The organism is Aeromonas sp. 5HA1 (genome assembly GCF_029237245.1).
Lineage (GTDB): Bacteria > Pseudomonadota > Gammaproteobacteria > Enterobacterales > Aeromonadaceae > Aeromonas > Aeromonas salmonicida.
This window is the reverse complement of the sequence record NZ_JAACFW010000015.1, coordinates 1-54422: the sequence shown is the minus strand read 5'-3', so window position 1 is coordinate 54422 and position 54422 is coordinate 1. Positions and strand designations below refer to the sequence as shown.

Sequence of the window (54422 nt, the reverse complement as noted above, 5' to 3'; positions counted from 1 at the left end):
GCGGCCGATGGAGGCGCGCAGGGTATAGCGGCAGTTGCTGTGACTGAGTCCGTTATCGGCCTGATCCGGCACATTGAGCTCTTGCGAGATGTAATGGGTGTCAGCGTTCTTCTTGCCCTGGTCAGCCACGGTTTGATCGGTGTCCAGTATGGCAGTGAAAAGGGACTCGCAATCATCCGGACTGCTGACGGAGATCTGATCACTGTCGCCACCCGGGAAAATGGTATCTGGGCTCTGGCCTCCCTGGTCTTCCTTGGTGCCCACCGGCCAGCCAAACCGGTTGATGTCGAGATCCTGCTTACCCATGCCGCTAAAGTTATAGAGTGCCAGCGGCTCCCCTTTCGTCTTGACCGCCCAGCCAGCGTGGGCCAGTTGCACCGCACCGGCAAAGCTGGCTGAGGTGGTGGAGACAGTGCTCTTGAGCGCATCATCCTTGATATTGATGAAGCGGGGCAGGGCGGTGACGGCCAGGATCCCCAGCACTATGATGACCAGCACCAGTTCAATCAGGGTAAAGCCAAGTTTCGAGCGTTTCATTATTGAGTAGACCCATCAAATACGACAAACAGGTGAAAGTGACATGCAACTGATCGACACCCATTGCCATCTCGACTTCCCGGTCTTCGATCCCGACCGGGCGGCGCTGCTGGCCGAGTGCCGGCAGCTGGGGGTCGGCGAGTATATCATTCCCGCCGTGGGGGAGGAAAACTGGGCCCGGGTGATGGCGCTGAGCGAACAGCATGCGGGCATTGCCTATGGACTGGGTATTCATCCCTGGTACGTAGGCGCCCAGACGCTAGGGGTATTGACCCGGTTGCAAGGATTGCTGGCTGCCCGGCCTCGCGGTCTGGTGGCGGTTGGGGAATGCGGGCTGGATCTGCGCTCCCATGTGCCGCAGGAGGGGCAGCTTGAACTGTTCGAGGCGCAGATCAGGCTGGCCATGGATCATGAGCTGCCACTGATTATCCACTCGGTGCGGGCCAATGATACGGTCGCGAAAATATTGCGCCGCTTCAAACCGGCCAGAGGCGGCGTCATTCATGCCTTTAGCGGTTCGCTGCAACAAGGACAGGCATTCTGGCAATTGGGGTTTCGATTGGGGGTCGGAGGCGTGATCAGCTTTGATCGGGCCAACAAGACACGAGAGGCGATCCGCGATCTGCCGCTGGAAGCCTTGCTGCTGGAGACGGACGCGCCGGACATGCCGTTGCAAGGGCAGCAGGGGCGACCAAACACCCCCGCCAACTTGCCAAAAATTGCGCAACTATTGGCCGAGTTGCGGCAACAGCCATTGTCTCATGTTGCTTCGGTGTTACATGAATCCACTTTGCGTGCTTTCCAGATCGAAAGATGGTTTGGCAACATTTGATTAACGTCAGGTTGCGTTGTGCTGAAAGTTGCAGGGAGTAAAAATCGTTTGCGGTCTAATTTGGCGACCTCCAGCGTATTTCATGCTTATAAAATGTGACCAGCATTCTACTTTGTCTTCCTGTAATTAGTATAATGCGCACCCTTGATTGACAGCAGAAACACACAAGTTGTTAACAAGCTGGAAGGTGCTACTAAAGAGGAAGTGTTAATAATGAATTTGATAATGGGTCTGGTGGGGATGGCAACGCTCATCCTTATCGCGGTGCTGTTCTCCAGCAACCGCAAGGCAATAAGAATTCGCACCGTGGCCGGTGCCTTCGCAATCCAGGCTGGTCTGGGTGCATTTGTACTGTATGTCCCTGTGGGTCGCGATATTCTGGTGGGTGTATCTGATGCCGTTTCCAGCGTCATCGGTTATGGCCAGAATGGTATCGACTTCCTGTTCGGTGGCCTGGTCAGCAACAAGATGTTTGAAGTGTTCGGTGGCGGCGGCTTTATCTTTGCCTTCCGCGTTCTGCCCGTCATCATCTTCTTCTCTTCCCTGATCGCAGTTCTTTATTATCTGGGCATCATGCAGTGGGTGATCAAGCTGCTGGGTGGTGGCCTGCAAAAAGTACTGGGCACTTCCCGTACAGAATCCCTCTCTGCGACTGCCAACATCTTCGTTGGTCAGACTGAAGCGCCGCTGGTTGTGCGTCCTTTCATCTCCAAGATGACTGACTCCGAGCTGTTCGCCGTCATGTGTGGTGGTCTGGCCTCCGTTGCCGGTTCCGTGCTGGCAGGTTACGCCTCCATGGGCGTCAAGATGGAATACCTGATTGCCGCCTCCTTCATGGCCGCGCCGGGTGGTCTCCTGTTCGCCAAGCTGCTGGTGCCGGAGACCGAATCCCCCAGCTATGACGAAAACTCTGCTGAAGGCGATCTGGAAGACAAGCCTGCCAACGTGATCGATGCCGCCGCTGCCGGTGCATCCGCCGGTCTGCAACTGGCTCTGAACGTAGGTGCCATGCTGCTGGCCTTCATCGGCCTCATCGCCATGATCAACGGTATCTTCTCTGGTGTGGGTGGTTGGTTCGGCATGCCGGAGCTTTCTTTGGAACTGCTGCTGGGCTGGTTGTTCTCCCCGCTGGCTTTCCTGATCGGTGTACCCTGGAGCGAAGCCGTGGTTGCCGGTTCCTTCATCGGCCAGAAACTGGTGGTGAACGAATTCGTGGCTTACCTGAACTTTGCCCCGTATCTGAAGGATGAAGTACTGATCAACGGTGTGGCCATGTCAGAACACACCAAGGCCATCATCTCCTTCTCCCTGTGCGGCTTTGCCAACCTCTCCTCCGTTGCCATCTTGCTGGGTGGTCTGGGATCAATGGCACCGAACCGTCGCAGCACCATTGCCAAGTTTGGTCTGAAAGCCGTGCTGGCTGGCTCTCTGTCCAACCTGATGTCTGCCACTATCGCAGGCTTCTTCCTGGCACTGACTGCCATGTAATATTTGCCTGACACACAGGTAAAGACGAACGCCACAGCGAAATGCTGTGGCGTTCGCGTTTGGGGCGGTGACAACCGTTTTCCTTTCTAAACTAATAATAAAATGAGTCAAATCGGAGGTTATATGAATGAAGTGCTACTGGCGATGGCGGCCGGCTTTATTGTTGGCTTGTTGTTTTCTTTCCTCAAATTGCCGATCCCTGCACCACCCGTCCTGTCCGGGGTGATGGGGATCGTCGGAGTCTATCTTGGGGGCATTGCTTACTCCTGGGTACTCACACGTTTCTTCTCTTGATGCACTTTCCAGTACCGGATTTGCCAGATGTGAGGTACCTCTGAAATTGGCAAATCCGGCTTGCAAACACGGGGTATCTCGGCTGAAATAGGCATTGCCAGCAGGGTGCTGGCATTGACTAATGCCCGCTCAAGTCGGGTGTTGGCGGTCAAATGGAATTGATTGGGAAGTCGGGTCAGAAGTCGTCGACCTTTCTCAAGTCTTCATGGAACCAAGTCCGCACTTTTGTAAGAAAGTGACAGGGCTCTTGCCTTATTTACAGTCGTAGTGCCTGCATGGTGCCTGTGCATTCGCGCTGTAATTCCATTCCCGTATCCTGGGGAGTCGTGTCTTGCTGGTTGCGTTGCGACAAGCAGACGCTCGCCCTTGAGATCTGGATTAAATCGAGACTTTGGAGAATAGAATGACTGATCTGAAACTGGCCGCCCAACGCGCCCTGAACCTGATGGACCTGACCACCCTGAACGATGATGACACCGATCAGAAGGTTGTCGATCTGTGCCGCAAGGCCAAGTCACCGGCCGGCCTGACCGCCGCTGTCTGCATTTACCCCCGTTTCATCCCCATCGCCCGCAAAACCCTGCGTGAAATCGGTGCCGCCGACGTGCGCATTGCGACCGTGACCAACTTCCCGCACGGCAACGACGACATCGAGATCGCCGCGGCCGAAACCCGCGCCGCCGTCGCCTACGGTGCTGACGAAGTGGACGTGGTGTTCCCGTACCGCGCCTTCATGGCTGGCAATGAACAGGTTGGCTTCGATCTGGTCAAAGCTTGTAAGGAAGCCTGTGGCGACAAGGCACTGCTGAAAGTGATCATCGAGACCGGCGAGCTGAAGGAAGAAGCGCTGATCCGTCGTGCTTCCGAGATCTGTATCGATGCCGGTGCCGATTTCATCAAGACCTCCACCGGTAAAGTGCCGGTCAATGCGACCCCGGAAGCGGCCCGCATCATGATGGAAGTGATCAAGGCCAAGAACCCGAAAGTCGGCTTCAAGCCGGCCGGTGGCGTAAAAGATGCCGCTGTCGCGGGTCAGTACCTCGCCATGGCCGAAGAGATCCTGGGCAAAGACTGGGTATCCGCCCGCACCTTCCGCTTTGGTGCATCCAGCCTGTTGGCCAGCCTGCTGGCCACGCTGGGGCATGGCGACAAGCCTGCCAACACCAGCGGTTACTAAGTTGATGAGAGGGCGAGCCTGGCTCGCCCTGTTATGCCCCCGCCAGACGGCGTGCGGGCAGGGATAACGGCTTAGGTAACGCCAGCAATGGCGGAGGGAATGAAAGATGTTTTTGCCTCAAGAAATTATTCGCAAGAAGCGCAACGGTGAAGCGCTCAGTACCCAAGAGATTCAATTCTTCGTTCAGGGCATTACCAACAACACCATAGGCGAGGGCCAGATTGCGGCGCTGGCGATGGCGGTTTACTTCAAAGACATGACCATGGATGAACGGGTCGCCCTGACCTGCGCCATGCGTGATTCCGGCATGGTATTGAACTGGGAGCACCTCAATCTGGGGGGCCCCATTGTCGACAAGCACTCCACCGGTGGCGTGGGTGATGTGGTCTCCCTGATGCTGGGCCCCATGGTCGCCGCCTGCGGTGGTTTCGTGCCCATGATCTCCGGCCGCGGTCTGGGTCATACCGGTGGTACTCTGGACAAGCTGGATGCCATTCCCGGCTACCAGACCTCGGTCGACAACGATCGTTTCCTGAAAGTGGTGAAAGAGGCGGGTGTGGCCATCATAGGCCAGACCGGCGATCTGGCGCCCGCCGACAAGCGCATCTATGCGGTACGGGACATCACGGCGACCGTTGAATCCATCGCCATGATCACCGGCTCCATCCTCTCCAAGAAGCTTGCCTCCGGGCTGGAAGCGCTGGTGATGGACGTCAAGGTGGGGTCAGGTGCCTTCATGCCGACCTTTGAAGCGTCCGAAGAGCTGGCCAAGAGCATAGTGGCCGTGGCCAACGGTGCCGGTTGCCGTACCTCTGCCCTGCTGACCGACATGAACCAGGTGCTGGCCTCCAGCGCCGGTAACGGGGTGGAAGTGCGTGAAGCGGTGCGTTATCTGACCGGTGAATATCGCAACCCGCGCATTCACGAAGTCACCATGAGCCTGTGTGCCGAGATGCTGATCTCTGCCCATCTGGCCAGCGATGACGCCGATGCTCGCCGCAAACTGCAGGCGGTGCTGGACAACGGCAAAGCTGCCGAGATCTTCGGGCGCATGGTCACTGGTCTTGGTGGTCCGTCCGATTTCATGGAACGTTATGACAGTCACTTGCCCAAGGCTGCTATTGTGCGCCCTGTGTATGCTGCCAATGCCGGCTTCGTGACCACCATGGATACCCGCGAACTGGGTCTGGCCGTGGTTGCCATGGGTGGCGGTCGCCGCGCGGCGGGTGACAAGCTCGATTACGCCGTCGGTCTGACCGACTTTATCCGACTGGGTCAAAGCGTCGATGCTGACAAGCCGCTCGCGCTGATCCACGCTCAAACTGAAGATCAATTTGCTCAGGCTGCCAGCATGGTGCAGGCAGCTGTCAAGATCGGTGATACCCAGCCCCAGGCGTTGCCTGAGGTTTACCGTCGCATCGGTCTGGCTGATTTGTAACAAGGGGAAAACCCATGAAACGTACCTTTATTCTGATGATGGACTCTTTCGGTATTGGCGCTGCTGCCGATGCCGACAAGTTCGGAGATGTGGGCGCCAATACCCTTGGCCATATCGCCAAGGCCTGTGCCGCCGGTGAGATCGAAGGCCGTGGCGCCCTCAATCTGCCGAACCTGAACAAACTGGGTCTGGGCCATGCGGGCGAACTCGCTTCCGGCTACTTCCCGGAAGGGTTGAAGAAGGATATCGAGGTTGTCGGTGCCTACGGTTTCGCTCAGGAGCTCTCTTCTGGCAAGGACACACCGTCCGGCCACTGGGAGATTGCAGGTGTGCCCGTGCTGTTCGAGTGGGGCTACTTCAAGGATCACCACAACAGCTTCCCGCAGGAGCTGCTGGACGCCATCGTAGAGAAGGCTGGGCTGTCGGGCTATCTCGGCAACTGCCATGCCTCCGGTACCCAGGTGCTGGATGACCTTGGCGAAGAGCACATGCGCACCGGCAAGCCGATCCTCTACACCTCTGCCGACTCCGTGTTCCAGATCGCCTGTCACGAAGAGACCTATGGCCTCGAGAAGCTCTATGAGCTGTGCCACATAGTGCGCGAGCTGCTTGAGCCCTACAACATAGGCCGCGTCATCGCGCGTCCGTTCGTGGGCAGCGGCAAGGGCAACTTCAAGCGTACCGGCAACCGTCACGACTACTCTGTGCTGCCGCCGGCGCCGACAGTGCTGGATTACATGAAAGAAGCGGGTGGCCAGGTGGTCTCCATCGGCAAGATCGCCGATATCTACGCCAACCAGGGCATCACCAAGCAGGTGAAGGGCACGGGTTTGACCGAGCTGTGGGATCGCACTCTGGAAGAGGTGAAAGCGGCCGGTGACAACACCATCGTCTTCACCAACTTCGTCGACTTCGACTCCTCCTACGGTCACCGTCGTGACGTCAAGGGCTACGCCGATGCGCTGGAGTACTTCGACTCCCGTCTGCCGGAGCTGTTCGAGATACTGCAGGACGGCGATGTGGTGGTGCTGACCGCCGACCACGGCTGCGATCCGACCTGGGGTGGCACGGATCACACCCGTGAATACATCCCCGTGCTGTTCTTCGGCAAGCCGGTCAAGGCGGGTTCCGTCGGTCGTCGCGAGACCTTTGCCGACATCGGTCAGAGCATAGCTGCCTACCACGGTTTGCCGAAATTGGAATACGGTACCAGCTTCCTGTAATTTACCCGCCCGTCACTCAGGTGGCGGGCAACCAATAAAGACAATAAAACTCAACCTAGTGTGAAGGAATCAAGAGAATGGCAACTCCTCATATCAATGCGAAAGATGGCGCCTTTGCTGATACCGTACTGATGCCGGGTGACCCCCTGCGCGCCAAGTACATCGCCGAAACCTTCCTGGAGAACGTCGAGCAAGTGTGTGACGTGCGCAGCATGCTCGGCTTTACCGGCACCTACAAGGGTCGTCGCATCTCCGTCATGGGCCACGGCATGGGCATTCCGTCCTGCTCCATCTACGCAAAAGAGCTGATCACCGACTACGGTGTGAAGACCCTGATCCGCGTGGGTTCCTGTGGTGCCGTGCGTGAAGACGTGAAACTGCGCGATGTAGTGATCGGCATGGGTGCCTGCACCGATTCCAAGGTCAACCGTCTGCGCTTCAAGGATCACGACTTCGCTGCCATCGCCGACTTCGACCTGGTCGCCAACGCAGTGCAAGCCGCCAAGAACAAGGGCGTACCGGTGCGTGTGGGTAACATCTTCTCCGCCGACCTGTTCTATACCCCGGATCCCTCCATGTTCGACGTCATGGAAAAATACGGCATCCTGGGTGTCGAGATGGAAGCTGCCGGTATCTACGGCGTGGCCGCAGAGTACGGTGCCAAGGCACTGACCATCTGCACCGTCTCCGACCATATCCGTACCGGCGAGCAGACCACCTCCGAAGAGCGTCAGCTGACCTTCAACGACATGATCGAAATCGCGCTGGACTCCGTCCTGCTGGGCGACAAGTAATCCCCATTCACATCATGCAAAACGGCGACCCTAGGGTCGCCGTTTTTTTTTATGAGCTGACTGTCCTGTTGCCGGTTCAGCTTGCCGGCGTATCCGATGAGGGCGGACTCTTCTTCTTGTGTTTGCGCACCCGCATGTAGTTGCGGCGTACACCATAGGAGATAAGCAGACCGGCCAGCAGCGCCACCAGCAGCATCAGCCGCTGTTTTTCCTGGATCACCTTGAGCCGGGTGTCCTTCTCCGCCAGTAATTGATGCTCTTCCAGCGTGATGCGCAGGTAACCCAGCGTCTGTTCCTCATCCAGTATCTCCTGCACAAACTGGATGCGTCCCTTGCCCTGCTCAGGCAGCGACTTGTTGTCACCGCCGATGGGGAGCAGGCTGTCCAGTGGCACGGCCTGATCCGATTGGGCGAGGGGAATGCCACGGGCATCGTAGAGGGTGGCATCGAGGATCTCGGGCTCGGCGGCCAGATCCTGGGCCAGCCGCTCCAGCTCGCTGTTCTTGTCCTCCTTGATCCAGCGTTTCATGTCGCGGGCAGCGTAGGCGACCAGTGCCTGGGCCCGGTTGCGCGCCTCGCTGTGCAGCGAGGCCTGGCTCTCGCTCTGCATGTGGATGAGCACACCGAGCACCCAGAGGCCGAGCAGTATACCGGCGCCCAGGCTGAGAACGCGTTTGATGGGAAGATGACGCAAGCGTTGAGCCTCCTGATGACAAGCGGTGGCGGGATCTTGGCGCTTGCCTGTACAAAAAGCAATACGCTACTCTGGGCCAGTTTTGTAACCCCATGATCACCAAGGAAGGTTCTATCCCTATGCTGTTGTCCCAATTACCCGCTGCCTTGTCCGAGTGGCCAGAGTGCCTGCACAGCGCCCCCTGGTGGCAGTTGACGCCACAAGCCTTGCTGCCCGTTGCCCAGCCGCTGGACGGCGCCTGGCTGGTGCTTTTTGGCAAGCCTCTTGCCGCCCGGCATCTGGCGCGTCTGGCCGAGCTGCTGGTAGCGCAGGATATTCAGGCGCAGCTCTATCCGCCGAGCACTCCAGCCGGGGTGCCCTTGCTGTTGCTGGGCACGGACAGGTTCTCCCCCGAGCTGGTGCAGTTGCTCAAGGCCGAGGAGTGGGACATCGACATTTGCCATCTGTCCGCGCTGCCGACCCTGAACGAGCCCGGCTTGCTGGTAATGGACATGGACTCCACCGCCATCCAGATCGAGTGCATCGACGAGATTGCCCGTCTGGCTGGCGTGGGAGAGCAGGTTGCCGCCGTGACGGCCGCCGCCATGCAGGGCAAGCTGGAGTTTTCCGACAGCTTGCGTAATCGGGTCGCCCTGTTGGTGGGCGCACCAGTGACCATTCTCGACGAGGTGGCGGCCCAGATGCCCTGGATGCCAGGGCTGCAGCTGATGGTCGATACCCTCAAGCAGGCCGGTTGGAAGGTGGCGATCGCCTCGGGCGGTTTCACCCGTTTCGCCAGTGAGTTGCAGCAGGCGCTGGGGCTGGATGCCATCTTCGCCAACGAGTTGGCAGTCGAGGGGGCACAGCTGACCGGCCAGGTGAGCGGGCGCATCGTCGATGCCAGCGTCAAGGCAGACGTGCTGCAACAGCTGGCGACAGCGTTCGGTATTCGTCCTGCCCAGACAGTGGCCATTGGCGATGGCGCCAATGATCTGAAAATGATGAAGGTGGCCGGACTCGGCATCGCCATTCACGCCAAACCGCTGGTGCGGGCCCATGCTGCGGCCACCCTGAACCATCATGACCTGGAAGGGGTGATCTGCCTGCTGGGGGCTCTTGCCTGTCGCGATCGCCGCTGGGATCGCAACTGATACCTGATTAGCCGCGAACAACTGACCCCACGTCACGGAGGACGTCACATCGAGATGGAACTGTTACAGCAATCCCTGTTTATCCCCTGTGGCGCACATCAACTGCATGTGCGCCACATACAGCCGCGGGTGGCGGTACATGGCGAGCCGATCCTGATGGTGCATGGCGCCATCGAGAATGGCCGCATCTTCTACACCGAATCGGGCAAGGGGCTGGCCTGCTTTCTGGCACGCCACGGTTATCAGGTCTATGTGGCCGATCTGCGGGGGCGGGGCTTGAGCACACCGGCCATCGCCGAGCAGTCTGAGCATGGTCAGCATGAGTTGATCACCGAGGATCTGCCCGCTTTGCACAACTGGATTGCGGCGCGTCACAGCGGTTTCAAGCTGCACTGGATGGCCCACTCCTGGGGTGGCGTCATCATGGCCTCGACCCTGGTACGTTTTCCTGAGCTGATCGAGCAGATCGCCAGCCTGGTGTTTTTTGGCACCAAGCGCGGGGTATCGGTACAAAACCCCGAGCGCTGGTTGAAGGTGGATCTCATCTGGAATCGACTGGCGCCCTGGCTGGCCCGTCGCACCGGCTTTCTGGCAGCCCGCCGTCTGAAGATGGGGGCGGATGACGAGCCTCTGCGCTACTTGCAGGAGACGATCCCCTGGGTAAAATGTGGTCCCTGGCAGGACCCGTACGACGGCTTTGCCTATGATGAAGCCGCTGGGCGGGTCAACTGGCCGCCGCTCTGGATGATCTCGGCCAAGGCTGACAAGGTGCTGGGTCACCCGACCGATGTGCGTCGTTTCACTGCCGAGATGGGGTCAGCCGCGCGCCACACCCGGCTTGGCAAGGATAACGGCAACCGGCTCGATTACGATCACATCAATATGCTGACTGCGCCACAGGCGCAGGAGGATCACTTCCCGCAGATCCTCGCGTGGCTGCTCAACCCGCAGGCGGCATGACAGTAAAAACAGGGCGCATGTTGCGCCCTGTTTCGTTCAGGCGGGTTCAGTGTTGCGGCGAAGTGATGCCGAGCCGGAACAGGGTGGCCTGACTGGTATCGGTCAACTCACCCACGCCCACCACGCTCCACAGCTCCTCTTCCAGCTTTTTGGCCTTGTGAATGGCGAACTTGGCGATGTAGTCCAGCTCGTTGGCGATGAAGTTGGTGTCGGGTCGCCCGGTGCGGGAGATGCCGACCAGCACAGAGTAGAAGTCCCCCTGGCGCAAGGCCTGTTCGATGAAGCTGCGTTTTTCCGCCAGGCTCTGAAAGCTGCTGGCCAGTCGGCTGGTAAACACGGGCAGGCCGGCTGGCGTATGCAGGCTGGCGATGTAGACCTCTTCCTCCTGGGGCTTGTCCTCCCGCTCGATGGCGCGCAGCGGGTTCATGACCAGCTGTTTGAGCAGGTCTCCCTGGAACAGGGGATAGAGGTTGTCTTGATCGCTGCGCTCGGCATAGGCCCGCAGCAGACGTGAAAGGCTGCGTGTATGAGGGGCATGGCCGATGGAGGCCGGTCTCGGAGCGCCCTTCAGCTTGTTGATGTACACAGGGGTACTGAAGACATGGTGGGTGTAGATGTTGCGCAGCGCCCTGGCCATGCCGCGATAACGGCGCTGTTCCTGCGCGGCCTTGAGTTTGTTCTGGTTGCTTTCAATCAGCAGGCTGAAGAACTGGCGGCCGGTATGGCGCTCCGGGTCCCCCTCGATGCAGAGATGCAGCACAGTCCGTGTCTGGTTGATGCTGACCAGCCGGTAGGAGAGGCGTTGCAAGTCCATGCTCTTGGAGAGCTCCTGCAAACGGGGCAAGGCGATGGTGACTATGTCGTCTTTCGCGCCATCGATCGCCTCTTCCAGCTCTATCTGCATGCCGTGGGCCGAGATGTCGCGAGTCCAACCCAGCCAGGCTTTGCCATTATGCTTGATGGCAACGGCAGTCTTGTGGATGTAGCGTGCCTCTTTGCGCAGTTGAACATAATGCAGCGTCTCGATTTCAAAGGGGGCCGCCCCGGTATCGTGGCCGAAGCGCTGCAACTCGTTGGCGTTGTGCTGCAAGGTGGCATCGTATTGAAACTCTTCCCGCTGGTTTTCAAGGCCAATCTCCTGCAGCAAGCCGACATGGCTTATCTGCTTGAGCCGTTCTTGCAGCAGCATGTCCTGCAACTGCAGGTTCTCCTGGTTCTGCTGGCTGGCGAGATCGGCCTCGTGCAGCGCGCAGCGTTCGAGGCTGAATTTATAGACGCGCCAGCTGGGCCGACGAGCACCAACCTGGAAAAACAGTGAGGTCAGGCCGCTCTGCTGCAACTCTTCCCGGGTGGCGGAGAAAAAATAGAGGTGGCTGCGAACCGAGTGGGTGAAGCAGTAGATCAGGGTCTCACGCAAGGTACCTGCTGCGGGCAGCAGGGATTGCATACGGGCTGCCGAAAAGAGGCTGGCGAGCATGTCGCGGTTCTTGGCATCGCGCCAGTATTCGAGGATGTGCTGGTTATTCTCGGTGCGAAGGGCAATCTCGAGGCTGGGGCTGTCTCCCGAGCCGAAGAACAGCGGCATGCCGGTCATGCGAGGCAGGTAGAACTGCTCGTAGCCCTTGATGATGGCGGCCGACAGCAGGTAGTCGACACTGACCCGATAGCGGCTCTTGTTGCTCTCGATAAATTCCGTGAGGAAGGCATCAAAGCCCGGGTGTTCACCTGTCTTGACCAGCCTCAGCCAATATTTTCCTTCCTTGCTCTCCTCTCCCAAAATCTGGTAGCTGACCGGTTGGTGCAGCACTGGGTTGGGATGGTCCCGTTCCAGGCCGGTAAAGAAGACTTCGACCTGGGCACCGGTCTGGTAATTGGGCAGATAGGAGACCGAGACGCGAATGCCGCCGATGGAGAGATCCGAGCTCTTGGCAAACAGCTTTTCTCCATCGGCAAACTTGATCACCACGGGAGAGCTGAAGTGCATTCGCTCCTGACGTCGACCATAGTAGCTGGCGAAGGGAATGGCATTGACGTCGAACTGCCGAAATGGGCTGGTGGGCGGTTGCAACTGGTTGTCGCTCTTGTGCTGGTGGTGTTTCTGCCAATATTGCAGCGTCTCGTACACGCCAAGAGTGTACAGATCGCGATAGAGATAGCATTGTGACTGGAACAGGCCTATGGCTTCGGCAGGCATGAAGTGGGTGACCCCTTCAAACTCATGCACCAGGCAGGCGTCTCCCAGCTCGTCACGCATGTCGATGACCCGCCGGCAGAGAGTACATCTGCGCTTGATCTCCATCTTGATCAGAAAACGGCTGTTGCTGTTTTCACCTTGAGTCAGGCGGTTGAAAATGTCATCGAAATCTTTTTCTCTGAGCAGAGGAATGAGCTGTTCGATCAGGTGTTGTTGTTGTTCTGAATCCATGTGTTCCTGCCACGGAAAGTCATTTTTCCGATTCTGGGTTTGATCTGTCGGTCGCAAACAAGTATATCAAGCAGGAATTCATCCTGTCCCCGAGTTATCCATGGCCAAAAATAAAACTGCCTATGTTTGTACCGAATGTGGTGCCGACTTCACACGCTGGCAAGGCCAGTGTGGTGAATGCAAGGAGTGGAACACCATTACCGAGGTTCGTCTGGGGTCGGTGACGCCGGGCAAGAGCGCCCGCTATACCGGCTATGCTGGCGCTATCGGCAGTCAGGTACAGACGCTGGCGGAGATCGCCACCACAGAGATCCCCCGCTTCTCCTCCGGTTTCAAGGAGCTGGATCGGGTGCTTGGCGGTGGTGTGGTGCCGGGTTCTGCCATTCTTATCGGCGGTAATCCGGGGGCGGGCAAGTCCACTCTGTTGCTGCAGACCATGTGCGGTCTGGCCGAGCGGATGAAGACCCTTTATGTCACGGGTGAAGAGTCGTTGCAGCAGGTGGCGATGCGCGCCGGCCGGCTGGGGTTGCCCACCGACAAGCTGCGGATGCTGTCGGAGACCAGCGTCGAACAGATCTGCATCATAGCTCAGCAGGAGCAGCCGCAGATCATGGTCATCGACTCCATCCAGGTGATGCATGTGGCGGATGTGCAGTCATCTCCCGGCTCCGTCTCCCAGGTGCGGGAGGCCGCGGCCCTGTTGACCCGTTATGCCAAGCAGAATCACGTCGCCATCTTCATGGTGGGCCACGTCACCAAGGACGGCACCCTGGCGGGCCCCAAGGTGCTGGAGCACTGTGTCGACTGCTCAGTGCTGCTGGATGGTGCCAATGACTCGCGTTTTCGCACCCTGCGCTCCCACAAGAACCGCTTCGGTGCCGTCAACGAACTCGGCGTGTTCGCCATGACGGGACAGGGCATGCGCGAGGTGAGCAATCCCTCCGCCATCTTCCTCAGCCGGGGTGAAGAGCAGGCGCCTGGCTCCATCGTCATGGTGATCTGGGAGGGCACCCGGCCACTTCTGGTCGAGCTGCAGGCGCTGGTGGATTACTCCCAGCTCTCCAATCCGCGTCGGGTAGCTGTGGGGATGGATCACAACCGGCTCGCCATGCTGCTGGCCGTGCTGCACCGCCACGGCGGGCTGCAGATGGCGGATCAGGATGTCTTCATCAACGTGGTGGGGGGCGTCAAGGTTGAAGAGACCAGTGCCGATCTGGCTCTGTTGCTGGCCATGGTCTCCAGTTTTCGAGACCAGGCCTTGCCCAAGGATCTGGTGGTCTTTGGCGAAGTGGGTCTGTCCGGCGAGATCCGGCCCGTGCCGTCCGGTCAGGAGCGGTTGCAGGAAGCGGCCAAACACGGCTTCCGCCGTGCCATAGTGCCCTATGCCAATGCACCCAAGCACCCCATCGAGGGGATGGAAGTGGTACCGGTGAAGAAGCTGGCAGATGCGCTTGAGGCGTTGTAACCCCACATCCAGCGTTGTTGGCACAGTGTGAAGATTCAGCAATAAAAAGGAGCGCAAACCGGCGCTCCTTTTTATTGATTCTGGACTGGGGCTCAGGGATGAGGATGTTCCAGGTGCTCGTCCAGCAGTTGCTCCAGTTCACGGTGGAGCAAGTCTTCGTCGCCGACGTTGAGCTCTATCATCCGCTTGAGGTGGGTCGCACTGTCGATATCGATATGGTGGCAGTAGAACCCCAGTTTCTTGCTGGCTTCATGGGTCAGCTCCACCTGCATCTTGATCTCGATGTCACTGCCGCTCAGGACAAAGCCGAGTTCATACTCTTTGTTATCACGACTTTCCCAGTCATCGGGGCGGATCAGAAGCGCCCCTTGCAGAGAGACATCGACCAGTTGGGTCCGCCATGTTTTATCTCCCTGGACGAGGTCGGCCATGGTCAAGTAGAGGATCCGTGAGAAACGGCGACGCTCGGACATTATCATCTCCTGTCAGCAATAGGGATTAGCGCTATAAGGTCATGACATAGAGTGTAATGCACCTTGCGCATCAGGATCTTGAACTGGCTCCGAAATTGGATATCAAACCCGTTGGGCGCTGAGTGACTCTACCACTTGCAGTGCCTTGACCAGCCGATCTTCCTGTTTGAAGCGATCCTCCAGTACAGGTCCCAACTGATTCAAATCCTCATCAAGCAGCAACATTTGAGCTTCGTCTGCATTGCTGTACTTGTCGTTGAATTCCAGTGCGAATTCAGTGCATTCCCGAATATGGGGATAGATGCGCTTGGCCAGTTCCAGCTTGTCACCGCTGGCCTGTTCAAAGGCGGCGACCACATGGTTGTAGATCTCGAAGTGACCGGCGCTGACGTAGTCGACCAGCTGATCGCAAAAGCGTTGCAGCTCGGATGGACTGGGCAGTGAGCGTTGTTTGTTGCGGGCGGGGGTCAGCCCGGCGAGCCGCATGTATTCGACCAGCAGTGCCTGCCTGGCATCCAGCCAGTCATCGATAGCACGGTGTTTTCCTGCCAATGCGCGCTTTGTTTTTTCCAGTTCAGTTAACATAATCCCTCCGTGGGGCATAGGCATGGAGTGCTATCGCTACAGGCCTCCGGCCTTTCTTATTGACTGACGACACTCCCTATAACTAGGGAAAATCCGGTTGACCGTCAATAGGTGTATGGGGATATTGTTACGTCAGGTGGTGTTTTGGCTACAAGACGTCATCATTTGTTCTCCCCTTCCTGTCGCTCACGATAACGAAGTGGCGAGATATGTGACTATTTCCGCAGATCTTGATGAAAACCCCAGCATTCAAGCCAATCTGGCTGATAAAGCCTTTGCCTGAGTGTTTTTTTTTGAATAGAGTGGCCCGGTGCTAAATGCCCGATCATAAAGGAAATGTTATGAACAAAGCTCAACTTGTCGATGCAATTGCAGCCAAAGCAGATCTGAGCAAAGCTCAGGCCAAAGTGGCTCTGGAAGAGATCATCAATGGTATTACCCAGAGCCTGAAAGAAGGCGATGCCGTGCAGTTGGTGGGTTTTGGTACCTTCAAGGTGAACCATCGCGCTGGCCGTACTGGTCGTAACCCGCAGACTGGTAAAGAAATCCAGATTGCAGCCGCGAATGTGCCGTCCTTTGTGGCAGGCAAGGCGCTGAAAGACGCCGTCAAGTAATCGTGTAAAACCCGGCGCCAGCCGGGTTTTTTATTGCCATCGTCAGCGGAATTTGTTTCAGATACACTCAAGATATGGCGTGCGCCGTAGTGAGGTGGATGATGGAACAGAAAAATGCCATTCGGCAGGTTGCCGTACCTTGGGCTCCGTCCCGCCAACTCCCCCCAGGCCTGGTTGTGGCCGAGCTTCATCAGGATATCTGGAGTGATTCCCTGACCGTCATGCTGGGTCGGGCGCGCAGTATCGATCTGCCGCCACAGATCCTGTGTCGAGTCTATTTTCGTCATATCTTCGCCGTTCGGGTCATGGAGGACTGTGATCTGTCGGAAGGCAAGGAGAGCCATGCCATCGAGGAGCAGATCCAGCTCATCACCCCGTCCCGTTTCGCCAGCTGGTTCCATCAGGAGTCGGAGGGGCTGCATCTGGATGAGGATCTGCAGCACTATCGCATCTCGACCTGGGACTACTGTGCCGACGTACTGACATCATTTGCGCCCGAACTGCAGTTTGTGGACAAGGGGGAGTAGCTCAGGAGCGATGGCCCCATAGAGAAAAGCGGGTAACACCTGGTGTTACCCGCTTTTTCATTGGTTGGCAGGGAGGTGACAAGGATCAGCTCAGCAAATGATCCTTGTGCAGGCCCAGCACGATCAGCAGACCGAGAAAGTAGAAGGCGCTGAGCTTGATGCCGAGGATGGCCAACAGTCCGGCGCAGAGCCGGACAACTGCCTTGTGCAGCCATGAACCCGTGAAGCGGTACATGATCACTCTACCGATTCGGTGCTGGCGAATTCCGGCACCTTGGCCATGGCATCCAGCACGACTTGAATGCCGGCGCCCGGTTTGCAGGCGTTCTCGCTAAGGTGACGACGCCAGGCACGGGCTCCCTGCATGTTCTGGAACAGGCCCAGCATGTGGCGGGTCATGTGGGAGAGATAGTTGCCTTTGGCCAGCTCCTGCTCCATGTAGGGAAGCATCATTCGCACCACTTCATGGCGGCTCGGGATCTCGCTCGTCAGACCGAACAGCTGGCTGTCTACCTGCGCCAGTATGTAGGGGTTCTGGTAGGCCTCACGCCCCATCATGACCCCATCCACCTGCTGCAGATGTTCCAGCGTTTGCTCGAGGCTGGTGACACCGCCGTTGAGGGCTATGGTCAGTTCGGGATAATCCTGTTTGACCCGATAGACGCGGGGATAGTCGAGTGGCGGTATCTCGCGGTTTTCACGTGGGCTCAGACCACTGAGCCATGCCTTGCGGGCATGGACGATAAAGGTATCGCAACCGGCATCGCGCACCTGCTCGATAAAGGCCTGCAAAAATTCGTAGGAGTCCTGATCGTCGATACCGATCCGGGTCTTGACCGTCACCGGGATATCGACCGCATCGCGCATCGCCTTGACGCAGTCGGCCACCAGCGCCGGTTCACCCATCAGGCAGGCACCGAAGCGGCCATTTTGAACCCGATCTGACGGGCAGCCGACGTTGAGGTTGATCTCGTCATAGCCGCGCTCCCGGGCCAGCTTGGCGCAGTGGGCCAGATCCGCCGGATTGCTGCCACCCAGTTGCAGAGAGACGGGGTGCTCCTGCTCGCTGTAACCCAGATAATCTCCTTTGCCATGGATGATGGCACCGGTGGTCACCATTTCGGTATAAAGCAAGGTCTGGCGGGTCATCAGACGGTGGAAATAACGGCAATGCCGATCGGTCCAGTCCAGCATGGGGGCGATGGAAAAACGCTGCGCCTGCATAAAAATCATCCGGGTTGGCTAAACAAAGGGGCGGGATTTTATCACAACGTGAGGCAGCCCCAGAAAATGAATTTTGTCGCCGCGCCATGCGAGGCCCTGTGGTAGTATCCGGCTAATAGAAAGGGTATTTGCGTGATCATGAATCAAGACCAACTTTTACAACGAGCCGAACGACTCTGCGAACAACGCGGGATCCGCTTCACCCCTACCCGGCGCCAGGTATTCACTCTGCTGGCCGCCCACGGCAACGCCATTAGCGCCTATGATCTGCTGGCTCAACTGCAGCAAACCGAGGCTCATGCCAAGCCGCCGACTGTCTATCGAGCGCTCGATTTTTTGCTCGAGCAGGGTTTTGCCCACAAGGTGGAGTCGCTCAACGCTTTCATATTCTGCTGTCATTTTGACCATGCCCATCCGATGCAGTTGCTTATTTGTGACGAGTGCGGGGATGTGGTAGAGCTTCATGACACTGCCATCGATAGCGCGTTTTCCGAGCAGGCCCATCAGCATGGTTTTACTATTACCAATAAGACAATAGAGGCACATGGACAATGTGCTCGCTGTACGCCCACTGTAGGAAGTCATCATGAAGGCTGATTTTGTAAACCCATTCCTGCTTTCCCTGCTCAATGTGCTTTCTACCATGGCACAGCTGGAGCTCAGACCAGGGAAACCCAAGCGCAAGATGGACGAACTGGCGCGCGGCGATGTCTCTGGTCTTATCGGCATGGTCGGTCCGCAGACCCGGGGTTCCCTCTCCATCAGTTTCGAGAAGGGACTGGCACTGGAGATCATGCGCCGCATGCTGGGTGAAGCTCCGGCGACCATCAACGAAGAAGTGACCGACATGGTGGGCGAGATCACCAACATGGTGACCGGCGGCGCCAAGCGCATGCTGGGAGAGAAGGGCTACGAGTTTGATATGGCGACCCCCATCATAGTTTCGGGCCCCAACCACACTATTACCCACAGGGCCGACGGCACCAAAATCATGATGCCGTTCGAGTCAGACTACGGTCGGGCCACCATCGAAATCTGTTTCGAGTAATCCTATGTGGAAAGTGCTGAAATGGCTTGTCATCGGCGGGGTCTTGCTACTCATATTGTCTGATGTCCAGATCAACACCTCGCTCTACAAGTACGATGACAACAAGGTGGTGGTGAGTTTTCCGCGCTGGCAGGCAGACAGGCCCTGGGGCACGTTTCAGTGGCATGCCGGTCGGATCGAGACGCGCTGGTATGGCCTGGAAGGCAAACCCAAACCGGTAGTCCCGCTGCTTTGATGTTGTGGTGACGGATCAGAGAAAAGAGAGAGGCCAGCATATGCTGGCCTCTTTTTATATCGGAACAAATTGTTGTCAGGCGGCTTCGGCAGCCAGCTTCTCGCTGGAGCGCACCGCCATGCCCAGGCCACAGGCCAGCAGGGTCGGCAGCAACCAGGCCAGGCCCTTGTCAAACAGTGGCAGGAAGGCAAAGGCATCCATCTTCATGCCGGCAGCACCCAGACCATCCAGGCAACCGAACAGGAATGCCACCAGCAGTACGCCACGGAACACCAGGCGAGGGCGCCCGAAGTATCCCTTCAGGAAGGTGACCAGCACCAGAGCCACTGCGACCGGATAGATGGCGACCAGCACAGGGATGGAGAGGCTGATAAGTTGGCTCAGACCCACGTTGGCGACGATGGCGCAGATGGTACCCAGCAGGACAACCAGCTTCTTGTAGCTCATGCCAGTGAGATTGTGGAAGAAGTCGGAGCAGGCGGAGATGAGACCCACTGCGGTAGTGAAGCAAGCTAGGGTGATGATGCCGGCCAGAATGAACTGACCCGGTTGACCGAACAGGCTCAGCACATAGGCGTTCACGATGGCGCCGCCATTGCTGACGTCGGTGGCAACCCCGGCTGCGGTATTACCCAGCTGGAACAGGGAAATATAGACCACGGACAGACCGATGGCAGAGATAACACCCGCAATGGCCAGATACTTGAACTGGCTCTTGTAGTCGTTGATCCCCTTCTGGCGCAACAGATCGATGATGAGGGCGCCAAACATCAGGGAAGCCAGGGTATCCATGGTGTTGTAGCCTTCCAGGATCCCCTTCACGAACGGGCCCTCGAGATAGTCACCGGTGGCGCTTGGCATTGTGCCTTGCGGCGCGACGAAGACGCCGACGGCCAGGGTCAGCAGCAGCACCATCAGCAGTGGCATCAGGTACTTGCCGATGTTATCCATCAGCTTGCCCTGATTGAGGGAGACCAGTATGGCAATGCCGAAGAAGATCACTGTATAGGCGGCAAGACCGGCTTGACCCATATCACCGATAAAGGGCTTGAGGCCCATTTCATAGGCCACCAGACCGGTACGGGGAGCAGCAAAAGCCGGGCCAATGATGATGTAGATGGCCACGGCCAGTGCGGTTGCCAGACCGGCAGGCAGCAACTTGGTCATGCCAGCCCAGCCATTGCCCGCTTTGGCGACGGCAATGATGGTGATGAGGGGCAGGCCCACGGCTGTGACCAGGAAGCCCAGCATGGCAAGGGAGAGGTGCTCACCTGCCATGTAGCCTGCCAATGGCGGGAAAATGATGTTACCGGCGCCCAGATAGAACGCAAAGGTCATGAAGCCCAATCCGAGTACATCGGATAATGTGAGTGATTTCGTCAAGTTCAACCTCGTCTGTCTTGTAAACTATTGCTTGTTATAGTTTTTTATTGGTCAGTGACCGGCGTTGTTCAGGGGTAAAAAAAAGGAGCCCCGCGTGTTTTTTCATCACAACCAGTGGTTTGAGCTGGTCTGGAGCGGGCGCTCGTTTGAGAGTCAGCATAATGGCGTGAAAAAATAGTTCAAGACGAAATTTACATCTTCAAATAGAAGGGGTGGGTCAGTTGGATGTATCTGTCGGAATAGGCTCCCCCAGCAGAATGGATCACAATCTCACCCTGCTCACACCTGTTTAATCCTCTGCCAAGTAGCAATAAAACACGATTTGCCTCTTTCCCAGCTCTGGTGATAACAGCTGTATAACAAACCCCATGCAGATCATAATTTGCCGAGATGCATAAAATTTCATCGGCCATGGCGGTCGGCAACACCAGCGCGACTTGTCCGACAGGGGTCAGCAAGCGATCGCATGCGGCCAGCAGATCCCGGCTGTCGAGGGAGCCTGTGTGTCGAGCCAGTGCCCTTGCCGGGTCGCGCAGCGACTGGCCTGCCCCAAAGTAGGGGGGGTTGGAGACGATGAGGTCATAGGGGATCGCCTGATAATCCTGAATGGCGCCCTCCATGATGTTGATCCGGGTTGCCCAGGGGGAGGCCGCCACATTCTCTCTGGCCTGAGTCGCTGCATTCATATCCAGCTCCACCGCATCTATGATGCAGTCGGATCTGCTGCGTTGGGCCAGCATGAGTGCAACCAGGCCGCTACCGGTACCTATGTCCAGCACCCGGCGGGTGTCGGCCACCGGTGCCCAGGCGCCCAGCAGTATGCCGTCCGTGCCGACTTTCATGGCGCAGCGGCCGTGCTCGACGTGAAACTGTTTGAAGGTAAAGCCGCTGTTTCGTCCCATCTGACCCCTGCCATATGCCAGTTACACACAAAATGGTCGGCGATTATAGCGACTAAGCCACAGTCACCATAGGAGCCGACGGCATAATCGCCTATAATCTGCCGTTTCCTTAATGACCGAGTATTGCCATGAGCCAGTCCTTTGATGATTTCGACCTGCATCCAGCCCTCAACCGGGCCTTGGCCGAGATGGGATTCACCCGCCCGACCACCATCCAGCAGATGGTGTTGGAGCCAGCCCTGGACGGCCGCGATATTCTGGCATCCGCTCCAACCGGTACCGGCAAGACGGCGGCCTTCGTGCTGCCTGCCCTGCAACATCTGCTGGATTTCCCGCGCCGCAAGCCGGGCCCGTGCCGCATGCTGATCCTGACTCCGACCCGCGAGCTGGCGTTGCAAGTTACTGCCCACGCCAAGGCGCTGGCGGTGCACACCAACCTCAGCATCGAGACCATCATTGGCGGCGTCAGCCACGAAGAGCAGCTGCCTGCCCTGACCAAGACCACCGACATAGTGGTCGCGACTCCGGGCCGTCTGCTCGAGTACATAGATAAAGAAGAGTTCGAGAGCCATGACATCGAAGTGCTGGTGCTGGATGAAGCGGACCGCATGCTGGACATGGGTTTTGTCAAGGATGTGAATCGGATAGTGGCGGAGGCGCGGTATCGCAAGCACACCATGCTGTTCTCTGCGACCCTGGAAGGGGCCGGGCTGGAGAAGTTTGCCAACGAGATCCTCAACGAGCCGGTAGAGCTGCATGCCGAGCCGCCCCGCAGCGAACGTCGCCCAATTACCCAGTGGGTACATCTGGCCGATGACGCCGCCCACAAGCTGGCCCTGTTGATCCACATCCTCAAGGATCCGGAAACCCAGAAAGCCATCGTCTTCGTCAGAACCCGCGAGCGCCTGGCCGAACTCTCAGGCCAATTGCAGGCTGCGGGTATTCCATGTGCCTGGATCCGTGGCGAGATGGAACAGAGCAAGCGTGTCGAGTCGATCCGCAAGTTCCATGCAGGGGAAGTCCCCTTCCTCGTTGCCACCGACGTTGCCGCCCGTGGGATTGACCTGCCCAACGTCAGCCATGTCATCAACTACGACATGCCCTATGGTACAGACGTCTATGTGCACCGCATCGGCCGTACCGGTCGTGCCGGCAACCGTGGTTGCGCCATCAGCCTGGTGGAAGCTCACGACATGGGCATGGTCGCCAAGATTGAGCGTTACACCGAAGAGCGTCTCAAGCGCCGGGTGATCGACGAGCTGCGTCCCAAGCACAAAGAAGCACGAGTGCCGGTGAAGAAGAAAAAGCCGAAGGATGGCAAGAAGAAGAGTGCCAAGAAGAAAAAGAAGTAAGCCATACCTGCAGCAACGGCCATCCTCGGATGGCCGTTTTGCCAAGTGGATCCTGGATGGGGGAGTAGCGCGGGAATCGCGCGCAGAAAAAAGCCGACGTATAGACGTCGGCTGATAAAAAGTGCTTACAACAGAGGATTCACGTATTCAGACCCGGGGATCCTGAATTTGGTTCCCTCTTTCTGTAATTAATTTTCGGCACGTTTAAACATCAGGGTATGAGCGTCAGACTCTTCTGGCACGAAGTAGTAACCATCGACGTTGAAACCTGTCAGTTGCTCAACCGCGGTCAGCCTGTGTTTGATGATGTGGCGGGCCATCATGCCGCGTGCCTTCTTGGCGTAGAAGCTGATGATCTTGAACTGGCCATTCTTCTCGTCCTTGAACACAGGGGTGACGATCCTGCCCTTCAGGGCTTTCGGTCGTACCGACTTGAAATACTCGTCAGAGGCCAAGTTGATCAGCACCTCGTCCCCCTGCGCTGCCAGCGCTGCATTGATGTGCTGGGTAATCACATCCCCCCAGAACTGGTAGAGGTCCTTGCCGCGACTGTTATCGAGCCGGGTCCCCATCTCCAGCCGATAGGGCATCATGAGATCGAGCGGGCGCAGTACGCCGTAGAGGCCGGAGAGCATGCGAAGGTGCGCCTGGGCAAAGTCGAAATCCCCGTCGCTGAAATCTTCTACCGCAAGCCCTGTGTAGACATCTCCCTTGAACGCAAGCAGCGCCTGGCGGGCATTGTCCGGATGGAAGTCAGGTTGCCACTGGGCAAAACGGGCGGCGTTGAGGCCAGCCAGCTTGTCGCTGATCTTCATCAGGCTGGCGATCTGGTCCGGTGTCAGCTGGCGGGCCCGGGTGATCAGCTCAGCCGAGTGATCCAGCAATTGGGGTTGGGTGAAACGGGGGGTCACCAGAGGTGACTCGTAATCCAGCGTCTTGGCCGGTGAAACCACAATCAGCATAACGATCCTTTATAGCGGTGACACACGTCCCTCATTCATCCAGGGTGACGTTGTCGAGTGTGCCTGCACCCATTTGCTCACGGCCGGACAGTTTGATCAGCAGTCGCAGGTCGTTGGCCGAGTCGGCATGGGCAAGGGCCTCACTGTAGCCAATTTGGCCGGCACAAAACAGGGTAAACAGCGCCTGATCGAAGGTCTGCATGCCAAGCTCGGTGGACTTGGTCATCACCTCCTTGAGACGATGAACCTCGCCTTTGCGGATGATATCCGTGATGAGCGGCGTGTTGAGCAGCACTTCAAAGGCCGCAAAGCGGCGGCGACCATCCAGGCTTGGCACCAGTTGCTGGGCGACGATGGCACGCAGGTTGAAGGAGAGATCGAACAGTAACTGGCGGTGTTTCTCCTGCGGCACCAGATGGAGGATGCGATCCAGCGCCTGGTTGGCATTGTTGGCGTGCAGGGTCGCGAGGCAAAGATGACCTGTCTCGGCAAATTGCAGTGCGAACTCCATGGTTTCCTGGCTTCGGATCTCGCCGATGAGGATAACGTCAGGTGCCTGGCGCAGGGAGCTCTTCAGCGCCACATCGAATGATTCCGTATCTATACCCACTTCCCGCTGGGTGATCAGGCTGCGGCCGTGCTGATGCACGAACTCCACCGGATCTTCCACCGTCAGGATATGGCCATCCGCATTCTGGTTGCGATAGCCGATCATGGCTGCCTGAGTGGTGGACTTGCCCGTTCCGGTGGCACCGACGAACAGCACCAGGCCGCGTTTGGCCATGGCCACCTCCTGCAAGATGGGCGGCAGGGTCAGTTCGTCGAAGGTTGGAATGCGGGTCTCGATACGGCGCACCACCATGCCCGGCAGCTCCTGCTGCCAGAAGGCACTCACCCGAAAGCGTCCCAATGCCTCGCGGTGGATGGCGTAGTTGCCCTCTTTGGTGCGGATGTATCGCTCGAAATGCTCAGGGCTGAGCGTTTCCCTGACCAGGGTCAGCGCGCTCTGCTTGTCGAGCGCTTCGCTGCCGAGGGAGAACAGATGCCCGTTGATCTTGAGGGTGGGGGGCGTACCAACCGTGATGAACAGATCCGAGCCTTTGCGTGCGACCAGCTCGGCCAACAGGGCATCCAGATTCATAACGACTCCTTCCTTAGATTCGTTTTTCATTGTGGTTACACGCTATTGGGGTCGACCGCCTTGGCCTTGGCATCGAGTGAGGCGACCACACCACGGCTGACCAGCTGCTTGAGACTCTGATCCATGGTCTGCATGCCGTGGGTCATCCCGGTCTGGATCACGGAGTAGAGCTGGGCGATCTTGTCCTCACGGATGAGGTTGCGCACAGCGGGTATGCCCATCATGATCTCGTGGGCCGCCACCCGGCCGCCACCAATGCGCTTGAGCAGGGTCTGGGAGATAACCGCCCGCAGGGATTCGGAGAGCATGGATCGCACCATGTCTTTCTCCGCACCGGGGAAGACGTCGATGATACGGTCTATGGTCTTGGCTGCCGACGAGGTGTGCAGGGTGCCAAATACCAGGTGGCCGGTTTCGGCGGCAGTCATGGCCAGACGAATGGTCTCGAGGTCACGCATCTCGCCCACCAGTATGATGTCCGGGTCTTCCCGCAGTGCCGAGCGCAGGGCGTTGCTGAAGCTCTTGGTGTCCCTGTGAACTTCCCGCTGGTTCACCAGACAGCGTTTGTTCTCGTGCACGAATTCGATGGGGTCTTCGATGGTGAGTATGTGGTGATGGAAGTTCTCGTTGATGTAGTTGACCATGGCCGCCAGTGTGGTGGACTTGCCCGAGCCGGTCGGCCCTGTCACCAGTACCAGGCCGCGCGGGTATTCGGAGATCTTGCGGAAGATTTCGGGAGCATCGAGATCCTCCAGGCTCAGCACCGTGCTGGGGATGGTACGGAATACGGCCCCCGAACCGCGGGATTGCTGGAAGGCATTGACCCGGAAGCGGGCCAGATTGGGGACTTCGAACGAGAAGTCGACCTCGAAGTTCTCTTCCAGTTCCTTGCGCTGGTGGTCGTTCATGATGTCGTAAATGAGGGCATGCACTTCCCTGTGTTCCAGGGCGGGCAAATTGATCTTGCGAACCTCACCATCAACCCTGATCATCGGGGGAACCCCGGCCGAGAGGTGTAGATCCGAGGCTTTATGCTTTACACTGAAAGCCAATAACTCTGTGATATCCATAGACTTGTCATTCTCCCATCACAAGATCACTAACGAAATATGAGCCAGATTGCCCAGCACCTGCTTCAGGTAAAGGAACGTATTGTACAGGCCGCTCGCCAGGCGGATCGCTGTGTCGATCACATCAACCTGCTTGCGGTCAGCAAAACCAAGCCGCTTGAGGCCATTCGCGAAGCTTATGCCGCCGGTCAGCGACGCTTCGGTGAGTCCTATGCCCAGGAAGCGGCGACCAAGATAGATACACTGCGCGAGCAAGCCGTCTGTACAGACATAGAGTGGCACTTTATCGGCCCCTTGCAATCGAACAAGTCCAGGCTGGTGGCCGAACGGTTCGACTGGGTACAGAGCGTGGATCGTGACAAGCTGATCGAGCGTCTCAACAACCAGCGTCCAGCCGGGTTGGCGCCGCTAAATATCTGTCTGCAAATCAATATTAGCGGAGAGAGCAGCAAATCCGGAACGTCGGAGCAAGAGATTTTCCGGCTGGCCGAGCTGGTCTCCCACAGTGAAAGGCTGGTATTGCGGGGGCTGATGGCCATTCCGGAACATACCAGTGACGAAGCGGTATTGGCTGCCCAGATGGTGCGCATGCAGACTCTGTTCACCGAGCTTGCGCAACAATACCCGAGCGTCGATACCCTCTCGATGGGGATGACCGAGGATCTCGAACTGGCCATCGCCCATGGCAGCACCATGGTGCGGGTCGGTACCGCCATCTTCGGTGCCCGTGACTATTCATAAGCAAGACCACCTGATGCAATATGGAACCCTCGCCGTTATCGGTGCAGGCAGTGCAGGTGTTTGCAGCCATTTCATCCACAGGAGTGTTTGATGCAGCAGAGAATCCTCGCCTTTATCGGCGCAGGCAATATGAGCCGCAGTATCATTGCCGGCCTGATCCAGGCGGGTTATCCGGCCGAGCGTATCATCGCCGCCAATCCCAGCCGCCCCAAGCTGGATGCGCTGGCCAGCGACTACGGCATTCGCATCACCCAGAATAATGCCGAGGCGGCCCGCGAGGCCGACGTCATAGTGCTGGCGGTCAAGCCCCAGCTGATGGCGGGCATGCTGAGTGCGCTGGTCGGTGAGCTGGGGTCCCTTGAGGGCAAGCTGCTCATCTCCATCGCGGCCGGCATCAAGGTGGCGCGTCTTGGCGAGATGGCGGGCGGTCACGCTCGCATCATCCGCACCATGCCCAATACCCCTTCTCTATTGGGGTTGGGTATGACGGGTCTCTATGCCCCACCCGGGATTGAGCAAGCCGATCGCGACGTTGCCGAGCAGATGATGCAGGCCGTGGGCAAGACCCTCTGGACAACGCAAGAGTCCGGCATCAATGGCGTGATAGCGGCGGCCGGCAGTGCACCTGCCTACTTCTTCCTGTTCATGCAGGCGATTGCCGAAGAAGCGGAGGCCATGGGCTTCAGCCCCGAGCAGGCCCGCCTGCTGGTGCAGCAGACAGCTCTTGGCGCCGCCGCCATGGTGGAGCAGAATCCAGATTTGTCGCTGCAAGCCCTGCGCGAGCAGGTGACCAGCAAGGGGGGCACCACAGCCGAGGCCATCAAGACATTCCAGGAGCAGGGGCTGATGCCGCTGACCGCTCACGCCATGCAGGCAGCCGTTGCACGGGCTGCCGAGATGGAAACTCTTTTCTGAACACTCTTCTCTTACCGCTGGAGCTCAGATGAACACCGCTTACTTTCTGATTAACACAATTTTTGATATCTACCTCATGGTGGTGCTGCTGCGCGTCTGGTTGCAGTGGGCCCGCGCCGACTTCTACAACCCCATGAGCCAGATGGTGGTCAAGGTGACCAATCCGCTGGTGATACCGCTGCGCCGGGTCATCCCTGGCTTCGGTGGGGTGGACATGGCCTCGGTGCTGCTGGCGATTATCATTGCCTTCGCCAAACTGGCACTGCTCAAGAGCATGAACGTGCTGCTGGCCGACTGGCTCACCATCAGCCTGTTTGCCGCCCTGACAGTGCTGAAAAAATCGGGTTCCATGATCTTCTGGGTACTGCTGATCCGCGCCATCCTGAGCTGGGTCAGCCAGGGTCGCAACCCCATCGAACACGTGATGCACCAGCTGACCGAGCCCTTCTTGGCCCCTATCCGCCGCATCCTGCCCGCTCTGGGCGGGCTGGATCTTTCCGTGCTGGTCGCCTTTATCGGGCTGCAGGCCATCAACTATCTGCTGGGTGATCTGTTCGGCCAGCTGTGGTGGATGATTTGATGCCAGCCGTCCTGCGGGAAGGGGATGAGCTGATATTGCATCTGATGATCCAGCCCAAGGCGAGCCGGGATCAGATCGTCGGATTGCACGGAGACGAGTTGAAAGTGGCCATCACGGCGCCGCCGGTGGATGGCCAGGCCAACAGCCACTTGATCAAGTACCTGGCCAAGCAGTTCAAGGTGGCCAAGGGACAGGTTCGCATAGTGCGCGGGGAGCTGGGACGGCACAAGACGGTTGCCATCGAGTCGCCCAGGCAGATCCCCGCCGAGATCCATGCCCTGCTGGAGACTCAGGGATAACACGAGAAGGATGACACCATGAAAACAGCCTGGATAAGCTGCCTGCTGGCACTGCTGATGACGTTACCGCTGCGGGCGGAACAAATGAAGGAGCTAGGGCCCTGGCAGGTGCACTACAGCGCCTTCAACTCCAGCTTCCTTACTCCGGACGTGGCCAAGGCCTACGGTCTGGAGCGCAGTCGCTACAACGGCATCATCAATATCGCTGTGCAGAACAAGCAAGGGGTGGCACAGGCGGTGGGGATCACGGGCGAGGCCAAGAACCTCACCGGCACCCTGCGCACCCTGACCTTCCAGGAGGTCAAGGAGGGGGACGCCATCTACTATCTGGCTGTGCTGCCCTATCGCAACCAGGATACCTACCAGTTCACCTTGAAGATCATGGGGGAGGGGCAGCAACAGACGCTCACCTTCCAGCAGACCTTCTACGTCGACTGAGGCAAGTGTCTCGTTCGATAAATGAAAAAGCCCCGAACTCAGGTTCGGGGCTTTTTCATTCGGCTGATTCAGCTGGCGGGCGTGAAGTCGTGGATCTCCCCCGGTCTCGGGTTGAAGCGGGGGTCCTGATCCTGGTGATGCGTCGCCCACTCCATGGCCTGACAGAAGCTCTCCTGCTTGGCAAATTCGTCGCGCATCTGATCGATGGCCCGCTCGGCCAGGCGTCGCTTCATCTTGCTGGCATTGCGATCGCTGAATTGCTGGTGCTGGGTCAGCATCCAGTCCGTGAACGCCTGACGGCATTGTGACTCGCTTGCAGCGTGGGCAGGCAGTGTGACCAGCAGGGGGATCATCAATAAGAAACGCATAACAAACCGGATAAGAGAGTGAGGGTTGATGGAAAGGGCGGCATTTTATGCCTAAAACGTGAGCATGAACAGCCCTGAATAGGGGCCAGTCAGGCTGGCCCCCGCATGATCAGTGCTTGATGAGGTAGAGCTGGCGGCTATAGGCCACGTCTTCCGGGTTGTTGATGGGATACCCCTTGAGCCAGGGTTTGATCAGCCGTGCATTGGTGTACTGATAGATGGGGGCGATCGGCGCCTCATCTTGCAAGATGGACTCGGCTTCGTCGAACAGGCGGGCTCGCTCACCGGGATCCCGGCTCTTGGCTGCTTGAGTCAGGATCTCGTCATAGCGTGCGTTGGCGAAGCGTGCCATGTTGCCACTGTGCCGGGAGCCCCACAGGCCGAGGAAGGCGGAAGGATCGTTGTAATCGGCCACCCAGGAGGAACGGATCACCTCGAACTGACCGCTCTGGCGGCTGTCGAGATAGGTTTTCCACTCCTGATTGGTGAGCTCGACTTGCGCCCCCAGTTTCTGCTTCCACAGGTTGGCGATGGCCAGCGCCATTTTCTTGTGGATTTCGGCGGTGTTGTAAAGCAGGGTCAGCTTGAGCGGCTTGGCCGGGCCATAGCCCGCCTCTTGCAGCAATGCTCTGGCCCTGGCATCGAGATCTTGCTGGCTGGTGCTGGAGAGCAGGTTGGCCTTGGGTTCAAAATCGGCCGTCACATCCGGCGTGAAGCGATAAGCCGGTTTCTCGCCAGTGCCCAGTACCTTGGCGGCAATGAGGCCGCGGTCGATGGTGTAGGAGAGCGCCTTGCGCACCCGCACATCGTTCAGCGGTGGCAGCTGGGTATTGAAGGCGTAGTAGTAGGTGCCGAGTTGATCCGGGGTATGGACCTCACCCGGGATCTGCTGCATCAGCTTGTGATACTGCTCCTTGGGGAAGGATTCCGTGATGTGCAGATCCCCTGCCAGGTAGCGATTGGTGGCAGCGGTTTCCTGGTTGATGGGGACGAAGGTGACCTTGGTCAGCACTGTATGAGCCCTGTCCCAGTAATGGGGATTGGGGGCCAACTCCAGCTTCTCGTTCACCACCCGTTGGCTCAGCACGAAGGCGCCGTTGCCGACCAGCTTGCCCGGCTGGGTCCACTGGTTGCCGTACTGTTCCATGCTTGCCTGATGCAGGGGTGACAGGCTGGGGTGGGTCAGCAGGCTCAGAAAATAGGGCACAGGCTGGGAGAGGGTCACCTGCAGCGTGTGCTCGTCGAGGGCTTTTACCCCGAGCGCCTCGGGCGGCAGCTTGCCAGCCACTATCTCGTCCACCTTGGTGAAGTGAGCCAGCTGGGCAAACCAGGCGAAGGTGGCGGCCTCCTTTGGATCAACCAGCTTGCGCCAGCCGTAGACGAAGTCGGCAGCCTTGACCTTGTCACCGTTGGACCAGCGTGCATCCGGTCGCAAATGGAAGGTAAACTGCTGATTGTCCTTGTTGTCCCACCGCGTCGCGACGCCGGGCAGCACCTTGCCATCCGGCCCCTGGGTCAGCAGCCCCTCGTAGAGGTCTCGCAATACCTGCAGTTCGGGCAGGCCGACCAGCTTGAGCGGGCTCAGGCTTGCCGGTTCGTCTTTCAGGTGACGCACGACGGCCTGTTCGGCGGCGAGTTGGGTGCCGGGCGGAACATCGGCGGCCTGGACACAGGCACAACCCAGCAGGGCCAGCAAGGGACTCCATCCTTTCATGGTTAATCCTTCAAATAGTGTGAAGCGGGGAGAAAACTCGGCGAGAAATGATCGCCGGCAGACGGGAAATCATGATATCCCCTTTGCTGGTCAGACCGCCAGTGTGAGTCCCTGGAATTCAGGGACGGTATGGAACCTAACTTGACCCGCTGATCTGCGGTCAGGGGAAGAGGAGTGAAGGATGAGAGCATGGATCCTGCTGGCCTTGGCCATCAGTCAGGGCGCCTGGGCGCTGGCGCCTTGTGAGCGCGAGACGCAGGTCGGCAGCTGGTGCGAGGTGAACATAGATCAGTTGCATCCGACCCAGGGCGGTGTTGGCCAGATCCAGGTCGACAACACGCAAGCAAAGCTGCTGGGGAAAAGTGCCAAGCAGCTTGATAAAGTGATGAAAAAGAAAGAGATCCCCATCGTCATAGCACCGGATGGCGGCTACTGGCTGGTGGACAGGCATCACCTCACCAAGGCGCTGTGGCAACTGGGGGTGAAGCAGGCCAGGGTCAAGGTGATAGCGCGGCTGCAGGACAAGTCCAGCTTCTGGAGCCAGATGCAGGGTAATCACTGGGCCTGGCTCAAGGATGAGAAGGGCGCCCCTCTGACACCGGAGCAGTTGCCTGCCCATATTGGCGACTTGCCCGATTACCCCTACCGGACTGTGGCGGGCATGCTGCAGGATGCGGGTTATTTCGAGAAGCGGGATCAGGTCTATTTTGTCGAGTTTGCCTGGACCAGCTGGCTCGGCCAGCAGCTGAACTGGCTACCGGTCGATGGCGCCAGCTTGATGGAACGTCTCAATCAGGCCAAACGGTTGGCGTGCAGCAGCAAGGCCAGTGATCTGCCCGGTTATCCCGGCAAGCAGTGTCGGGTCAACCAGTCACGCAGCGGCAGCTGAATCAGGGGAACAGCAGGTCGAGTAAGGGGCGCCCGGGCGCCCCTTACTCGTGTTTTTACTCCTGTTCGGCTGAGCGCCAGCGAGCGGCGGCCTGTTCCAGCAGCGCCACCTCTCCTTGCTGGATCAGCGGCAGCAGGGCTTGCACCTGCTCATCCGGCCAGTCCCACCAGGCCAGCGTTTGCAGCCGTGTTGTTTCTTGCACAGTAAAGCGCTGGCGGATCACCCTGGCGGGCGTACCCGCCACCATGCAGTAAGGTGGCACGTCCTGTGTCACCAGGCTGCGGGCGGCGATAATGGCGCCATCCCCGATAGTGACCCCCGGCATTATCATGGCGTCCATCCCGATCCAGACATCGTTGCCGATACGGGTATCGCCGGCGGGGCGGTAGCTGCGCTTGAGGGCATCCAGATCGGCAAACGGATAGGTGCTGATAAACGCCGGGTTGTGGGTGTGGTTGCCTCCCATGATGATCTTCACGCCCGCGGCGATTTGCACATAGTCTCCGATATGGAGCCTGTCTATGTGCCAGAGCGGCTCCCAGCCGGTGTCGGGTGATCGGCTCCAGTTGTCACCGTGCAGATAGCGCACGGCCTCCTCTTCAAAAGGACCGTCCCAGGCCCCCGAGTAGTAGCTGTGCTGCCCCTTGAGGCTGATGTTGGGATTGGTCACCGTCAGATGCAGGTACTCGACCTGCGACCAGTGTTGGCAGTGCTTCATGGCTATGTTCCTCGTTCAATGGATAAAGGGATAAATGGCGCGAGGAGCGCAGCTAATAGATCCAGACCAGCAGGCGGGGCACGCACAGTGTCGAGCAGCCGAGCGCCTGGGGTAAACGGGGTCGCAACATGAAAAGGGGATCCTGACAGTGGAGGCCAGATGATGGGGCCGGATGGTAAGACATGAGAAGGGCGATGCCAACCGGTTGAACGCCTTGCTGGTCAAATCCTGCACAAAAGGTCAGGTTGATATTCATTCTCAACTGGGCATGATAAGGATCCCACCCATAGACTCGGGAGATCAGCATGACCCATCATATCTGGCAGCGTTACATGCTGGAGGCGGAAAACGCACTGGGCGCGGGGGCGCTGGGTGCGGCTATTTGCCTCTATCAGCAAGCCCTTGCCGAAGTGTACGAACTGGCCAGCGATGATCTGGATGAGCTGGCCAGCATGCGGGTGGCCACCTGCCATCGACTGGCGGATTTCTGGCGCGCCATGGAAGAGCCAGCCTATGAGCTGCGCTACCTCAAGCTTGCCTCCGAGCTGGTGACGGCGCTGGTGCCCCAGTGCCCGAACCGGGAGTGCGAGTCCCTTGTCAGCGAGCTGGGTTGCTGCCAGGCGGCGCTCATCTCCTTCCTCAAGCGCCACCCCAATCCCGAGATCGCCCGACTGATCCAGCTGCAGGACAAGGTACAGGGCTGCGAGCTGATAGGTCGTTTTCGTCTCAACTGAGGATCAGGCCCTGGGTTTGAGCCTTTGCGCTATCCTGTGTTGCGCCTCTTCCCCCTGCAAGGCGAGGGAGAAGGCGCGCGCCTCCAGATCGATGACGAAGTGCACCGCCTGTTTCAGCTCCTGTTTGAGCAGTGCCTTGCTCTTTTGCAGCGCCTTGGGCGGCTTGGCCGCCAGCTTCAATCCCTGATCCCGAGCCAGTGCCAGCAGCTCGTCGGCGGCAACTACCCGGTTGGCCAGACCCAGGCGCAGTGCTTCATCAGCATCGATGGCCTCGGCCAGCAGCAAGAGTTCCGCCGCCTTCAGATGACCCACGGCGCGGGGCAGCAGCAGGCTGGAGGCAAACTCCGGCACCACCCCCAGTTCGACGAACGGCAGTTGCAGCCGGGCATTATCCCCCAGATAGACAAGATCGCAGTGCAGCAGCAAGGTGGTGCCGATCCCGACGGCAGGGCCACCGACGGCGGCGATGACGGGCTTGGGAAAATCCGCCAGTGTGTGCAGGAACTGCAGTATGGGGTCATCGGCATCCAGACTCGATTTGCCCATGAAGTCCGCCAGATCGTTGCCGGCGGTGAAACAATTGCTTTGTCCCTGTATCAGCAACACGTGTACGGCGTCATCTTGTGTCGCTTGCCGCAGTGCCTGAGTGAGCGCACGATACATGTCGGTATTGAGGGCATTGCGCTTGTCGGGGCGATTGAAGGTCAGGGTGAGCAAGCCATCCTGCTGCTCGGCAACGATAATGGGGTCCATGTCTAAATCCTTGTTATCACAGGCTGCCAAAAGATTACTGCTGCGGTAAGCTTCACGGCGTTTAACAACATCATAAAAGGATTTCAACCATGTTTAAACGTGCGTTTTACTCCCTGCTGGCGCTCGGTCTGGCCGCACCGGCCCTGGCCAAGGTCGAAGCCGTCGATGGTTATGTGCGCCTGTTGCCTCCGGGATCCCCCAATACCGCGGCTTTTCTGGTGCTGAAAAATGACGCCGACAAGCCGGTGAAGCTGGTGGCCGCGGCCTCGCCCGAGGTGGGGCGCGCCGAGCTGCACACCCATCTGCATGAAAATGGCGTCATGAGAATGCGCCAGGTCGAGAGCATAGCGATCCCGGCCAAGGGGGAAGTGGCACTGAAACCGGGCAGCTTTCATGTGATGTTGTTCGAGGTACGCGAGTTGTCACAAGGCACTCCTTTCCCGCTGACCCTGACCATGGATGATGGCCAGACGCTGGAATTGAGCCTGCCAGTGAAGCCGATTGAACCCATGGCAGGGATGCAGCACTGACATTAATGGACGCTTGTTCAGCTTTTTGCACTGTGTATTCCCGCCACACTGGGTAAAATGATGGCCTTTCCAGTCCATAAGAGAGTGAAATGATGAAGAAGACCTTGATTGCCGGTTGTGTGCTGGCCCTGTTCAGCCAGGCTGCCATGGCCGCTGATGACTGGCGTATCGCTGCCGGTGCCGATGTATGGAACGCTCAGGGCAGCGGCCAGATTGACGGTATCGGGGCCAACGGCAGCTATGACGAGAACTACAACTGGAGCGGCTACCTGCAACTGGAGCACGGCATCATTCTGCTGCCCAACGCCAAGTTCGAGATCTCCGATTTCGGTACCAGCGGTGGTGCCCTCAACAACGATCTGACGGCCTACGACCTGAGCCTCTACTATCGCCTGTTCAACAACGACCTGTTCCAGATCGATCTGGGCCTGACCGGTCGTCGTTACGATGGCGATTTCAACACCCAGCACTACTCCTATGACAAGGATGTGCTGATGGCTTACACCGGTGCCGAAGTGCGCATTCCGGGTACCGGCTTTGCCGCCTTTGGCGATGCCCGTGTGCAGGACGCCGACAACTATGACTACCGTCTAGGTGGCTCCTACAAGTTCGCAGCCGTACCTCTCAAGGTCCGTGCCGGCTGGCGTGATGCGAGCATGGACTTCGATCGCGTTGATCAGCGTGTAGATGGCTGGTTCATCGGCGGCGAATTCACATTCTGATCTGACTGACAGGAGCTGATAATGGGTCACATCATAGTGACGGGGGCCGGGTCCGGTCTGGGCCGAGCCCTGACCATAGGACTGGTTGAACGGGGCCATCAAGTCTCCATGATGGGGCGTCGTTATCAGCGACTGCAGCAGCAGGAACTACTGCTCGGGAGCGCCGTGATCGGCATAGTCGCCGATCTGGCGCACCACGAAGACGTGGATGTGGCGTTTGCCGCCGCCGTGGAGTGGGGTGGTCTGCCGGAGCTGGTGCTGCACTGTGCCGGCACTGGCGAGTTCGGCCCGGTCGGTGTCTACACCGCCGAGCAGATCCGCCGGGTGATGGAGAGCAATCTGGTCTCCACCATACTGGTGGCCCAGCAGACGGTACGCCTCATCGGCGAGAGGGGCGGCGTGCTGGCCAATGTGCTCTCCTCCGCCGCTCAGGTAGGCAAGGCCAACGAGAGTCTCTACTGTGCCTCCAAGTGGGGTATGCGCGGCTTTCTGGAGTCCTTGCGCGCCGAGCTGAAGGACTCTCCATTGCGACTGGTGAACCTCTATCCGAGCGGGATCCGCAGCGAATTCTGGGACAACACGGATCACGTCGACCCGAGCGGTTTCATGACACCGGAAGATGCGGCCGCCTACATGCTGGATGCGCTGGAAGCCAGAAGCAGCTGTCACGTGACAGACCTCTTTATCGGTCGCAACTAGGCCCCGTCGTCAGCCAGTACGCCACTGCTGTGATGCACTTCAAGGCCTGCTGCCCACCTCTGGGGAGCGGGCCTTATCACAGCGCCCAGATGGTGCATCGAGTTGCCTCACGTCAAGCACGGGCTGCAGCTCCTCGAATGCCTTGCTTCCTACCGCCTGCCAGGCGCCCGTTCAACCCCTTCCCGCTACGCCAATCTCCCCAACACCATTTGCACGCCTGCTGTTTATGGCTGGCTCACCAGTTCCTTCATCAAGTCTTTCAGCCATATCAGTGCGGGTTGCTGCGCATGAACCGGGTGCCAGACACAGTTGAGGTGGTAATCCGGCACATCCACAGGCAGGGGCAGGCTTTTCAGCGGCCAGTGGTTGGCGAGCAGTTCGGCCACCATGCTGGGCAGCACCAGCAGGTGGTCGCTCTGGCTGACAATGGTCGCTGCCGACATATAGCTCTGGCTGTTGACCGAGATGGTGCGGCTGTGGCCCAGGGTGCTGAGGTAGCGATCCAGACTCGCCTCCGAGGTGCCCAGCGGCGAGTGGAACACATGGGGCATCTCGATAAGCTGCTGCAAGGTGATCCGCTCCTCCTCCAGCTCCAGGGTGGCGCGCACCAGACCGGCCAGGGGCTCGGTGAGCCAGGTCTCCTTGCCCAGATACCTCGGCACCTGCATGTATTCGTCAAACCCCAGCACCAGATCGATCTCGCCGCTTGCCAGCTCGGCTTCCGGCAGCGTGTCGCGCAGTATGCGGATCTCTATGGTGACGCCGGGTGCCAGCTTCTTGAGGCGCTGCATAAGCGGCGGGATCAGCACGCACTCCACATAGTCAGTGGTACAGAGCACGAAGCGCCGTTTGGACTGGCTCGGTTCGAACACCTCCTCGTCGCTCAGTTGCTGCTCCAGCAGCCGCAGCGCCTGCTGTACCCCCAGATGCAGTCGCTGGGCGCGGGGAGTGGGTAGCATGCCTTGCGGGGTTCGCACCAGCAGCGGGTCGCCAAAGAAGGTGCGCAGCCGGCCGAGGGCGTGGCTCATGGCAGGCTGACTGATAAACAGCGCTTCGGCGGCGCGGGTGACGCTGCCCTGTGTCATCAGGGCGTCAAAGGCGAGCAGCAGATTGAGGTCGAGCTGGTGCAGTTTCATGGAGGGATTATTTGCCTTGTTTATGGGACAATCCATCCTATTCATTTGATGGATGTGAGCGCAACTTCTTACACTGCGGCCACACTCATTTTTTCCCGGGTGCGCCAGGCGGTTGCGCAGCCGATGACCAACTGGTGGGCCGTCCGGCACGCTGCCGGGGCGATCGCCCGCCCGTTTCCCCTCTTACCGGCCCTGTGAGGCCCGCAAGGATATTGCGATGAGCATCAAGACTATTGACTCCACCCCTGCTGCTGACGGTTTCACCATGCCCGCCGAGTGGGCACACCAGCAGGCCGTCTGGATGATCTGGCTGTTTCGCCCGGACAACTGGCGTGAGGCCGGTCGCTTCGCGCAAGCCACCTTCGCCAAGGTAGCCGATGCCATAGGGCAGGCCACCCCTGTCTTTATGGGAGTGCCAGCCCAGTTTATGGAGCAGGCCCGCGCCATCATGCCCGCTCATGTGACCCTGGTCGAAATGGCCAGTGATGACTGCTGGGCCCGCGACACTGGCCCGACCGTGGTCACCAACGCCGCTGGCGAGTGCCGTGGTGTGGATTGGGGTTTCAACGCCTGGGGCGGCCACAAGGGCGGGCTCTACTATCCCTGGGATCAGGATGAAAAAGTGGCGGCCCAGATGCTGGAACAGCACGGCATGGATCGCTACGACGCGCCGCTCATTCTGGAAGGGGGCTCCATCCACGTCGATGGCGAAGGCACCTGCCTGACCACAGCCGAGTGCCTGCTCAACGAAAACCGCAACCCGCACCTGAGCAAGGAGCAGATCGAAGCTTATCTGCGCGACTATCTGGGCGTGAAGAGCTTTATCTGGCTGGACGAGGGCGTCTACATGGACGAAACCGACGGCCACATCGACAACATGTGCTGCTTCGTGCGCCCGGGTGAAGTGGCCCTGCACTGGACCGACGATGAGAACGACCCCCAGTACACCCGCTCCCTGGCCGCCCTCAAGGTGCTGGAAGCGGTGGTCGATGCCAAGGGCCGCAAGCTGAAAGTGTGGAAGCTGCCCCAGCCGGGCCCGCTCTACTGCACTGAAGAGGAGTCTGCCGGTGTCGAGAGCGGTACCGGTGTGCCGCGCGAGGCTGAAGGTCGTCTGGCCGGTTCCTATGTGAACTTCCTCATCACCAACGATCGCATCGTCTACCCGCTGCTGGATGCCGCCACCGATGGCGAAGCCCAGCGCATTCTGGAAGAGATTTTCCCGCAGCATAAAGTGGTCGGCGTACCGGCTCGCGAGATCCTGCTGGGAGGTGGCAATATTCACTGCATTACTCAGCAAATCCCTTCTGGTCAGTAAGCTGGCCGAAGAGTGTAGAAATTCAAAACCCCACGCAGTGGGGTTTTATCTCTTGCTTGCGTGATGGTCGCAGGCGCTGATGCCGCGACCATCATTACAAACAGTCACCCTTTTACAGGAGATCCAAATGATCGAAGTGACAGAGGTTTCCATTGCCGAGCTGCGCGGTGCGCTCGAATCAGGCCGCACCACAGCGGTCGAACTGGTCAAGGCCTATCTGGCCCGGATCAAAGCCTACAATGGCCCCGAGACACAAACCCGCCTCAACGCCGTCGTGGTGCCCAACCCCGACGCGCTGAAAGAGGCGCAAGATTCTGACGCCCGCCGCGCCCGTGGTGAGGTCTTAAGCCCGCTCGACGGCATCCCCTACACCGCCAAAGACAGCTATCTGGTCAAGGGGCTGACGGCCGCCTCCGGCAGCCCGGCCTTCAAGGATCTGGTAGCCCAGCGCGATGCCTTTACTGTTGAGCGCCTGCGTGCCGCCGGTGCCATCTGCCTTGGCAAAACCAATATGCCGCCGATGGCCAATGGTGGCATGCAGCGCGGCGTCTATGGCCGTGCCGAGAGCCCCTACAACGCCGACTACCTGACAGCGCCGTTTGCCTCCGGCTCCTCCAACGGTGCCGGTACCGGCACAGCCGCCAGCTTCTCCGCCTTCGGTCTGGCGGAAGAGACCTGGTCGAGCGGCCGTGGCCCTGCCTCCAACAACGGCCTCTGTGCCTACACACCATCCCGTGGCGTGATTTCGGTGCGTGGCAACTGGCCGCTGACCCCGACCATGGACGTGGTGGTGCCCTACGCCCGCACCATGGCGGATCTGCTGGAAGTGCTCGACGTAGTGGTCGCCGATGATGCCGATACCCGTGGCGATCTGTGGCGCATGCAGCCCTGGGTCAAGATCCCCAAGGCATCGGAAATTCGTCCGGTTTCTTATCTTGAGCTGGCTGCCAAGCCTGATGCACTCAAGGGCAAGCGCCTCGGTGTGCCGCGCATGTTTATCAACAAGGATGAACTGGCTGGCACCAGCGAAACCCCCGGGATCGGTGGCCCGACCGGTCAGCGTATCCATACCCGTCCGTCGGTGATCGCCTTGTGGGAACAGGCCCGTCAGGCGCTGGAAGCCGCTGGCGCCGAAGTCATCGAAGTGGACTTCCCACTGGTCTCCAACTGCGAAGGGGACAGACCCGGCGCGCCGACCGTGTTCAATCGTGGCATAGTTTCACCTGAGTTTCTCAACGACGAGCTGTGGGAGCTCTCCGGCTGGGCATTCGACGACTTCCTGCGCGTCAATGGCGATCCCAAGCTCAATAAATTGGCCGATGTGGATGGCCCCAAGATCTTCCCCCACGATCCGGGCACCTTGCCGAACCGCGAGGGGGATCTGGCGGCCGGTATGGACGAGTACGTCAATATGGCCAAGCGCGGCCTCAAGCGTTTTGACGAGATTGCCTCCGTGCCGGACGGCCTGCGCGGCCTTGAAAAGACCCGCAAGCTGGATCTGGAGGATTGGATGGACGAGCTCAAACTCGACGCCGTGCTATTCCCCACCGTCGCCGACGTCGGCCCGGCTGACGCGGACGTGAATCCGGCCTCTGCCGATATCGCCTGGAGCAACGGCATCTGGGTCGCCAACGGCAACCTCGCCATTCGCCATCTCGGCGTACCGACCGTCACAGTCCCCATGGGCGTCATGGCCGATATCGGCATGCCGGTGGGCCTGACCTTCGCCGGTCGCGCTTATGACGACAACAAGCTGCTGCGCTTTGCCTCGGCCTTTGAGTCCACCGGCAGCAAGCGCAAGGTGCCGCCGCGTACCCCGCCGCTGGCCTGATTGCTGTTGGGAGTTAAATATCTCGGGTTCATTCTGAGATAATGGAAAAAAACCACCTGTAATTTGCGGGTGGTTTTTCTTTATAAGATTATTTACAGTTATCTACAACATAAACTCAATTTATAATAAAGTTACTATTTTTAAATTAAAGTGGTTTCTTTGTTCCTTGATATGAATTGTGAGTTCTTATCAAAATAAATCCTCCTCATCGAAGGAGTCATTTTGATCATTTTTTTCTATTGGCTTGCCATTTTTAATTTTATGCTCTTCATGTTGATATGTAACGCCTTTTATTTCATGGATGGCTAATGAATTAATGTCTAGCTGCAAAGATATATTTATTTGTTCCTCTGTATCTATGCCATAGAAATGTTTTCTTTTGGTTTTTACTTCTTTTTTACATATCTCAGGAGATAAATATTGATGATATGAGTCATCATCGCAATCGTATTCGTACATTGTAACTGCATATTCTGTTTTTTTGTTTTCAGCGCCAGCTACAGCAGATGACTTAGTGAATAACACTATGTTGTAGCTAGACTCATTGCTATTTTCATCGCTTGCCTTTTGAGTTGATTTGAACTTTATACCATCAAGAGCATTCACTTCAGAAACGGAGAGATATTCAGACACAGCTTGAGTTATCAAGTATTCGCTATCTGTTCTCGCACCTGAAATGGGAATGGTGAGCTTATATGATAATCTTTTTAAGAATGATGATATTGCGAGTTTTTCGGTCGTTGCAGGATCAAATAGACTATCCGTTGACGGTATTAATTTGTCTAAAGCAGATATATCTAGTATCCGTAGTGGCCTTACTGGCTTGAACTGAGCAACAACAACATAACTACCTACGGCAGGCCTTACCTCTGCAATCGCTATATCAGAAGACATAGCTCCATAGAAAACAGGTATTCCCTGTGCATTCATTCGGCCTGATGTAGCATATTGATGAGGTGGTGGTCCAAATTCATTTTCAGGATGTTTTAAGGCATTCTCAACTTTATCTAGGCTATCAAATACTCGGGCTCTAAATAATGAAGTATTACTATCAATGTAAGTTATCGCATTGCTGCCGTCATGCGTTATATGTGATTCAAGATCGCTAAATATTTGTTCAAAGAAGGCTTTTACATGAGAATTGAAAAATCTAGCTTCACTCTGCAATGATGTTTTAATCTCTTCCCATTTGACGTCTAACTCTTCTGTTAAATGATGAGTTCTCTTGTAAGTAAAATCATCATCGTATGTGATTGTACAGTCATAATGGTCATTGTAATTTTCTTGCAGAATTTCATGAAGATCTGACTGGATTTCATCATCTACGCCAAGGCATTCATAAATCACTTCTTCTGCTGATTCACCAAACACATATCCATAATATAAATCTCCATTAGTCCTGCATGTATAGTATAGTGAAAATACATTATGCATAGGTTCTGCTAAGTCATCTAGTGGGATTGTTTTACGCCTGCTTTTACAGTAGCTGCATCTATGGATGTTTTCACCATTTGTTTTGATAAACTTACTGATATATTCTTCACTCACGCATTTGTAGCAAATAAATTTCTCACAAGACATAGTTTAAATACCAAAGATAATTCTTTAAATATTTCACAATGGTACTATCTTATTAATTTATAATCACTCCCTGAGATACCGTCACAGATCACACTTCAGGGCCGTAGGTACGAATAGCGAAGCGTATTCGGACAATCGCGAACAGGTTGTGGCCGATAAGCAGGTGATATTCAGAGTTTCCTGCTGGCCTTGCCATGACTCGATGCGTGGCGGTATGCGGACGATTACGCTGCGCTAATCGGCCCTACATTATTGGGCTTATTGTGTTACCTCCCCCTCATCCCCACCCCTTCTCCCGCAAGGGGAGAAGGGAGCAAATACGCTCCGCTGATTGTGCGTTGGCTCTGTGGTGCGGTTGGATATGAGTGGCTTGGAATTGGCACGGGCCATCCCCTCTCCCTCGGGAGAGGGTTAGGGTGAGGGGCTGCAATCTGTGCTGTAGGTTCGAATAGCGAAGCGTATTCGGACGTTCGCGAATAGGAGGTCGCTGCTGATATTCCCTGACTTCACCTTCTCTTCACAGAAGCCCATTTTCCCCTCACAAATCCCCCGTATCTTCTGCCCACTGCGTAAAGGGCCCGGCTTGCCACAGGGGTGGCGAGGGGGCGGTTGTATCGAGGGAGCAAGATGATGAAAGGTTGGATGAAATGTGGGCTGGCCGGAGCTGTGGTGCTGGTGGCGAGTTTCTGGGGCGGCAGCGTGCATGCGGCGGCGATCTCCCTCACTCAGGTGAGCGGCCCCGTGTATGTCGTAGAGGATAACTACTACGTCAAAGAGAACTCCATGGTCTATTTCGGGGCCAAGGGGGTGACGGTAGTGGGGGCGACCTGGACGCCGGATACCGCCCGCGAGCTGCACAAGCTGATCAAACGGGTCAGCAACAAGCCTGTGCTGGAGGTGATCAACACCAACTACCACACGGACAGGGCAGGGGGTAACGCCTACTGGAAGTCCATCGGTGCCAAGGTGGTATCGACCCGCCAGACCCGGGATCTGATGAAGAGCGACTGGGCCGAGATCGTCGCCTTTACCCGCAAGGGGCTGCCGGAGTACCCGGACTTGCCGCTGGTGCTGCCGAACGTGGTGCACGATGGCGACTTCACCCTGCAAGAGGGCAAGCTGCACGCCTTCTACGCGGGCCCGGCCCACACGCCGGACGGCATCTTTGTCTACTTCCCTGACCAGCAGGTGCTCTATGGCAACTGTATCCTCAAGGAGAAGCTGGGCAACCTGAGCTTTGCCAATGTGAAGGCTTATCCCCAGACGCTGGATCGACTGAAAGCGATGAAGCTGCCCATCAAGATTGTGGTCGGCGGTCATGACTCGCCACTGCACGGCCCAGAGCTTATCGATCACTACCAGGCGCTGATCAAGGCCGCCCCGCAGGCATAAAGAGCCAGGGCGCAGAGATAACAAGAAGCGGCGCACCCTTGAAGGGGGTCAGCCAGAGAAAACGCCCGAACGGGCGTTTTCCTGTTTCTAGCGCACCGGATTTTCTGTGGCTGATTTCCGAGTCTTGCCGGTCGGCAGCTTGCCCCCGGCATTAAGGCTGTTCAAGCCGGGTGCGCTTTCATAAGATGGATTTCTCTCTGGCTAGGCAGCAACAAGTGACTGTTATGCAACATAAATCCCTCGAGCGGCTGAAGCAGGCCTTTATCACCGGCATGTGGGCGTCGCTTGCCAGCATCATCATCGGCTTCGCCTTCAAGGTGTGGCTGGCGCAGTGGGTGGCCAAGGGGGATCTGGCGCTGTTCAACAGCGTGGTGGATTTGATCTCCCTCTCCTTGATCCTGATGACCGGCTTTCGCTCCTCCATGGTGGTGAGCTACTCCCAGACCAAAAACGACAGAGACATCATCAATATCTTCCGCTACTTCCTCATCGGCATTGTGCTGCTCACCTGGGGGCTGGTGATCCCCTATATCAAGCACGGGCTCCATATCCGGGTGGAGTACCTGCAACTGGTGGGGGTCATCTTCGGGCTGGGGCTCAAGGTCTATTTCACCAATCTGGTGGCCATGTACCGCATGTACGATATCTCCAACAGGGTCACCTGGCTGGAGCCGCTCGCCAACGCCCTGATGTTTATGGCCTGCTACTTCGGGCTGGGGATGGATGCACTCTCGTCGCTCTTCTACGGGCTGACGCTATCGTCGCTGGGCATTGCCCTCTATATGTATATTTATCGCCGCCGGGACATCGCCACCCGGCCGCTGGCCAAAGTCGAACTCGGCCCCGAGATGCGCAGCTATGTGAAGAAGAGCTTTACCGCGTCCCTCGAGGCGGGGGCCAGTATCCTGATGATCTACATCACAGTGCTGCTCACCATACGCCACTTCAGCATCGACGAGCTGGGGGATTTCCAGGTGGTGGTGCGCCCCATCTTCACCTATATGACGCTGCTGTTTGTCTTCCCCATCTACCGCTTCGTGCTGCCCGAGCTGGCGGTCAATCTGCGCAACGGCGATCACCGCCAGATCAGGATGATCCGCCGCTGGATCTTCCGCCTCTCCGCCATCGTCAGTCTGGTGTTTTTTGTACTGATGCTGCTGGCGGGCAAGCCACTGGTGTTGCTGCTGTTCCCCGTCGACTATGTGGGCGCCGTGCCCGTGCTGTTCCATTTCTCCATCTTCTTTATCTTCATGATGCTCAATGGCTATCAGCTCGCCTATATCAAGGCCCATGGCCACTTTACCCAGAGCCTGCTGATCCGCCTGGTCGGCATAGTGGCGCTGGTCGCCGCCTACTATCTAGTGGCCGAGTTCACCAGCAACGTGGTGGCCATTATCGTGGCGCTCGGCCTCGGTTATATGGCGATGTTTATTCTCTCCACCCTGGCGGAGCGGCAGATCCTGAAATCCCTGCCACTGGTGCTGGCGACCCGCTAGGTGTTCAGTAGCCAAGGGTGGTGCTGGTCTGTATTGGATAATGAAAAACGCCCATTCGGGCGTTTTTCATTGGTGGGATTGAGGCGGCTTAACGCTTGCCCTTGCCGCTCTTGTTACCGCTTAGGGCCTGCTTTCTGGCTCTCTGTTTCTGGGCGGCCTTGCCGTTGCGGCGTGGCTCGGGTTCGAAACGGGTGAGGTCTGGCTCAAAGCCCGGGAACCACTGCTGGGGCAGGCGAGTGTCGAGCACGGCTTCCACCTTTTCCAGCAGCGGCGCATCTTCCGGGCTGAACAATGTGATGGCCAGCCCCTTGTTGCCGGCGCGGCCGGTACGACCGATGCGGTGGACGTAATCTTCGGCCACAAAGGGGAATTCAAGGTTAATCACGTAGTTGAGATCCAAGATATCGAGACCGCGGGCAGCCACGTCGGTGGCGACCAGGGCTTGCAGGGTGCCGGCGCGAAATTCCAGCAGCACTTTTTCTCGCGCCCCTTGCGACAGATCGCCGTGGAAGGCCAGCGCATTGATGCCCGCCTTGCCAAGCTGCTGGGTCAGCTTGTCGGCCCCCTGACGGGTGCGGCTGAAGATAAGCACCGGCGCCCACCCCTTCACCTTGATCAGGTGTTCTACCAACGCCAGCTTGCGCTCGCCATCCACCGCATAGACCCGCTGCTCCACCTCGGCCGCCGTTGTGTTGCGCGGTGCCACTTCGATCAGCTCAGGGTCGCGCAGCAATACACGGCTCAAGGCAAACAGGTTGTCATCGCAGGTGGCCGAAAACAGCAGGGTCTGGCGATCCGCCGGTATCTGTTTGAGCAGCGCCTTGATCTCGTCCATAAAGCCCATGTCGAGCATGCGGTCCGCCTCGTCAAACACCAGATGGCTGAGGTGTTCAAGGCTCAAGGCCCCCTGACGCAGATGGTCGAGCAGGCGGCCCGGGGTGGCGATCAGCAGATCCACCCCGGTTTTCAGCGCCTCGACTTGGGCGGCTATGCTGACCCCGCCGTAGACCAGGGCGCTGGTGAGACCCGTACCTTGCCCGTAGCGCGTCACGCTCTCAAAGACCTGCACCGCGAGCTCGCGGGTCGGCACCAGCACCAGGGCGCGGATCGGGCGGGCGGTGTCGCTCGCCGGGTGTTGCATCAGTTGCTCCAGCAGCGGCAGCACAAAAGCGGCGGTCTTGCCTGTGCCGGTCTGGGCCCCCGCCATCAGATCCCGCCCCGCCAGAATGACGGGGATGGCGCGGGCCTGAATGGGGGTCGGCGCAGCATAACCGAGCTCGGTCAGGGTCTGCTGCAAACGGGGGGAGAGGGCCAGTTCGGCAAAGGAGGCAATGGACATAGGGGGCACCAGTGTGGGGTTATCGCGGCCAGGGCCACGATGGAAACAATCATAGTGGCCGGCATGGTAACAGAAGCGGGGGCATGGGCAGAAGGCGGGGGGAGGGGACTGGGCTCTATCTCTCGTCATCTCCCCCAGCTCGGGCTCGGGAGCTGCGCCATGGCGAGCAGCTCCCTGTGCTGGAACACGCTGTACAGGTTAACGGCAGTGAAACACCTCTTCCAGCGCATCCACCACGGCGCGCACCCGGCTGGCCTTCTGCAGGTCAGGGTGGAGCACCAGCCAGATATCGACCGGATCGCTGAGGGCGGGTAGCACCCGTACCAGCTCGGTTTCTTTGTCTGCCAGAAAGGTGGAGAGCAGCGCTATCCCCAGCCCCTGACGGGCCGCCGCCAGCAACAGCAGCTGGGCATTGCACTGCAGCACCACGTTTGGTTCGTGCAGCGGTTCCCCGCACAGGCTGTGCCAGTGGCGGGAGACCAGCTCTTTGGCAAACAGCAGCAGGGCGTGCTGGCTCAGGCCGAGGCCGCACTTGGGCGTGCCGTGTCTGGCCAGATAGTCGTGAGAGGCGTAGAGCCCCATCTCTATGGTGGTGAGGCGTTTGATCACCAGCTCGTCGTTGTCGGGGCGCAGGCCCCGAATGGCGAGATCGGCCTCGAGACAGGCGATGTCACTGACGTTGACCGCCGTCTGCAGGCTGAGACGAATGCCGGGATGGCGCTCGCGCAGCAGGGTGAGGGCGGGCAGCACGAAGGCCTGTGCCAGGGTGTCGGTAGTGGCGATGCGTACCTCGCCGCACAGGCTTTGATCTCCGGCGCTCGCCTTGCGCTCTATGGCCTGGATGGCCTGCTCCATGGCGCTGGCATCGGCCAGCATGGTTTCGCCGAGCGGGCTCAGATCATAGAGTTTGGGGGTGCGGATAAAGAGTTTGGAGCCCAGATTCTGCTCCAGTGCCGTGATGCGTCGCCCGACGGTAGCCTGATCGACCCCCAGCACCCCGGCCGCGCCACGCAGTGTGCCCTGTCTTGCCAATGCCAGAAAAAAACGCGCGTCATCCCAGTTGATCATCGAGCCTCCCACTCAAGTTCCCCCCGCTGGGGCGAGCCCATTAGAAGCCAGCACAGGCGGGATCACAAGCTGAGTGTGACCTGGTGTGCGTGCAAATAGATGCCGATCGCATGCATTATTGAAGCCGCATGATGCATTTGTGCTGCTGTCGGCGGCGCTGTGCGGGCGCTATCATGGCCGCCTCTCACCAGCGGGGTTTGGCCCCGCGCCCATCGGAGCCGTGCATGTCATCACCCTTGTCTACCCCCGGGCCCTACCAGTCGGGCGCTGCCCATGGCGCCATTCTGCTGTTTCTGCCGTCGGCGCTGCTCAACAGCAGCGTGCCTACGCCGCTCTATCCCCACTATCAGCAGATGCTGGCGTTGAGCGATGTGAGCCTCACCCTGATTTATGGTGGCTATGCGGCCGGTGTGCTGATCTCGCTGTTCGGAGTGGGCAATCTGGCGGGCCGGGTGACGGACCTGCGTGCCATGATATTGCCTGCGCTGCTGGCGGTGCTGGGTGGAGCCCTGCTCTTCTCCCTGGCCGATTCGTTCTGGTCGCTGCTGCTGGCGCGGGTCTTGGCTGGCATTGGCACGGGTGCGCTGACCGGCGCCGCCAATGTGGCCTTGCTGCGTTTCGGTCCCCGGGATGGCGGCAAGCGGGCGGCGCTCAGTGCGACCCTCTCTTTCACCGCCGGGCTGGCGCTTGGCCCGGTATTCAGCGGCTTGGCGCTGCAACTGGACTTCTATCCGACTCAACTGCCCTTCCTGCTCATCATGGGACTGGCGACCTGCGCCATGGTCGGCGTTGTGCTCAGCTGGCCCGCCAGCGCACGAGCGCAGCCGCCAGTGGCATCGGGGCAGGGCAAGGGCTCCTTGGGGGAGGGGCTCAAAGCCACGGGAGCGGCGTTCTTCCTCTGCGCCCTGGCTCTGTTTACCGCCTGGGCGGTGGCGGCCAGTCTGCTGGCAATCGGCCCCAAGGTGGCGAGCCAGTTGCTGGGGATGCAGGATCTCGGCCTGTTCGGCTATCTCATCGCAGCCTATCTGGTGTTCTCCGGCCTGTGCCAGCTATGGGCTCGCCGCCTCGATGCCCGCCACACACTGCAGAGCGGCTGCCTTGCCCTGGCGCTCAGCGTGCTGCTATTTACCGGCGCCGTTCACTATCAGTCGTTGTGGCTGGCAGGGTTCGGGCTGCTGGTGTCCGGTTATGCCCAGGGCGCCGCCTTTGTCGGCAGCGCGACTTTGGTCAATCGCATTGCCCCCGGCGCCAGCCACGCCCGGCTGGTGTCGCTCTTCTATGTGATCGCCTATGTGGCCAACTGGGTGCCTGTGCTGCTGGGCTGGGTGAGCGACAGCGTCGGCCTGCTGGCAGCGGTGGATGTGCTTGCCGTCGGCAGCATTCTGATCAGCCTTGGGCTGGCCTGGGTTGTGTCGCGAACCCGCTTCGAGCGAGCCGCGGCCTGAGCCATTTATCCGCCAGCACTTACTCCGCCAAGACTACCCGTTTGGCATCCAGGTGGTGCATCCATTCCCGCAGGATCAACAATACGGCGGCAAAGTGCCGCCCCTTGGGCAAGTGGGCCGCCGCCAGCGGGTCCCCTTCCACCATGGCGGCAAACTGGCCGAACAGCTGCTCTATGCTCTCCCGACTCAGCTCATGGCTGCCGAACTCGCCCGCCAGCGGGACCGGGCTGTGCAGCGTCACCAGCTCGTGGGCCGGAATGCGGGCCGCCAGCGGCATGAGCGCATCCTCCACCACCATGATGGCCCGTTCCAGTTCGTGCGCCGTCGGCGGATCCTGGCGAAACGGCCCCGGTGTCATGGCGTCGAGACCAAATGCCAGCTTGTAGGTGATGGTGATGCCGTCGGCCTGGGTGATCAGCACCTTGCTGATCTGTTCACCCAGATTCAACGCCAGGGTGGGGGCTTGGGGTCTGGTCATGTTGCTTCCTCTGTGATCCCGTCACGGCAAAGCCTATCCATACACCCGCCAGCATGCACTGGCGAGTGCTTTTCTGTTCCCCCCATACAGGTGAAACGGCTTGCAATGCTGATGATAGGTGGCATTCTGGATGTCTAAATGGCTGTTCTTGTTCATCTATCACGATTCAGGAGTTCTGATATGGATATTCGCACCGCTCCCCGGGCCCTTGCGCTCGCCCTCCTGCTTGCCAGCGGCATCGCCGCCGCCAACGAGGCCCTGGTGATCCAGACTGATTTTGGCCTCAAAGATGGCGCAGTGTCAGCCATGAAGGGGGTTGCCTTCGGGGTAGACCGCACTCTGCCGCTCTATGATCTGACCCACGAGATACCGGCTTACAACATCTGGGAAGGGGCTTACCGCCTCTATCAGACCCTGCAGTATTGGCCCAAAGGCACTGTGTTTGTCAGCGTGGTAGATCCCGGTGTGGGCACAGATCGCCACTCTGTGGTGCTCAAAACCAGGAGTGGCCACTACATAGTCACCCCGGATAACGGCACTTTGACCCTGGTGGCCGAGCACTTCGGCATAGACGCTGTGCGTCAGATCGATGAGAAAACCAACCGTCTCAAGGGATCCGAGAAGTCTTACACCTTCCACGGTCGCGATGTTTACGCCTATACGGGCGCACGGCTCGCCTCCGGCGCCATCAGCTATGAGCAGGTGGGCCCGCTGCTGCCCGCAGACGTGGTCAAGATCCCTTATCAGCCGGCTGTGGCCGAGAAAGATGGCACCCTCAAGGGCACAATCCCGATCCTGGATGTGCAGTACGGCAACGTCTGGACCAATATCGACGAGACACTGCTGACTCAGGTGGGGGTCAACAAGGGGGACAAGGCCTGTATCAAGATCAGTGAAGGGGATGTGGTCAGGTATGACGGCAAGGCCCCTTACGTCAGCAGCTTCGGCGACGTGCCGGAAGGCCAGCCGCTGGTCTACCTCAACAGCCTGTTGCAGGTCTCGGTTGCTCTCAACATGGACAGCTTCGCCGCCAAACATCAGGTGCAGTCGGGTGCCAACTGGCATATCAGTTTGAAAAAGTGTTCATGATCATCCGCTGACACACATAAAAACGGGCGCCTTGGCGCCCGTTTTGTTGCTGCTTACCGCAGCGCGGCGGGAGGCGGCACTTCCGTGTAGTGCCCGTCAATCTCCCGCTGATAGTAGTGGCCGTCTCTGACGTAGTAGCGGCGACCATCCAGATCCAGCGGGATGAGGTGGATCTCCGTTTGCACCAAGATGGCTTGAGTGGGTGGCGTGACCACCACATAGTGGCTCTCCTGTTGCTGGTAATAGATGCCGCCGAGCACATAGTAGGTGAGCCCCGCCAGCAATATGGTCTCCACCCCGCCAGGCAGCCTGTCAATGCGATGGCCCGGCGCCGGGGCTGACCAGGGGCCTGCGTAGTGACCATGGCGGAGAGCGGAAGGTGGCATGTCTCGTCCCGGCGGGCCGCCCGGTCTGCCCATCTCGCCCGGGCCCGCGAGCGCAGGAAGGGTGATGAACAGCGCCAGCGCCCACGGCCAGAAGCGATCCTTGTTCACCTTATTGGCCCTTGAGCGGGGCAGTGGTGGGCTGGGCCCGGATGGCTTGCGGCGGCAACTCCCGCACACTGATCACCACCTCATAGCGTTTGTCTGTCTCGGCGGCAGGGATGTTCTTGAACAGCTCCTGAGCAGTCGCCTGGGGATCCTTGCTCTGCTTGCTGGCCTGATAGAGTACCGAGGGTGGCGGCATATGAGCGCCGGGGCGATCGGGAAGGGGAGGCTGCATGTCGCTGGCCTGCACAAACAGGCTGCCGAGCAGCAGGGGCAAGAGGAGGGCTTTGCATGACATGGGATGACTCCATCCGGGTGAATATGGCCCATCAAACGCCACACCCATGCTGCGCTCAATCGCTTTTACACACCCTTTTCACCCCCTTTACAGTTGTGACAACGGGCGCCAGAGCGCCCGTTGTGTGTCATGAAACCGGGTCGGCCTCAAAACTCGTTGGAGAGCGCCTTGTAACCTTTGACCAGGTCTATGTTGGTGTGAGCCACATCTTCGGAAAACTCGGTGGCATCCACAGTGACTCTGGGGATCTCGGCCAGATCGCTCTGCTGGTTGATGCGGGTGGTGGAGGGCACATAGAAGCCGGGGGGCAGATCGCAGCCATCCACCACAGAGTTGTGGCGCACCACTGAACCTTCACCTATATGGCAGTTGAACAGCACGCTGTTGAAGCCGATGAAGACCCGGTTACCGACTTCGCAGGGCCCGTGCACTATGCTGCGGTGGGCGATGGAGGTGTACTCGCCTATGGTGACGGCAGCGCCGGATTTGGAGTGGATCACCACCCCGTCCTGAATGTTGGAGTTGGCGCCGATGACGATGGGCTCCATGTCGCCATTGGCATCCACCTCGTCGGCGCGGATCACCACATAGGGGCCGACAAACACGTTTTCCTTGATGATCACCTTGCCACAGATGATGGCTGTCTTGTCGATATAGGCGGACTCGTCGATGACCGGCAGGTGGCCGGATGGATTCTTGCGGATCATGTTGCATCCTGTTGAAGATGAAATCGGGATGGGGAAAGGGCGAGGCATGAGGGCCTGCCGGTGGGTCAGCTTACGCCTGTGGAACGGGAGGGGGAACCCTTTACTGGTCTGACCCCCAGGGGCGCGCTGTCATCTTGCCGGGGTGTTCCCTCTTCTCAAAATATGGGAGCATGACGTCTGACGACGGGGCTGCGCTGCCGCGTTGGCACTCTTTTGATATAACGCTGGAACCCAAGATGAAGAAGATTGTTGTGCTGCTCGGCACCCTGCTGCTCTCCCCCTTGTACTCTTCTGCCGTGCAGGCCAAGGGGCAAGCGGGCGAGTTTGACTATTATGCTCTGGCGCTCTCCTGGTCGCCGGAGCATTGCGCCATCAAACCGGCCGATCGGGATCAATGCTCCCGCCAGCTGGGCTTCGTGCTGCACGGCCTCTGGCCCCAGTACCAGCGAGGCTACCCGAGCAGCTGTTCCCGCGAGCGGCTGGATCCTGACATGGAGCAGCAGTTTGCCGGGCTCTACCCCAGCCGCTTTCTCTATCGCCATGAGTGGGAGAAACACGGTACCTGCTCAGGCCTCAGCCAGCGCCAGTATCATCAGCTGGCCAGCGACCTGCGTCAGAAGGTGAAGATCCCGGCCGCGTATCAGTCCCCTGCCGAGCCTCTGCGCAAAAGCCGCTTCCAGCTCAAGGCGGATCTGGCCAGTGCCAACGACTGGCTGGCGCCAGACAACATCACGGTTGCCTGTGCCGACGGCGGTCGCTTCCTGCGGGAGGTCTACATCTGCATCAACAAGGAGGGGACGGATGCCGTCACCTGTTCCGACGAGATGCAAAAGCGTGAACTGCGCTCCTGCGGTCAGCCGGACTTCCTGCTGCGCAGCGTGCGCTGATCACTCTCTATCTTCATCGGGCCCCTTGCGGGCCTGATGTTCAAATACCGCCATAGGAAAGGAGTCTGGGCAATGACCGACATGAAACAGTTCTCGGCACAGGAACGAAGCTTGCTGCTTGGGGTGAAAGGGGTGGGTCCCACCGTCATAGAGCGGCTCGAACAGCTGGGTTACCACACACTGAGCGAGCTGGCCGAGGCGGATACAGCCCATATAGTCCAGCTGGTGGCCAGCATGCTGGGGTCGACCTGCTGGCAGAACAGCCCTCAGGCCCGCGGCGCCATCGATGGCGCCATAGCGCTGGCGCGCAGTCAGGTCGCTGCTGTTTCGGACTGTACGCGGGGTACTTAGCCATGAAGCTGTTTGCAGAGCTCGGGATACGTTATCCCATCATTCAGGCCCCCATGGCGGGAGTGCAAAACAGTGCTCTGGCGCTGGCCGTCACCGGCGTGGGTTGTCTGGGCTCCTTACCGGCGGCCATGCTCAGTCCGACTGACCTGCGAAGCGAGCTCGCTCGGCTTGCCGCCAGCGGTCTGGGGCCATTCAACATCAACTTCTTCTGTCATCAGCAAGGGGATCCCGATCCGCAGCAGGTTGCACGCTGGCAACAGGCGCTGGCGCCTTTTTATGCCGAGTTCGGTGTGAGTACCGATGCTGTATCGAGTGGGCCAGGTCGTGCCCCATTCAACGCCGAGCATGCCGCCATCCTGACCGAGTTCAAACCCGCGGTAGTCAGCTTTCATTTCGGCCTGCCCGAACCGGGCCTGCTGGCCCGGGTGAAAGCCACGGGAGCAAAAGTGTTTGCCAGTGCGACCACGGTAGCAGAAGCGAAGTGGCTGGCTCGTCATGGCGCCGATGCCATCATAGCGCAGGGGCTGGAGGCCGGCGGCCATCGAGGCCACTTCCTCAATGAGGATCTCGCCTGGCAGCAAGGTACCTTTACCTTGCTGCCACAAATAGTCGCGGCGGTAGAGCTGCCCGTCATCGCCGCCGGTGGCATAGTCGATGGCAAAGGTATCGGGGCCGCCCTGTCGTTGGGCGCCAGCGCCGTCCAGATGGGAACTGCCTTCCTCTGCTGTCATGAGGCGACGACCTCTGCCCTGCATCGCGCCGCGATTCATTCTGCCCAGAGCCAGCACACTGCCCTGACCAAGGTGTTCAGCGGCCGCCCGGCGCGAGGGATAGTCAACCGGCTGATGCGGGAGCCGGGCTCGCTCTCGGATCTGGCACCTGACTTCCCCCATGCCAGCAGTGCGCTGGCTCCGTTGCGTGCGGCCGCTGAAAAGGTGGGTGATAGTGGCTTCTCGCCATTGTGGGCGGGGCAGAATGTATCGGGTTGCCGTGACCTCCCGGCCGCCGAGTTGATCGCCGCATGGGTGAAAGAAGCGGGCCTGGCGTGATCGCTTCTTTATATAGGTCGATGAGCGGGAGGGTCGGCATGCAAGGAGTGGCACTTCCACTGGCTAAATGTGGGGCACTCATGATGCCAATAGTGCCGTTTTACGGCATTTCTGTGGATAAGTTTGTACAAAAGCTGTGGTTGGTTATGAATAACTAAAAAAGTGCCGATTTTTGCAGTTTTATTGCATTGAGGGCCTTGCCAACGCGATCAATCTCTCTATAATGCGCCACATCGACAGGGCAAGCGGCAACGCAATCAAGCCAGTCGGTGCCTCGAAAAGCCTTTGAAAATAAGGCTTGACTCGAGAAGGCGGTTGAGTAGAATTCCACTCCCGCAGCAACACACTGTTGCGTCGCTCTTTAACAATTTGAATCAAGCAATCTGTGTGGGCACTCAC

General features: G+C 58.6%; 60 protein-coding genes (1 of these 60 running past the window's edge). 35 read left to right on the top strand and 25 right to left on the bottom strand.

Features of this window, described 5'->3' with window-relative positions; translation table 11 throughout:
• A protein-coding gene (gene tppF / locus GWQ27_RS14365; protein WP_275907650.1) for a type IVa pilus pseudopilin TppF crosses the window boundary here: on the bottom strand, positions 1–540 show its 5' portion. 75 nt of this gene lie to the left of the window's left edge; 540 of the gene's 615 nt are visible here — the first part of the coding sequence; its start codon is at positions 538–540; its stop codon lies beyond the left edge, outside the window.
• A 40-nt stretch (positions 541–580) separates the two neighbouring features.
• On the opposite strand from tppF, the gene GWQ27_RS14360 reads away from it, so the two are divergent.
• The 7 genes from GWQ27_RS14360 (at position 581) to deoD (ending at position 7783) form a co-directional block, all read left to right on the top strand.
• On the top strand, positions 581–1369 hold the full coding sequence (locus GWQ27_RS14360; protein ID WP_275907620.1) for a TatD family hydrolase: 789 nt from the start codon (positions 581–583) through the stop codon (positions 1367–1369).
• 213 nt (positions 1370–1582) lie between these two features.
• The gene (locus GWQ27_RS14355) at positions 1583–2857 is read left to right on the top strand and encodes a NupC/NupG family nucleoside CNT transporter (protein ID WP_021140884.1); all 1275 of its coding nucleotides are present in this window, start codon (positions 1583–1585) and stop codon (positions 2855–2857) included.
• Between the two features lie 123 nt (positions 2858–2980).
• Positions 2981–3151 carry a DUF1427 family protein gene (locus GWQ27_RS14350; RefSeq protein WP_005320410.1) on the top strand — a complete coding sequence of 57 codons (171 nt, stop codon included), beginning with the start codon at positions 2981–2983 and terminating at the stop codon, positions 3149–3151.
• A 403-nt stretch (positions 3152–3554) separates the two neighbouring features.
• The gene (gene deoC / locus GWQ27_RS14345) at positions 3555–4328 is read left to right on the top strand and encodes a deoxyribose-phosphate aldolase (RefSeq protein ID WP_275907619.1); all 774 of its coding nucleotides are present in this window, start codon (positions 3555–3557) and stop codon (positions 4326–4328) included.
• 106 nt (positions 4329–4434) lie between these two features.
• Entirely contained in the window at positions 4435–5766 is a 1332-nt protein-coding gene (gene deoA, locus GWQ27_RS14340) for a thymidine phosphorylase (RefSeq protein ID WP_275907618.1), read from the top strand.
• A 14-nt stretch (positions 5767–5780) separates the two neighbouring features.
• Complete coding sequence (locus tag GWQ27_RS14335; RefSeq protein WP_169047355.1) at positions 5781–6989, top strand: phosphopentomutase; 1209 nt, start codon at positions 5781–5783, stop codon at positions 6987–6989.
• 77 nt (positions 6990–7066) lie between these two features.
• On the top strand, positions 7067–7783 hold the full coding sequence (gene deoD / locus GWQ27_RS14330; RefSeq protein ID WP_005320418.1) for a purine-nucleoside phosphorylase: 717 nt from the start codon (positions 7067–7069) through the stop codon (positions 7781–7783).
• 76 nt (positions 7784–7859) lie between these two features.
• On the opposite strand, the gene GWQ27_RS14325 is transcribed toward deoD, so the two are convergent.
• Positions 7860–8477, bottom strand: a complete 618-nt coding sequence (locus GWQ27_RS14325; RefSeq protein WP_021140887.1) for an AhpA/YtjB family protein — start codon at positions 8475–8477, stop codon at positions 7860–7862.
• Between the two features lie 119 nt (positions 8478–8596).
• On the opposite strand from GWQ27_RS14325, the gene serB reads away from it, so the two are divergent.
• Both serB and GWQ27_RS14315 read left to right on the top strand, forming a co-directional pair.
• A complete protein-coding gene (serB, locus tag GWQ27_RS14320) occupies positions 8597–9607 on the top strand; it encodes a phosphoserine phosphatase SerB (RefSeq protein WP_275907617.1) in 1011 nt (336 codons plus the stop codon).
• Positions 9608–9661: 54 nt separating this feature from the next.
• Positions 9662–10567 (top strand): alpha/beta fold hydrolase, encoded by a 906-nt coding sequence (locus tag GWQ27_RS14315; RefSeq protein ID WP_275907616.1) that lies wholly within the window; start codon positions 9662–9664, stop codon positions 10565–10567.
• Positions 10568–10613: 46 nt separating this feature from the next.
• Here the strand turns inward: GWQ27_RS14315 and GWQ27_RS14310 are convergent, their stop codons facing one another.
• Positions 10614–12992, bottom strand: a complete 2379-nt coding sequence (locus tag GWQ27_RS14310; protein ID WP_275907615.1) for a PilZ domain-containing protein — start codon at positions 12990–12992, stop codon at positions 10614–10616.
• A 100-nt stretch (positions 12993–13092) separates the two neighbouring features.
• On the opposite strand from GWQ27_RS14310, the gene radA reads away from it, so the two are divergent.
• On the top strand, positions 13093–14457 hold the full coding sequence (gene radA, locus GWQ27_RS14305) for a DNA repair protein RadA (protein WP_059112469.1): 1365 nt from the start codon (positions 13093–13095) through the stop codon (positions 14455–14457).
• Positions 14458–14549: 92 nt separating this feature from the next.
• Here the strand turns inward: radA and GWQ27_RS14300 are convergent, their stop codons facing one another.
• The gene (locus tag GWQ27_RS14300) at positions 14550–14930 is read right to left on the bottom strand and encodes a PilZ domain-containing protein (protein ID WP_005320440.1); all 381 of its coding nucleotides are present in this window, start codon (positions 14928–14930) and stop codon (positions 14550–14552) included.
• Positions 14931–15032: 102 nt separating this feature from the next.
• Positions 15033–15515 (bottom strand): Rsd/AlgQ family anti-sigma factor, encoded by a 483-nt coding sequence (locus GWQ27_RS14295; protein ID WP_005320446.1) that lies wholly within the window; start codon positions 15513–15515, stop codon positions 15033–15035.
• Between the two features lie 341 nt (positions 15516–15856).
• Between GWQ27_RS14295 and hupA the strand changes: the two genes are divergently transcribed.
• Together hupA and GWQ27_RS14285 are read left to right on the top strand one after the other, a co-directional pair.
• Entirely contained in the window at positions 15857–16129 is a 273-nt protein-coding gene (gene hupA / locus GWQ27_RS14290) for a nucleoid-associated protein HU-alpha (protein ID WP_005305063.1), read from the top strand.
• Positions 16130–16230: 101 nt separating this feature from the next.
• The gene (locus GWQ27_RS14285; protein ID WP_005320448.1) at positions 16231–16656 is read left to right on the top strand and encodes a hypothetical protein; all 426 of its coding nucleotides are present in this window, start codon (positions 16231–16233) and stop codon (positions 16654–16656) included.
• A gap of 85 nt (positions 16657–16741) precedes the next feature.
• Here GWQ27_RS14285 and GWQ27_RS14280 read toward each other — a convergent pair whose 3' ends face one another.
• Entirely contained in the window at positions 16742–16891 is a 150-nt protein-coding gene (locus GWQ27_RS14280; RefSeq protein WP_021140465.1) for a hypothetical protein, read from the bottom strand.
• Between the two features lie 2 nt (positions 16892–16893).
• Positions 16894–17880 (bottom strand): tRNA dihydrouridine(20/20a) synthase DusA, encoded by a 987-nt coding sequence (dusA, locus tag GWQ27_RS14275; protein WP_275907614.1) that lies wholly within the window; start codon positions 17878–17880, stop codon positions 16894–16896.
• A gap of 138 nt (positions 17881–18018) precedes the next feature.
• On the opposite strand from dusA, the gene zur reads away from it, so the two are divergent.
• Genes zur through GWQ27_RS14260 form a run of 3 tightly spaced genes read left to right on the top strand, consistent with a single transcriptional unit; the run spans position 18019 to position 19163 of the window.
• Entirely contained in the window at positions 18019–18477 is a 459-nt protein-coding gene (zur, locus tag GWQ27_RS14270) for a zinc uptake transcriptional repressor Zur (protein ID WP_265463167.1), read from the top strand.
• Positions 18467–18928 (top strand): chemotaxis protein CheX, encoded by a 462-nt coding sequence (locus tag GWQ27_RS14265; protein WP_005320452.1) that lies wholly within the window; start codon positions 18467–18469, stop codon positions 18926–18928. The genes zur and GWQ27_RS14265 overlap by 11 nt, the downstream gene beginning before the upstream one ends.
• A 4-nt stretch (positions 18929–18932) precedes the next feature.
• Positions 18933–19163: a hypothetical protein gene (locus GWQ27_RS14260; protein ID WP_265463166.1), complete on the top strand. Its 231-nt coding sequence runs from the start codon at positions 18933–18935 to the stop codon at positions 19161–19163.
• 75 nt (positions 19164–19238) lie between these two features.
• On the opposite strand, the gene brnQ is transcribed toward GWQ27_RS14260, so the two are convergent.
• Together brnQ and GWQ27_RS14250 are read right to left on the bottom strand one after the other, a co-directional pair.
• Positions 19239–20552 carry a branched-chain amino acid transport system II carrier protein gene (gene brnQ / locus GWQ27_RS14255; RefSeq protein WP_265463165.1) on the bottom strand — a complete coding sequence of 438 codons (1314 nt, stop codon included), beginning with the start codon at positions 20550–20552 and terminating at the stop codon, positions 19239–19241.
• A 185-nt stretch (positions 20553–20737) separates the two neighbouring features.
• A complete protein-coding gene (locus GWQ27_RS14250; RefSeq protein ID WP_275907613.1) occupies positions 20738–21448 on the bottom strand; it encodes a methyltransferase in 711 nt (236 codons plus the stop codon).
• A gap of 128 nt (positions 21449–21576) precedes the next feature.
• Between GWQ27_RS14250 and srmB the strand changes: the two genes are divergently transcribed.
• Complete coding sequence (gene srmB / locus GWQ27_RS14245; protein WP_005320462.1) at positions 21577–22800, top strand: ATP-dependent RNA helicase SrmB; 1224 nt, start codon at positions 21577–21579, stop codon at positions 22798–22800.
• Between the two features lie 188 nt (positions 22801–22988).
• Here the strand turns inward: srmB and yaaA are convergent, their stop codons facing one another.
• From yaaA to tapT, 3 genes are read right to left on the bottom strand one after another with little or no spacing between them, the layout of a single operon-like run.
• Positions 22989–23762, bottom strand: a complete 774-nt coding sequence (yaaA, locus tag GWQ27_RS14240) for a peroxide stress protein YaaA (RefSeq protein ID WP_169047363.1) — start codon at positions 23760–23762, stop codon at positions 22989–22991.
• A gap of 31 nt (positions 23763–23793) precedes the next feature.
• The gene (gene tapU, locus GWQ27_RS14235; protein ID WP_087757149.1) at positions 23794–24903 is read right to left on the bottom strand and encodes a type IVa pilus ATPase TapU; all 1110 of its coding nucleotides are present in this window, start codon (positions 24901–24903) and stop codon (positions 23794–23796) included.
• A gap of 35 nt (positions 24904–24938) precedes the next feature.
• Entirely contained in the window at positions 24939–25973 is a 1035-nt protein-coding gene (gene tapT, locus GWQ27_RS14230; protein WP_005320466.1) for a type IVa pilus ATPase TapT, read from the bottom strand.
• A 39-nt stretch (positions 25974–26012) separates the two neighbouring features.
• On the opposite strand from tapT, the gene GWQ27_RS14225 reads away from it, so the two are divergent.
• From GWQ27_RS14225 to GWQ27_RS14205, 5 genes are all read left to right on the top strand, one after another.
• Positions 26013–26714 (top strand): YggS family pyridoxal phosphate-dependent enzyme, encoded by a 702-nt coding sequence (locus GWQ27_RS14225; RefSeq protein ID WP_059169416.1) that lies wholly within the window; start codon positions 26013–26015, stop codon positions 26712–26714.
• Between the two features lie 90 nt (positions 26715–26804).
• Entirely contained in the window at positions 26805–27629 is an 825-nt protein-coding gene (gene proC, locus GWQ27_RS14220) for a pyrroline-5-carboxylate reductase (RefSeq protein ID WP_275907612.1), read from the top strand.
• 28 nt (positions 27630–27657) lie between these two features.
• Entirely contained in the window at positions 27658–28209 is a 552-nt protein-coding gene (locus GWQ27_RS14215) for a YggT family protein (protein ID WP_275907611.1), read from the top strand.
• Positions 28209–28508, top strand: coding sequence for a DUF167 family protein YggU (yggU, locus tag GWQ27_RS14210; RefSeq protein ID WP_005320479.1), 300 nt, complete (start codon positions 28209–28211; stop codon positions 28506–28508). Before GWQ27_RS14215 ends, yggU begins: the two co-directional genes overlap by 1 nt.
• Positions 28509–28526: 18 nt before the next feature.
• Positions 28527–28946: a DUF4426 domain-containing protein gene (locus GWQ27_RS14205; protein WP_005320482.1), complete on the top strand. Its 420-nt coding sequence runs from the start codon at positions 28527–28529 to the stop codon at positions 28944–28946.
• Between the two features lie 68 nt (positions 28947–29014).
• Here GWQ27_RS14205 and GWQ27_RS14200 read toward each other — a convergent pair whose 3' ends face one another.
• Together GWQ27_RS14200 and GWQ27_RS14195 are read right to left on the bottom strand one after the other, a co-directional pair.
• Positions 29015–29314 (bottom strand): hypothetical protein, encoded by a 300-nt coding sequence (locus tag GWQ27_RS14200; RefSeq protein WP_011899099.1) that lies wholly within the window; start codon positions 29312–29314, stop codon positions 29015–29017.
• Between the two features lie 109 nt (positions 29315–29423).
• Positions 29424–31028, bottom strand: a complete 1605-nt coding sequence (locus tag GWQ27_RS14195) for an ABC transporter substrate-binding protein (protein WP_058395313.1) — start codon at positions 31026–31028, stop codon at positions 29424–29426.
• Between the two features lie 181 nt (positions 31029–31209).
• Here GWQ27_RS14195 and GWQ27_RS14190 point away from each other — a divergent pair, with 181 nt between their 5' ends.
• A complete protein-coding gene (locus tag GWQ27_RS14190) occupies positions 31210–31917 on the top strand; it encodes a ParB-like protein (RefSeq protein WP_265420626.1) in 708 nt (235 codons plus the stop codon).
• A 55-nt stretch (positions 31918–31972) separates the two neighbouring features.
• Here the strand turns inward: GWQ27_RS14190 and GWQ27_RS14185 are convergent, their stop codons facing one another.
• Entirely contained in the window at positions 31973–32635 is a 663-nt protein-coding gene (locus GWQ27_RS14185) for a CatB-related O-acetyltransferase (protein WP_275907610.1), read from the bottom strand.
• Between the two features lie 305 nt (positions 32636–32940).
• Between GWQ27_RS14185 and GWQ27_RS14180 the strand changes: the two genes are divergently transcribed.
• Positions 32941–33369 carry a DUF2753 family protein gene (locus GWQ27_RS14180; protein ID WP_005320494.1) on the top strand — a complete coding sequence of 143 codons (429 nt, stop codon included), beginning with the start codon at positions 32941–32943 and terminating at the stop codon, positions 33367–33369.
• A gap of 3 nt (positions 33370–33372) precedes the next feature.
• On the opposite strand, the gene GWQ27_RS14175 is transcribed toward GWQ27_RS14180, so the two are convergent.
• Complete coding sequence (locus tag GWQ27_RS14175) at positions 33373–34122, bottom strand: enoyl-CoA hydratase-related protein (RefSeq protein WP_275907609.1); 750 nt, start codon at positions 34120–34122, stop codon at positions 33373–33375.
• 89 nt (positions 34123–34211) lie between these two features.
• Here GWQ27_RS14175 and GWQ27_RS14170 point away from each other — a divergent pair, with 89 nt between their 5' ends.
• The 3 genes from GWQ27_RS14170 to GWQ27_RS14160 all read left to right on the top strand — a co-directional run bounded on the left by GWQ27_RS14170 (position 34212) and on the right by GWQ27_RS14160 (position 36073).
• Entirely contained in the window at positions 34212–34652 is a 441-nt protein-coding gene (locus tag GWQ27_RS14170; RefSeq protein WP_005320497.1) for a copper chaperone PCu(A)C, read from the top strand.
• Between the two features lie 92 nt (positions 34653–34744).
• Complete coding sequence (locus GWQ27_RS14165) at positions 34745–35374, top strand: TIGR04219 family outer membrane beta-barrel protein (protein ID WP_096118869.1); 630 nt, start codon at positions 34745–34747, stop codon at positions 35372–35374.
• Positions 35375–35395: 21 nt separating this feature from the next.
• Positions 35396–36073, top strand: a complete 678-nt coding sequence (locus tag GWQ27_RS14160; protein WP_005320501.1) for an SDR family oxidoreductase — start codon at positions 35396–35398, stop codon at positions 36071–36073.
• Positions 36074–36297: 224 nt separating this feature from the next.
• Here GWQ27_RS14160 and GWQ27_RS14155 read toward each other — a convergent pair whose 3' ends face one another.
• Positions 36298–37209, bottom strand: a complete 912-nt coding sequence (locus GWQ27_RS14155; RefSeq protein ID WP_275907608.1) for a LysR family transcriptional regulator — start codon at positions 37207–37209, stop codon at positions 36298–36300.
• A gap of 217 nt (positions 37210–37426) precedes the next feature.
• Between GWQ27_RS14155 and aguA the strand changes: the two genes are divergently transcribed.
• A complete protein-coding gene (gene aguA, locus GWQ27_RS14150; protein ID WP_275907607.1) occupies positions 37427–38524 on the top strand; it encodes an agmatine deiminase in 1098 nt (365 codons plus the stop codon).
• 127 nt (positions 38525–38651) lie between these two features.
• Entirely contained in the window at positions 38652–40355 is a 1704-nt protein-coding gene (locus tag GWQ27_RS14145) for an amidase (protein WP_275907606.1), read from the top strand.
• 189 nt (positions 40356–40544) lie between these two features.
• Here GWQ27_RS14145 and GWQ27_RS14140 read toward each other — a convergent pair whose 3' ends face one another.
• Positions 40545–41903, bottom strand: a complete 1359-nt coding sequence (locus tag GWQ27_RS14140) for an RES domain-containing protein (protein WP_275907605.1) — start codon at positions 41901–41903, stop codon at positions 40545–40547.
• A gap of 660 nt (positions 41904–42563) precedes the next feature.
• Here GWQ27_RS14140 and GWQ27_RS14135 point away from each other — a divergent pair.
• Positions 42564–43328, top strand: a complete 765-nt coding sequence (locus tag GWQ27_RS14135; protein WP_275907604.1) for a CphA family subclass B2 metallo-beta-lactamase — start codon at positions 42564–42566, stop codon at positions 43326–43328.
• Between the two features lie 224 nt (positions 43329–43552).
• Positions 43553–44824, top strand: coding sequence for a hypothetical protein (locus GWQ27_RS14130; protein ID WP_275907603.1), 1272 nt, complete (start codon positions 43553–43555; stop codon positions 44822–44824).
• 88 nt (positions 44825–44912) lie between these two features.
• On the opposite strand, the gene GWQ27_RS14125 is transcribed toward GWQ27_RS14130, so the two are convergent.
• Positions 44913–46163, bottom strand: coding sequence for a DEAD/DEAH box helicase (locus GWQ27_RS14125; protein WP_234577092.1), 1251 nt, complete (start codon positions 46161–46163; stop codon positions 44913–44915).
• Positions 46164–46361: 198 nt separating this feature from the next.
• Positions 46362–47231, bottom strand: coding sequence for a LysR family transcriptional regulator (locus tag GWQ27_RS14120; RefSeq protein ID WP_058395302.1), 870 nt, complete (start codon positions 47229–47231; stop codon positions 46362–46364).
• A 224-nt stretch (positions 47232–47455) separates the two neighbouring features.
• Between GWQ27_RS14120 and GWQ27_RS14115 the strand changes: the two genes are divergently transcribed.
• On the top strand, positions 47456–48676 hold the full coding sequence (locus tag GWQ27_RS14115) for an MFS transporter (RefSeq protein ID WP_275907602.1): 1221 nt from the start codon (positions 47456–47458) through the stop codon (positions 48674–48676).
• A gap of 19 nt (positions 48677–48695) precedes the next feature.
• Here GWQ27_RS14115 and GWQ27_RS14110 read toward each other — a convergent pair whose 3' ends face one another.
• Positions 48696–49154, bottom strand: a complete 459-nt coding sequence (locus GWQ27_RS14110) for a hypothetical protein (RefSeq protein WP_275907601.1) — start codon at positions 49152–49154, stop codon at positions 48696–48698.
• A 180-nt stretch (positions 49155–49334) separates the two neighbouring features.
• Between GWQ27_RS14110 and GWQ27_RS14105 the strand changes: the two genes are divergently transcribed.
• Positions 49335–50243 carry an S-adenosyl-l-methionine hydroxide adenosyltransferase family protein gene (locus GWQ27_RS14105; protein WP_096118838.1) on the top strand — a complete coding sequence of 303 codons (909 nt, stop codon included), beginning with the start codon at positions 49335–49337 and terminating at the stop codon, positions 50241–50243.
• Positions 50244–50296: 53 nt separating this feature from the next.
• Here the strand turns inward: GWQ27_RS14105 and GWQ27_RS14100 are convergent, their stop codons facing one another.
• The 3 genes from GWQ27_RS14100 to GWQ27_RS14090 all read right to left on the bottom strand — a co-directional run bounded on the left by GWQ27_RS14100 (position 50297) and on the right by GWQ27_RS14090 (position 51736).
• Positions 50297–50737 carry a DUF6515 family protein gene (locus tag GWQ27_RS14100; protein ID WP_275907600.1) on the bottom strand — a complete coding sequence of 147 codons (441 nt, stop codon included), beginning with the start codon at positions 50735–50737 and terminating at the stop codon, positions 50297–50299.
• Between the two features lies 1 nt (position 50738).
• Positions 50739–51029, bottom strand: a complete 291-nt coding sequence (locus GWQ27_RS14095) for a hypothetical protein (protein ID WP_166541720.1) — start codon at positions 51027–51029, stop codon at positions 50739–50741.
• A 146-nt stretch (positions 51030–51175) separates the two neighbouring features.
• Positions 51176–51736, bottom strand: a complete 561-nt coding sequence (locus GWQ27_RS14090) for a carbonate dehydratase (RefSeq protein WP_005320532.1) — start codon at positions 51734–51736, stop codon at positions 51176–51178.
• 236 nt (positions 51737–51972) lie between these two features.
• Here GWQ27_RS14090 and GWQ27_RS14085 point away from each other — a divergent pair, with 236 nt between their 5' ends.
• The 3 genes from GWQ27_RS14085 to GWQ27_RS14075 all read left to right on the top strand — a co-directional run bounded on the left by GWQ27_RS14085 (position 51973) and on the right by GWQ27_RS14075 (position 54023).
• Positions 51973–52623, top strand: a complete 651-nt coding sequence (locus GWQ27_RS14085) for a ribonuclease (RefSeq protein ID WP_058395295.1) — start codon at positions 51973–51975, stop codon at positions 52621–52623.
• Between the two features lie 72 nt (positions 52624–52695).
• Entirely contained in the window at positions 52696–52974 is a 279-nt protein-coding gene (locus tag GWQ27_RS14080; RefSeq protein WP_275907599.1) for a helix-hairpin-helix domain-containing protein, read from the top strand.
• Positions 52975–52976: 2 nt separating this feature from the next.
• A complete protein-coding gene (locus GWQ27_RS14075) occupies positions 52977–54023 on the top strand; it encodes a nitronate monooxygenase (RefSeq protein WP_275907598.1) in 1047 nt (348 codons plus the stop codon).
• A gap of 180 nt (positions 54024–54203) precedes the next feature.
• Here the strand turns inward: GWQ27_RS14075 and GWQ27_RS14070 are convergent.
• Positions 54204–54422, bottom strand: a 219-nt coding sequence (locus GWQ27_RS14070; protein ID WP_265463147.1) for a hypothetical protein, incomplete at its 5' end; no start/stop codon positions are given.

Coding starts and splice junctions, on each gene's coding strand:
- GWQ27_RS14360 (WP_275907620.1), top strand. CDS start 581: ATGCAACTGATCGACACCCATTGCCATCTCGACTTCCCGGTCTTCGAT.
- GWQ27_RS14355 (WP_021140884.1), top strand. CDS start 1,583: ATGAATTTGATAATGGGTCTGGTGGGGATGGCAACGCTCATCCTTATC.
- GWQ27_RS14350 (WP_005320410.1), top strand. CDS start 2,981: ATGAATGAAGTGCTACTGGCGATGGCGGCCGGCTTTATTGTTGGCTTG.
- deoC (WP_275907619.1), top strand. CDS start 3,555: ATGACTGATCTGAAACTGGCCGCCCAACGCGCCCTGAACCTGATGGAC.
- deoA (WP_275907618.1), top strand. CDS start 4,435: ATGTTTTTGCCTCAAGAAATTATTCGCAAGAAGCGCAACGGTGAAGCG.
- GWQ27_RS14335 (WP_169047355.1), top strand. CDS start 5,781: ATGAAACGTACCTTTATTCTGATGATGGACTCTTTCGGTATTGGCGCT.
- deoD (WP_005320418.1), top strand. CDS start 7,067: ATGGCAACTCCTCATATCAATGCGAAAGATGGCGCCTTTGCTGATACC.
- serB (WP_275907617.1), top strand. CDS start 8,597: ATGCTGTTGTCCCAATTACCCGCTGCCTTGTCCGAGTGGCCAGAGTGC.
- GWQ27_RS14315 (WP_275907616.1), top strand. CDS start 9,662: ATGGAACTGTTACAGCAATCCCTGTTTATCCCCTGTGGCGCACATCAA.
- GWQ27_RS14310 (WP_275907615.1), bottom strand. CDS start 12,992: ATGGATTCAGAACAACAACAACACCTGATCGAACAGCTCATTCCTCTG.
- radA (WP_059112469.1), top strand. CDS start 13,093: ATGGCCAAAAATAAAACTGCCTATGTTTGTACCGAATGTGGTGCCGAC.
- GWQ27_RS14300 (WP_005320440.1), bottom strand. CDS start 14,930: ATGTCCGAGCGTCGCCGTTTCTCACGGATCCTCTACTTGACCATGGCC.
- GWQ27_RS14295 (WP_005320446.1), bottom strand. CDS start 15,515: ATGTTAACTGAACTGGAAAAAACAAAGCGCGCATTGGCAGGAAAACAC.
- hupA (WP_005305063.1), top strand. CDS start 15,857: ATGAACAAAGCTCAACTTGTCGATGCAATTGCAGCCAAAGCAGATCTG.
- GWQ27_RS14285 (WP_005320448.1), top strand. CDS start 16,231: ATGGAACAGAAAAATGCCATTCGGCAGGTTGCCGTACCTTGGGCTCCG.
- GWQ27_RS14280 (WP_021140465.1), bottom strand. CDS start 16,891: ATGTACCGCTTCACGGGTTCATGGCTGCACAAGGCAGTTGTCCGGCTC.
- dusA (WP_275907614.1), bottom strand. CDS start 17,880: ATGCAGGCGCAGCGTTTTTCCATCGCCCCCATGCTGGACTGGACCGAT.
- zur (WP_265463167.1), top strand. CDS start 18,019: ATGAATCAAGACCAACTTTTACAACGAGCCGAACGACTCTGCGAACAA.
- GWQ27_RS14265 (WP_005320452.1), top strand. CDS start 18,467: ATGAAGGCTGATTTTGTAAACCCATTCCTGCTTTCCCTGCTCAATGTG.
- GWQ27_RS14260 (WP_265463166.1), top strand. CDS start 18,933: ATGTGGAAAGTGCTGAAATGGCTTGTCATCGGCGGGGTCTTGCTACTC.
- GWQ27_RS14250 (WP_275907613.1), bottom strand. CDS start 21,448: ATGGGACGAAACAGCGGCTTTACCTTCAAACAGTTTCACGTCGAGCAC.
- srmB (WP_005320462.1), top strand. CDS start 21,577: ATGAGCCAGTCCTTTGATGATTTCGACCTGCATCCAGCCCTCAACCGG.
- yaaA (WP_169047363.1), bottom strand. CDS start 23,762: ATGCTGATTGTGGTTTCACCGGCCAAGACGCTGGATTACGAGTCACCT.
- tapU (WP_087757149.1), bottom strand. CDS start 24,903: ATGAATCTGGATGCCCTGTTGGCCGAGCTGGTCGCACGCAAAGGCTCG.
- tapT (WP_005320466.1), bottom strand. CDS start 25,973: ATGGATATCACAGAGTTATTGGCTTTCAGTGTAAAGCATAAAGCCTCG.
- GWQ27_RS14225 (WP_059169416.1), top strand. CDS start 26,013: ATGAGCCAGATTGCCCAGCACCTGCTTCAGGTAAAGGAACGTATTGTA.
- proC (WP_275907612.1), top strand. CDS start 26,805: ATGCAGCAGAGAATCCTCGCCTTTATCGGCGCAGGCAATATGAGCCGC.
- GWQ27_RS14215 (WP_275907611.1), top strand. CDS start 27,658: ATGAACACCGCTTACTTTCTGATTAACACAATTTTTGATATCTACCTC.
- yggU (WP_005320479.1), top strand. CDS start 28,209: ATGCCAGCCGTCCTGCGGGAAGGGGATGAGCTGATATTGCATCTGATG.
- GWQ27_RS14205 (WP_005320482.1), top strand. CDS start 28,527: ATGAAAACAGCCTGGATAAGCTGCCTGCTGGCACTGCTGATGACGTTA.
- GWQ27_RS14200 (WP_011899099.1), bottom strand. CDS start 29,314: ATGCGTTTCTTATTGATGATCCCCCTGCTGGTCACACTGCCTGCCCAC.
- GWQ27_RS14195 (WP_058395313.1), bottom strand. CDS start 31,028: ATGAAAGGATGGAGTCCCTTGCTGGCCCTGCTGGGTTGTGCCTGTGTC.
- GWQ27_RS14190 (WP_265420626.1), top strand. CDS start 31,210: ATGAGAGCATGGATCCTGCTGGCCTTGGCCATCAGTCAGGGCGCCTGG.
- GWQ27_RS14185 (WP_275907610.1), bottom strand. CDS start 32,635: ATGAAGCACTGCCAACACTGGTCGCAGGTCGAGTACCTGCATCTGACG.
- GWQ27_RS14180 (WP_005320494.1), top strand. CDS start 32,941: ATGACCCATCATATCTGGCAGCGTTACATGCTGGAGGCGGAAAACGCA.
- GWQ27_RS14175 (WP_275907609.1), bottom strand. CDS start 34,122: ATGGACCCCATTATCGTTGCCGAGCAGCAGGATGGCTTGCTCACCCTG.
- GWQ27_RS14170 (WP_005320497.1), top strand. CDS start 34,212: ATGTTTAAACGTGCGTTTTACTCCCTGCTGGCGCTCGGTCTGGCCGCA.
- GWQ27_RS14165 (WP_096118869.1), top strand. CDS start 34,745: ATGAAGAAGACCTTGATTGCCGGTTGTGTGCTGGCCCTGTTCAGCCAG.
- GWQ27_RS14160 (WP_005320501.1), top strand. CDS start 35,396: ATGGGTCACATCATAGTGACGGGGGCCGGGTCCGGTCTGGGCCGAGCC.
- GWQ27_RS14155 (WP_275907608.1), bottom strand. CDS start 37,209: ATGAAACTGCACCAGCTCGACCTCAATCTGCTGCTCGCCTTTGACGCC.
- aguA (WP_275907607.1), top strand. CDS start 37,427: ATGAGCATCAAGACTATTGACTCCACCCCTGCTGCTGACGGTTTCACC.
- GWQ27_RS14145 (WP_275907606.1), top strand. CDS start 38,652: ATGATCGAAGTGACAGAGGTTTCCATTGCCGAGCTGCGCGGTGCGCTC.
- GWQ27_RS14135 (WP_275907604.1), top strand. CDS start 42,564: ATGATGAAAGGTTGGATGAAATGTGGGCTGGCCGGAGCTGTGGTGCTG.
- GWQ27_RS14130 (WP_275907603.1), top strand. CDS start 43,553: ATGCAACATAAATCCCTCGAGCGGCTGAAGCAGGCCTTTATCACCGGC.
- GWQ27_RS14125 (WP_234577092.1), bottom strand. CDS start 46,163: ATGTCCATTGCCTCCTTTGCCGAACTGGCCCTCTCCCCCCGTTTGCAG.
- GWQ27_RS14120 (WP_058395302.1), bottom strand. CDS start 47,231: ATGATCAACTGGGATGACGCGCGTTTTTTTCTGGCATTGGCAAGACAG.
- GWQ27_RS14115 (WP_275907602.1), top strand. CDS start 47,456: ATGTCATCACCCTTGTCTACCCCCGGGCCCTACCAGTCGGGCGCTGCC.
- GWQ27_RS14110 (WP_275907601.1), bottom strand. CDS start 49,154: ATGACCAGACCCCAAGCCCCCACCCTGGCGTTGAATCTGGGTGAACAG.
- GWQ27_RS14105 (WP_096118838.1), top strand. CDS start 49,335: ATGGATATTCGCACCGCTCCCCGGGCCCTTGCGCTCGCCCTCCTGCTT.
- GWQ27_RS14095 (WP_166541720.1), bottom strand. CDS start 51,029: ATGTCATGCAAAGCCCTCCTCTTGCCCCTGCTGCTCGGCAGCCTGTTT.
- GWQ27_RS14090 (WP_005320532.1), bottom strand. CDS start 51,736: ATGATCCGCAAGAATCCATCCGGCCACCTGCCGGTCATCGACGAGTCC.
- GWQ27_RS14085 (WP_058395295.1), top strand. CDS start 51,973: ATGAAGAAGATTGTTGTGCTGCTCGGCACCCTGCTGCTCTCCCCCTTG.
- GWQ27_RS14080 (WP_275907599.1), top strand. CDS start 52,696: ATGACCGACATGAAACAGTTCTCGGCACAGGAACGAAGCTTGCTGCTT.
- GWQ27_RS14075 (WP_275907598.1), top strand. CDS start 52,977: ATGAAGCTGTTTGCAGAGCTCGGGATACGTTATCCCATCATTCAGGCC.